This is a genomic window from Haliscomenobacter sp. (genome assembly GCF_033763495.1).
Lineage (GTDB): Bacteria > Bacteroidota > Bacteroidia > Chitinophagales > Saprospiraceae > Haliscomenobacter.
Map to the genome: position 1 here is coordinate 57,672 of NZ_JANRKL010000233.1, position 57,671 is coordinate 115,342.

Consider the following 57,671-nt stretch of genomic DNA (forward strand, 5'->3'; position numbering starts at 1 on the left):
GTCCGCACGGCAGTCCGAATCGCATTTTATTCGCTTTGGCATCCTTCCGGCTTTTCAACAAACGGGCTTTTAGGTTACCCCACACCGTTTCATCTGCCTTACAATTGCGGATCATGTCCTCCACCAAAGCCAAACCTGCGTTCAAATGCTCCTGCAAACCATTGATGCTAAGGGTAGTGAACTCCTGACCAGGGCTCAGATTGTATGAGGTAGCGGTTTTGTACAGTTCCTGGCTGAACTGATCTGCTGTGTACTTGTCGGTGCTGGCCAATTGCAGGTATTGAGCTGCCATTGGTAGCAGTTTGTTGTTCCAGGTTCCCATCTCAAAACGCATGGTAAGCGTGTACTGCTCATCTTCCTTGTTCTGGATGTAAAAAAACTCAGCGTTTTTGAGTTGATCGCGTTGAAAGTCCTTTTGGTAATCCATCCATACCGGAGCAATCGGGTTCAGGGGCATGTTGTTGATTTCCTTAAACAAGGGTGATTGTGCATCCTTGTTTACTGCAACCGGAGTAATGCTGGGTTTGGGTACTTTTTGTGCGTCCTTATCTTGTCCCTGACGTTTGTAAACCACAATGGAGCCGCCGCTGAAGTGTTTTTTAGCAAAATCAATCACCTGCTGTTTGCTTACCGCAGCCATAGCATCCAGTTTGGCTACTTCGTCAGCCCACAATTGCCCCCTGCTCCGAATAAAACTATTTGACAATTGGTCGGCCCGGTTGTAGTTGTTTTCCAGAGTGCGCAAAGCATTTAGTTTGTAATTCGCTACAATCGCTTTGATCAACCATTCATCAAATTCCCCTTTTTTCAATTTTTCCAACTGTTCCAACAACAGAGCTTTCACCTCATCCAGGCTTTGTCCTTGTTTCGGTGAACCATTTAACAACTGTACAGAGTAGTCCTTGTTCCGATAAGTTGTTGACCCACCATTCTGGATTTTTTGAGCCTTGTTCAAGTTCAAGTCGATCAAACCGGCCTTGGCATTGGACAAAATTTCATCAACCAATGTGAGTAGTAAGGATGATTTCACGTCCACTTCACCTGGCATGCGAAAGGCAATCATCACGGACTCTGCGGTTGGTCCCCAAACTTCTTTTACCGTTTCGCCAACGAGTGGTTTTTCTGGGGCTGGTTTGTATTCAGCGACAGGTTTGTTAGGTAAAAAGGCAAACTTTTGGTCGATCTTCTTCACCACCTCATCAGGGTTAAAATCGCCCGCAAAAATCACCGCCATGTTATTGGCCACGTAGTACTTGTTGTAATAGTTGCGGATTTCAACCAGGGAAGGGTTTTTCAGGTGTTCAATGGTCCCGATGGTACTTTGTTGGCCGTAGTTGTGCGTAGGGAAGACCCCTGCCATCATGGTGGCGAAAACCTTGCGCGTGTCTTCATCAAGGGTGCGGTTTTTTTCCTCATAAACGGCCTCCAGCTCAGTGTGAAAAATGCGGAAAATGGGCTTGCGGAAGCGCTCTGCTTGGAGCGTCAGATAGCGATCAACGGCATTGGAAGGGATATCCTCCTCGTAGACCGTTTCTTCCATCCAAGTATGCGCATTGGTGTTTACGCCCCCCATGTTTTTCATGGTCTTGTCGTACTCGTTGGCGATGGCAAACTTGGCCGCTTCGCCGGAAACGCGGTCTATTTCCTTATAAATTTCCTCCCGTTTTGCCGGATCGGTCGTCTTGTTGTATTTTTCGTACAAGGCGTCGATTTGGTCCAGTAAGGGTTTTTCTTTGGCCCAATCGAGTGAACCAATTTTGTCAGTGCCTTTGAACAAAAGGTGTTCCAGGTAATGCGCCAAACCCGTGTGCGTGGCCGGATCGGTATTGCTACCAGCACGTACAGCAATGAGGGTGCGGATCCTCGGCTCCTTTTTGTTGGGAGAAAGAATAACCGTCAACCCATTTTTGAGGGTGTAGAAACGGGTTTGCATGGGGTCTCCTTCCACGGTTCGGTAAGTGTAACCATTGGAAGTAACCTGTTTCCACTGAAATTTAGGAGGTTTTGCCCACAATTGGAGCATTGTACTGCTCAACAGCAATACCAGCAAGAGTCTATTCAATTTCATGCCGAGTGATGTTAAATGAAACTAAAATTCGGGCATGAAATTAAGCAAAAATCAAAAGCAGGCAAGGGGAAGCCTATCCCGCAAAAAGGGGGATTTTCGACAAAATGAAGTTCTCCATCCCTCAAATCGGCGGCTTCAAATCCTTAAAATGCCCATTCAAAAGGGCCCTTTGTTGCAAATTCCGCATTTCGCGCACCATGGGCAGAAATTGCTCCAGGTGATTGATCATAAACAATTGCCGTTCTTTTTCAGTGGACATACTTAAGAGTTCATATTCCTGTTCAGTGGACATCCCTGCATGGTGGGCTACGTCAAAAGTAATAAAATCACTGGGTCCATCTGGCAGTGGCTTGTCGATGTTCAACAGATCGAACAATTCGATGAGGTAACCCAGCATTTTTTCATTCAATGTCCAATCAAAATCCCGATCCGTTTCCAATCGTACGATGGTTGCACCGGCATACAATTTTCCCGGAATGGGGTTGATGAATTGTTCCATTCGGTACACACCTAAGCCCTTGGTTTTGACGTCCATTTCACCACCTTCATAGCGTTTTTCGATGCTCAACAATTGAACCTCGGTACCATAAGGCATTACCCGGTTGTTGAGGAATGTGGGGATCCCAAAAGTCACCCCGTTCTCTTCACTCTCCTTGATGAGCTGGCGGTAGCGGGGTTCAAAAATATGTAGGTTCAGATTTTCGTTAGGGTATACGACAATCTGCAGTGGAAATTGTGGCAACAAAACAAAATCCATACTGCCTTCTTTTTTGATTTAACTTATTGAAAAAAATATATGTAACCTTTGTTTGAATTCCTCGTATATCAACCTAAATTGATCGAGTGTTCAGAGAGCGCAATGGCGGCAAAAGCTATATCAGCCTGTTTACTGCACATGCAAAAGTACAAACATGAACTAAGCCCAATAGTTGCAATTTTAATCCTATAAAAACCATTTTAACAACTTGCCATGTCTAAGCTCAGCACCAAAGCCCTGCGGCCGCTCGTTTACGGAACGAGTGTGGTCATTCTTTTCCTTGCCCTTTTGAGTACAGGATGTCGAAAAAATCGCGAAGTCAGTACGCTTGCCGCCGAAAACCCTTTTGTATATGCTTATACATCCGGGGTGATTTCCAAAACCGATCCAATCCGGGTACGTTTTGCTCAAAATGTTGCTCAAGCCGATGAAATTGGCAAAGAGGCACCTTCCGTTTTGTCGATTTCACCCAACGTCAAAGGCAAATTGACCTGGGAAAATGCCAACACCCTTCGTCTGGACCCTAACCAGGAACTCAGTTCCGGAACCACGTATGATGTAACGGTAAATGTCAAACAAGTCATCAACGATGCCAAAGGTGAAAACGCCAATTTTGCATTTCAATTTCATACGCGTGAGCAGCACTACCAGGTAGAACTGGAAGGCATGCGCTCAGCTAGCGCTACTGATTACAGCAAACAAACCTTGAAAGGTGCGGTCTACACCTCCGACGTAGCCCAGACTGCTGAAGTGGAAAAAATGCTCGAGGCCAATCAGGATGGCAACGACCTCAAAGTAGACTGGAAACATTCCGGTGACCAACTGGTACACTACTTCACCGTAAAGTCGGTCAACCGCAGCAAACAGCCTTCGGAAGTTAAACTGGCTTACGATGGCAATTCCATTGGGGTCAAAGAAGACAAATCCGAAACCTACAAAATCCCTGCGGTCAATCAGTTTAGTGTCATGGATGCGGAGGCCATCCAATTGCCGGAGCAATACATTCGAATCGTATTTTCAGACCCACTGGAAAAATCTCAAAACCTGGATGGGTTGGTCAGCATCGACGAATACGAAGGTACCCTGCGTTTCATCATTGAGGACAACACCGTGCGGGTTTACCCTGATCAAACCCTCAATGGCAATTACCGGGTGAGAGTGGCAACGGGAGTAAAAAACACCAAAGGCAGCACTTTTTCCGAAACAACCGTTTGGGATGTCACCTTTGAAGAAATCAAGCCAGGGGTAAAACTGGTTGGACAAGGCGTAATTCTGCCCAATTCGGAAGGTTTGATGTTCCCCTTTGAGTCCGTTGGCCTTAAAGCAGTAGACATCGAAATTTTCAAAATTTACAACAACAATATTCTCCAGTTTTTACAAGATAACCCCATCGATGGGGAATATGATTTGTACAAAGTGGGCCGGGTGGTTTTGCAGAAAAAAGTGAATCTGTCCCTCCTTAGCCCCAATGCCAAAGCTGGGCGTTGGTCGCGCTACGCCATTGATTTGGGCAAATTGATCAAAGCCGACGAACAGGCCATCTATCAGGTGCGCATCGGTTTCCGCCCAGAATATTCAGCCATTGCCTGTATGGCTGAAGCAGCTACTGGTAATGCAGAACTCGATGCCGATCCTTTCTCCCGCATTGGTGAAGATGAAGACGAGCCCCTGGAAAGCATCATGGACAATTATTATGGCTATGATGGTTATTTTGAAGACTACGATTGGGACAAACGGGATGACGCTTGTTCCCGCGAATATTACAACTCCGATCATTTTGTGCAGCGCAACGTCATTTCTTCCAACCTGGGCTTGATTGCCAAAAAAGGAGGCAACCGTAAGTTGATGGTCATTGTGAGTGATTTGCGCAGCACCGATCCAATCAGTGGTGCACAAGTGGAGGTTTTTGACCGCCAGAATCAGTCCATCGGCAAAGGCAGCAGCAACGGTGAGGGCATTGCTGATGTTGGCTACAAAGGCAAACCATTTGTAGCCATTGTCACCCACAACGGGCAACGCGGTTACGTCCGCCTGGAGGATGGCGAATCGCTCTCTTTGAGTAAATTTGATGTAGATGGCGCGGTAACCCAAAAGGGATTGAAAGGTTATTTGTATGGAGAAAGAGGGGTTTGGCGTCCTGGGGATTCCGTTTTCCTCAACTTTATGATCGAGGACCGTGAAAAACGCCTGCCCGAAAGTTACCCCATCACCATGGAATTGTACAATGCACGGGGCCAATTGCAGGAAAAACGGACCACCTCAAAAACAGTGGGGGGCATTTATCCGCTTTACTTTGCGACTCACCCCGATGCCCCTACAGGTAACTGGCGGGTGAAAGTAAAGGCGGGTGGGGCTGTTTTTGAAAAAATCCTCAAAATTGAAACTGTCAAACCCAACCGCATCCGCATCGACCTGAATACGGGTTCCGAAAATGAACTGTACGCAACGGATGGTAAAATGAGTGCCGAATTGCAGGCCGATTGGTTGACTGGGTCGGCGGCCAGTGGCTTAAAGGCTGTGGTGGAAGTCCAATTGCGCGAGTCCAGCACCCGTTTTGCCAAATACCCTAGCTTCGACTTTGACGATCCGGCCCGCAAACTGACCAAAACCGAACCCAAGGTCATTTTTGACAACGTTTTGGATGGCTCAGGGCACGCTAAAGTCAGCGCCACATTGTTGGAAGAAGACCTGGCTCCAGGTATGTTGAGTGCTTCTTTCCAAACCCGCGTGTTTGAAAAAGGTGGTGACTTTAGCACCGATAACATGACGGTGAAATACTCTCCTTACGACAGTTACGTGGGCTTGGAAATTCCGCGCAACAAATACGGTAGCCCACAATTTGAAGTGGGCAAAAGCAACACCATCGGTCTGGTTAATGTGGACAAAAATGGCAAGCCCCTGACCAATCGCCGCTTGTCCATTGGTTTGTACAAAGTAGAATGGCGCTGGTGGTGGGATCAATACCAGGAAAATGAAGCAAACTATAACTCTGGCGAACACGTTGGTGCGGTAAAAACTGCCGCAGTTACCACCAATGCCAAGGGTGAAGCTTCCTGGAATTTCAAAACCGACACTTGGGGCCGCTATTTGATCCGCATTTGTGATGCCGAAAGTGGACATTGCACCGGCGGTTATGTGTACATTGGCACCCCTTGGTACGAAGGGGACGAAATGGATGAGAGTTTCCGCGAAGCCGCAGCCATGTTGAGCTTCCGCGCAGATAAGGAAAAATACAATGTGGGAGAATCGGTCACCTTGACGATTCCGGGTGGTAAAAATGGCCGGGTGTTGGTATCACTTGAAACGGGCACTAAAATCCTAAAAACCTTCTGGGTTAAATCGGTTGAAGGCGAAAACAAAATCACCTTCAAAACCACCCCAGACATGTCGCCAACAGTATACGCCAATGTAGCGCTGATTCAACCCCATGGACAGGTGGAAAATGACTTGCCGATTCGTTTGTACGGGGTCACCCCCATTCAGATTGAAGATGCCGAAACCATCCTGACTCCAACCATCGAGTGCCCCGCTGAATTCCGGCCTGAAACCACCGTAAGTGTTGAGGTGGCCGAAAAATCAGGCAAGGCCATGGCATATAGCCTCGCAATTGTAGATGAAGGCCTCCTGGGTTTGACGCGTTTTAAAACGCCCGATCCACATTCCGCTTTCTACGCACGTGAAGCCCTGGGTGTACAAACCTGGGACATCTACGACAAAGTTCTTGGCGCTTTTGCCGGGGAACTGGAAAGCATCCTCAGCATTGGGGGTGACGGGGCCATCGATCCTAGCGCATTGAACAATACTGCCAATCGTTTCAAACCAATGGTGGTTTGCCAGGGGCCCTTCCAATTGGGCAAAGGCCGTAGCAACAAACACCAAATCAAAATACCCAACTACATCGGCGCAGTACGGGTGATGGTGGTAGCCGCTCAAGACCATGCCTACGGCTCGGCAGGCAAGAGTGTACCCGTGCGCAATCCGCTGATGGTGCGCACTACCCTACCCCGGGTGATTTCGCCGGGTGATCAGTTTGAGTTGCCCGTCAACGTGTTTGTGACCGACGCCAAAATCACCAATGTGCAGGTGAAAGTGAGCGAAAGTTCTGGCCTGGTTTCAGTAGAAGACGGCGATCAAAGCATGAGTTTCAGCCGCAATAATTCGGACCAGATTACGGGCTTCAAGATCAAGGTGAAGGATAAAATTGGCGTTGCCAAGTTCAAAATAGTCGCTACAGGTGGAGGTGCCTCTTCTTCGGAAGAGATTGAAATCGCGGTGCGCAATCCGAACCCATATCAAACCAAAGTTTTCACCGAAGTGGTAGAAGTAGGCAAGTCTTGGGAACAACCTTTGGAAGTATTTGGTACCGCTGGTACCCGTAGTGCCATCCTGGAAGTATCCAATGTTCCACCACTCAACCTGGGTGAACGATTGGGTTACCTCCTCTCCTACCCTTATGGCTGCATTGAACAAACCACTTCATCGGCCTTCCCGCAGTTGTTTGTAGGCAACATGATGGAGCTGAATGAGGAGCGCCAACAACAAGTCGCCGAAAACATCAAGGCGGCCATCGAACGCATCAAAGGTTTCCAAACCAACGAAGGTGGCTTTACTTACTGGCCGCGTGGCAGTGGTACGCCCGATCATTGGTCGACCAGCTACGTAGGACATTTCCTCGTAGAGGCCAAGGCCAAAGGTTACGATGTACCGCAAAACATGCTCAAGGATTGGGTGAAATTCCAGAAAAAGGTGTCCAGGATGTGGGATTCCAAACTCCCAGCTTACGGATTCTGGAGCAATGAAGGCCACGAATTGAGTCAGGCTTATCGCTTGTATACGCTGGCCCTGGCAGGTGAAGCCGATATGGCCTCGATGAACCGCTTGCGCGAAAACCCTAAATTGACCCTGAGTGCTCGCTGGCGTTTGGCAGCGGCTTATGCATTGGCAGGTAAAGCTGAAGTTGCCAAGGAATTGGTTCTGAATCAGGCCACTGAGGTGCCAGATTACACGGAACTGAGCTACACTTACGGCTCAGGCATGCGCGACCGCGCGATGATACTGGAAACGCTGGTGCTGCTCAAGGACATGAAAAAGGCTGGAGCCCTGGTGCAGTACATCTCCAAGGGTTTGAGCAGCCAAAGCTGGTACTCTACCCAAACGGTCGCTTACAGCCTCATGGCCGTATCGAAATACCTGGGCGATGACAAGGCGACACAGGCATTCAGCTTCAGTTATTCGCTCAGCGGAGGTACTTCTACCTCGGCCAACTCCAAAAACGCGGTGATGCAAATCAACCTGCCAACTGGAGGAAGCAATACCTTGATGGTGAAAAACACCAGCAAAGCCAAACTCTTCGTGCGGGTGATGCAAAAAGGTCAACCAACTGCCGGGCAGGAAACGCCCCAGGCAAATGACCTGAAAATCAGTGTGGTCTACACGGATATGGCAGGTAAAGTACTGGACCCTGCCAACTTGCCCCAAGGCAAGGACTTCATCGCCGAGGTACGAGTGAATCACCCCAACTCTCGCCCAATCCAGTACGACGAGTTGGCCCTGAGTCAAACCTTCCCCTCGGGTTGGGAAATTTCCAATAGCCGCATGACGGATATCGAGAGCACTTCCTCCTCAGGCTACGACTACCAGGATATTCGCGATGATCGGGTGAATACCTTCTTCGACCTAGGCCAAAGTCAAAATAAGTCCTTCAAGGTACGGCTGAATGCAGCATATCCGGGGCGGTATTATTTGCCTGCGGTGTCTTGTGCAGCGATGTACGATAACTCGATTAGTGCGAACACAAAGGGGATGTGGGTGACGGTGAGTAAGTGAGAAGCGAAAAGTGAATAGGGAAAAGCAATTGGCAAGCAATGTCCTGGGATGTTGGTTGCCAATTGTTTTTTGGCTAAAATATACACAACTGTGGTGCCTCTTCAGTGCCTAAGGTTTCTTAGGTGGTGAATAAAAACGCATGTAGTATTGCACTCACGCCACCGCATACTCCGAATCCTCCCGCATATACTCTGGCAAAAAACCGAGCACAATCTGCTCCGCGGGCACGCCCCTTTTGACCAGCTCTTGAGCAATCTGCAATTCCGTCCAGTTTTGTTGAATCCAAATTTTATCATCTTTGATTTCCAGGTGCAACAAAGTGGAATTGACAAATTTCTCACCCTTCTCCCAGCCTTGTACGATCACCTGGTAACGATGCCGTTTGGTATCCGCGATGAGTTGTTTTTCCAAGCCAGGATTGGCAGGATTTTGGCCATCCATTGGCACCAAGAGCGAAAGAATAATTTCTTCAAGTTTTAGAACGGATTCCATGCAGTTTTTTCTCTAAAATACAGCATTTTCACAAATAATCAAACAAAATGCGTTACAATTTTATAAATAATCTGTATATTTGTTTAAATTTTTAGCGCGTACTTATGGATCAACAATTCAAACCAAACATATCACAACGAGTCTTTTGGGACGTAAATTTTGACTCGCTCGATTACGACAAGGACAAGTTCTTTGTCATCGATAAAGTCATGAATTATGGTTTGTGGGAGGACTTTATCCAGGTTATGCAATATTATGGCAAGGAGGTGGTTAGAAACGAGGTGATCAAATCTCCTTACTTAAAAAAGATGTACTCAATTTTTTGTGCTTCTATTTTGATCTAAGACCAGAAGATTTCACATGTTACACACGCAGACAGTCTCAGGAACCACATTGGAACTATTAAAGGTTTGTTGTCGCTTTTGAACTCATCAGCACTCCATAAATTTCCCCCTTCCACATCCCACCCTTTTTGTATTTTTGCACCCAAAATCACCCCAGCTACTCATCAAAACCAAATAAGCCATGCAAAGCCCAACAATGGTCGCTTCACTGGAAGCCTACTTCCAAACCTTCGGTAAAAACGTCATTGGTGCGAATCAAAAATTCCAGAGCCCTTATGGCGAAAAAAGCATCATTTACGCCGATTGGACCGCCAGTGGCCGACATTACCAACCCATCGAAGACATTCTGACCCACGATATAGCGCCATTTGTAGGCAATACCCACACCGAAACCACCATTACGGGCAGTACCATGACCCAGGCCTACCACCAAGCCAAGGCCATCATCAAATCTTACGTAGGGGCACAAACCTCGGATGTACTCATTTCCTCCAACTCGGGTATGACCGGGGTGGTCAATAAATTTCAGCGCATTTTGGGGCTAAAAGTCCACGAACGCCACCAACACCTGGTCAAATTGCCCGAAAATCAGCGCCCCATTGTGTTCATCAGCCACATGGAACACCATTCCAATCAGACCAGCTGGCTGGAGACTCTGGTGGATGTAGAAGTGATTGCACCAACGGCAGATGGTTTGGTCGATTTGGACAATCTGGAGGCAATGCTTCGCCGTTACGCCAATCGTGAAACCAAAATCGCTGCAGTGACTTCTTGCTCCAACGTTACCGGTTTGTTTACCCCCTACCACGAGATTGCCAAAATCATGCACCAGCACGGTGGGCTTTGTTTCGTAGACTTTGCCTGCTCCGCCCCCTACATCGACATCAACATGCGCCCGGAGGATCCGCTGGAACACCTGGACGCCATTTTCTTTTCCCCCCACAAGTTTTTGGGAGGCCCTGGTTCTACGGGTATTTTAGTTTTTGATGCCAAATTGTATAAAAACCGCGTCCCCGACAACCCCGGTGGAGGCACCGTAGACTGGACCAATCCCTGGGGTGGCCACAAATACATCGAAGAAATTGAAGCCCGTGAAGACGGCGGCACACCAGCCTTCCTGCAAACCATGCGGGTAGCCCTCTGCATGCAGCTCAAAGCTCAAATGGGGGTAGAAAACATCCTCCAACGCGAACACGAACTGCTGGATCTCATTTGGGATCGCCTCGAAGCCATTCCCAATCTCCACATATTGGCTCATGGTCACCGCGACCGTTTAGGCGTGATTTCCTTTTACATCGATGGGCTGCACTACAACCTCGGGGTAAGGATTCTCAACGACCGTTTCGGCATCCAGGTTCGCGGCGGCTGCTCCTGTGCGGGCACTTATGGGCATTACCTCTTGGAAGTATCCCGGGAACACTCCCGCTCCATTACCGATAAAATCAACATTGGTGACCTGACCGAAAAACCAGGCTGGATTCGGATGTCGATCCACCCGGTGATGAGTGATGCGGAAGTGAAGTACATCATGAGTGCCATCGAACAATTGGCACAGGAACATGAAACTTGGGGCAAGGATTATGTGTATAATGTGCATACCAATGAGTTTCACCATCAGAGTAACCTCAATGTGGAGGAGGAGTTGGTAAACGAGTGGTTTAACAAGTTGCAATAAAGTCAGAAAGACTTTTACAAAAGGTTGGTTGATCCAAATTAGACAATGGATAAGCACAAAGGACACAAAGGCAGCACAAAGAACACAATACAAAGCGTCGTCAACGTCTAAATTTGTGCCCTTTGTGCTGCTTTTGTGTCCTTTGTGCCTAAAATTGTCGCTTTGGTGATGCCCCATAAAATGGATCAATGCGTATTTTTTTCGACAATGCCGCCACTACCCCCATCGACAACCGTGTGATCGAAGTGATGGTGGATGCCTTACGCCACACCAATGGCAACCCCTCCTCCATCCATCAGGAAGGGCGTACGGCCAGAGCAGCCATTGAACAGGCCCGGCGGCAGATTGCCCGCAGTTTGAATGCTTCCATTGGAGAGATTTTTTTCACTTCAGGAGGTACAGAATCAAGCAATATGGCGCTCAAACGTTCGGTGCAGGACCTGGGAGTTCGTCGGATCATCAGTGCACGTACGGAGCACCATTGTGTCTTACATTCTTTGGAAACGCTGGCAAAGGAAGAAGAAGTGAAGGTAGTATTTGTGGATCAGGCCAGCAATGGGCACATCCAACTCAGCCATTTGGAGGAGTTGTTACAAGATGCTACGCATAAGACCTTGGTTTCCCTCATGCACTCCAACAATGAGGTGGGCACTTTATTGGATTTGGAGCAGGTTTCAATGCTTTGTACCGAATATGGTGCTTTGTTTCATACCGATACCGTCCAGAGTATGGGTTTTTACCCCATCGACGTTGCCAAAACCAAAATAGCTTTTCTGACGGGTTCAGCGCATAAATTCCACGGTCCCAAGGGCATCGGCTTTATCTACATCAACAGCGAGAACATCATCCACCCCTACATTGACGGCGGTTCGCAGGAACGCAACATGCGGGGTGGAACCGAAAACATTTCCGGGATTTTAGGGATGGCAAAAGCCTTGGAACTGGCGACGACAGAAATGGAAGCACGGCGTGCTCACATTCAAGGCCTGCGCGATTATTTTGCGGAGCAATTACAAGCCCATTTTGCCGATCTGGAATTTAATGGTGACCCATTTGGCCAAGGGCATTACAAAATCCTCAGTGTGGGTTTTCCTCCTGGTCCACGGGCAGATCTTTTATTACTCAATCTCGACATTGCTGGAGTGGCAGCTTCAGGTGGTAGCGCTTGTAGTTCGGGGGTAGATGTGGGGTCACACGTTATGGATGCATTGAAACATGGATCGCCTCGGCAGACGCTGCGCTTTTCTTTTTCGTACATGAATACTAAGGAAGAGGTGGATCAGGTTATTCTGCGGTTAAAGGAGATTTTGGGTTGACTATATTCAAATAGATGAAAAAGGAGAATAAACTTAATGAACCCTTAAAAGAGCTAAAAGTCCTCGAACTCGCCACCGTCCTTGCTGGCCCTGCAGTTGGCATGTTCCTGGCTGAACTTGGTGCCAAAGTCACCAAAATTGAAAATCAAACCACCAATGGCGACGTTACCCGCAGCTGGAAACTGACCACGGAAGACCCCAACTGGGCCTACTCTGCTTACTATTGCAGTGTCAACTGGGGCAAAGAAATCCTGCTCATGGATTTGAACCAAGCCGAAAACCTGGCCTGGTTGTGGGAGCAAATCAAAACTACGGACATTGTTCTGGCCAACTTCAAACCCGAGTCAGCTCGGCGAATGGGCTTGGATTATGCCAGTCTGTCTGGGCTCAATTCTCGATTGATCTACGGAGAAATTACTGGTTATGGCTCCGACGACGAGCGGCCGGCTTTTGACATGGTCTTACAGGCAGAAGCTGGTTTTTTGTACATGACGGGAGAAAAAAATGGCGCGCCAGTCAAAATGCCGGTGGCCCTGATTGATCTATTGGCGGCCCATCAACTCAAGGAAGGTATTCTTTTGGCCTTGTTGCACAGGGAAAAAACCGGGCTAGGCACCAAAGTAAGTGTATCCCTTTATGCTACTGCACTTGCTTCATTGGCCAATCAGGCTACGAATTGGCTGATTGCCGGAAAAATTCCCCAGCGCATGGGTACCCTGCATCCCAATATCGCACCCTATGGCGAGTTGCTGGAATGTAGCGATGGTGGGCAGATTGTGCTGGCCGTTGGCAATGATCGACAATTTCAGCTTTTGTGCAAAAGCCTCGATTTAGAAGACTTAGCACGAGCACCTCAATATTCGGATAACAAACAACGGGTGCTAAATCGACAGGAGTTATTCGTGCAATTGCAGGCGAAAGCCGGGCTGTATAGTCGGGAAGTTTTACTGAGCAAATTGCACCAAATGGGGGTACCGGCCGGAGCAGTACGAACCATGCCCGAGGTATTTGCGGAATCTGCTGCACAGGAATTGTTATTGAACTGGGCTTTGCCGGATGGAACGGAAGTGCGGAGTGTAAGGTCGGTGGTATTTGGGTTGGAGTAAGGATTAGATTTCTACTTAAGCGCATTGCATAATGAGCAATTATGCCTTATTTTTGGAAAAATGAATTCATAGATGATGTCAACCAAGCTCCAAGCTTCGATTTTACCAACTACCTTAGCAGAGTTCCTGGACTGGGATACTCCAGTGGATGGTATGAAATACGAATGGCACGATGGCGAGGTCATTGCTTTTGAAAAAATGAATAAATACCACCTGAAACTAATCCGCCTGTTAACCCGCCTCTTTGCTCAAACCGAAGCATTTCAAGCAGGTGGGATTTTGATCGCTGAACAAGACGTAATGCTTACTGGCATTCAACTTCGTCGACCAGATTTTGCCTTTTTCAGCGGAGCCCAAATTGATCGACCAGATCGGGAGGTAGAACCTATTCCAGCCTTCGTTATAGAAGTGATATCCCCTACTGATGACGCTGAGAAGGTGGAAGCAAAACGTTTTGAGTACTTTAAAGCAGGCGTTCAAGTAGTATGGTCAATTTATCCCGAGGCACATTGTGTGTACGTGTATACAGGGATAAAAGCTGTAAGTATCTGTACAGATGAAGATATTTGCTCCGCTGCGCCAGTACTTAAGGATTTTAGTGTAGAAGCAAAACTGCTGTTCCAATAACCTATTGCAAAATCCCCCCATCTGCCATAAACATTGCACCGGTAGAATAGGTCGAAGCGTCTGAGGCCAAAAAAAGTGCCAGGTTCGCGATTTCCTGCGGCTCCCCTATCCGTCCAAGCGGCGTTTGTTTGAGGTAATACTTTAGCATGGCTTCATTGGACCACAGGGCTTCACTAAACTTGGTTTTGATCAAGCCCGGGCAGATGGCATTGGCCCGGATGCCATATTTTCCCCATTCTTTGGCCATCGATTTGGTCAGCATGTTCAAGGCGGCTTTACTCACGCTGTAACAACCCAGTCCTTCGGTTGCAATAAATGCTTCCACACTACTGATGTTGATGATGGCACTATTGGATTGGGCTTTGAGGTAAGGCAGGGCAAATTTGGCGAGTTCGAGCGGTGCTTTGACGTTGATCTGCATGATTTTATCCATGGCATCAACGCTGTCTTCTAGCGGGCCAAAAACGGGATTGGTTGCCGCATTGTTGACCAAAATATCGATCCTGCCGTAATGTTCGACGCTGAGTTTAACCAGGTTTTCCAAGGCTTGGGTATCCCCTACATGGGCAGCAACGGCCAATGCTTCGCCTCCTGCTGCCTGAATTTCGGCAACAACTTCATCTACCGCAGCCTGTTTGCGGCTGCTGACAACTACTTTGGCACCATTTGCAGCGAAAGTTTGAGCAATTGAGGCTCCGATGCCTTTACTGGCACCTGTGATGATGGCTACACGGCCATCGAGGCGAAAGGGATTTTGCGACATGAGTGAGCGGTTTGCGATTCAATTCATGTCACAAAGTAGCGAAGATTGGCTAAGGAAAAAAAGAAAACAGCTGTGAAAGAAAAAACCTTAGGGGATGAGGCTTTTGCCCACCTCAATCAGCTTTTCCAGTAAAAATACTTCAGGGAGGATTTTTTTCTCTTCGAGATCATCAATCTGCTCCATGATTTGTTTTTCGCCAAATTGAAGCATCTGGCTGTCTCCTGAAGATTTGGCAACCGTATTGAGGTACAAAAAGGAGTACAAACCGCTGAAGGCAATGAAGCTAAAAAATGCAGTTTTGAGTATCAGTTTCCTTTTCATAATGTACAACTTAAATTGAGTTGTGGTTTCGGGAACGAAATTAGGTCTTTTTCTACTTGTAGTCTGGTTTAATCGACTGAAGTGTTGAATTTTCGTCTTGAACCGTATAAAAGGAAAGACGAGTCAACAACCCAATTGGTTGCAGGATAATGCAAATAATTACAGAAAAGTTCAAAAAAGATGAAATGTTTAATTTACAGTTAATTTCAGCGCCTATTTTTCGGGTGAATTCGGTGCAGTCCAACCAAACAAACGTACTGGATGATCATCACTAGACATATTCATGTAGCGTTCGAAAATGAAGTGCAGTTTTTCCAATACCCGAATAGATTTTTCATTGTCCAGGCTGGTAATGGCCATCAATTTTTCAATTTGTAACTCCTGCGCAACATAAGCCAAGTATGCACTGGTGGCCTCAGTGATGTAACCTTTACCTTCATAAGCAGGCAATAAGGCATAACCTAAATCGGGTAAAGGGAGGGCGTCTCGTTTGAGCAAACCACACATCCCGATTGGCGTCTTTGTCGATTTGAGTTGGATTAACAAAAGCCCAAAGCCATTCTGCTCATAACTTTTAAGCGGGCCATCCTCAAGGTATCTGATGGCATCTTCTTTAGTATGGATATTGCGGTAACCGATGTATTGCAACCAGCTGGGGCTGTTGACCAATTCGATGATGAATTCGGTATCATTCAGGGTTAATTTTTGTAAAATCAGGCGTTCGGTTTGAAGTATTTCAGACATAGTCAACATTTTTTAATCGGGCACTCACCTGTTCTCGAAAAGATTTTCCAATCGGCAATTTGCGATCGGCGATGCTAATTTCTTGTTGATCGTAGTTTTGCAAAAATTTAAGGTTTATGATGTACGAGCGGTGAATGCGCAAAAAGAGCTGCTCAGGCAATTCCTTTTCCAGTTGAGACAGCGTTATTTTGGGTAAAAGGGTACCATCGGTACAGATGATTTTGACATAATCGTCCAGAGCCTGCAAATACAAAATGCGTTGAAAAGACAAACGATGAACTTTACGATCAGCTCGAATGCTCAAAAAGCCGCTGTCTTGTCCGGTTTTTTCTAAAATCCGTTCCTGCTCCAAACGCTCCAATGCCCGCTCCATGGCTTTTTGAAAACGCTCAGGAGAAATAGGTTTCAATAGGTAATCGAGGGCTGCCAGTTCAAAACCTTCCACCGCATATTGGGGATAAGCTGTGGTGAACACAACCATGGGTGGATGCAACAATTGGCGAAGTACATTCAATCCACTAATATCGGGAAGATGAATATCCAAAAACAATAAATCCGGTGCCTCTGCTTCAAGCACAACCATTGCTGTTTGTGGAGAGTGGTGTACGCCCATACAAGTCCATTCGGGATAGTCTTGCAGGTAACGCAACAGAACCCGGGCAGCAGGCGGTTCATCCTCCAATATCAGGCAGCGGTAACTTGGTTTCATTACACTTTTTTCAAAAATTCGAGGAGTTTTTGCACTGCTCTACCCCGATGGCTGATGCCATTTTTTTCATTTTTGTCCATTTCAGCAAAACTCACCTGATAGCCATCGGGTACAAAAATGGGATCGTAGCCAAAACCTCCTTCACCGTATTGTTCTTTGCGGATTTGACCGTACACCAAACCTTCAAACATGTATTCCTGGCCATCCATAATCAGTGCTATTACGGTTTTGAAGCGGGCGCTGCGGTCAGCATGCGGCTCCAGATTTTTTTGCAACAAATCAATATTCGCCTGAGGATCGCGGTCTTCGCCAGAATAGCGGGCGCTGTGGACACCCGGGGCACCACCAAGAGCAGTGACTTCCAGGCCTGTATCTTCTGAAAAACAATTCAATCCGTAATGTTCCACTACATAACGGGCCTTCAGCAAGGCATTGCCTTCGATCGTGTCAGCTGTTTCGGGAATGTCTTCAGTACAACCAATGTCGTGCAGGCCTTTTACTTCGTACAAGCCATCGAGCATTTCACGCACCTCGCGGATTTTATTGGGGTTTGCGGAAGCAAAAATCAAAGTTTTCATGGCGGGTTATTTGGGTGGTCAAGGTACTTAAAAAAAATAAACTGCACCAAGTTCCCATTTGATGCAGTTTATTCCTGAGGTGTTTCTTCAGTGCCTCAGGTTTCTTAGGTGGTAAAATTATTCCTGCTTCGCAGGCTTTCTTCTTCTCACCACCAAAGAAACCTGAGGCACTGAAGAAGCACGTTAGTTTTGATTATCAGCCCCATCATTCTTCACCCGATTGATGATGGCTATTCCAACCTTTTTTCCCAGCTCTAAGCCAACTTCATTGTCGGTGCGGAAGTGGATGCCTCCCTGGAAGCGAGATTCAGCACCATCTTTTGCCCTTTGCCGAAACAAGGCACTTTCAGTTGGAAAAAAATAGGAATACAGCTCCCCCATTACTCCACCGATGGCTGCATGTCCCGAAGGATAGCCCGGAAATGGGGGCGTATGGATCAGTACCGGCTGAAAAGTAGTGTCGTATTGGTCTGGTCGGATACCCCAATAGTTGTATTTGGCGTCCCAACAGGAAGTGAAACCATCGTAAATGCCAATAGCAGCAATGGCATAAATCCTGGCAACCCTTGGTGCATTGAGGTGTAGATTGTTTTCAAAGATTTTTTTCTCCAACAGATCCTCCCAAACCGACTCGCTGGCGAAGTGGAAAGCATTGGCAATCGAGTTGAAAGTAGGTTTGTGGTTTTTGAGCTCCTCCATTTCTTTCGCAAAATCAGGTGGTGGACCAGGTCGATATTGGCTGCCGCTTTCCAGGACTACCGTTTTGTTCAAACCAGCCAAGGGAAGTGCAGCGTATTTCCCTTTCCAGAGGCCAGGCTCGTTGGGTATTTTGCCATCCCAAACCTGTTTGGTGGTGAAGTCCACGGTGTATTCGATTTCCTTTTCGGCAATTTTTTTTCCCAAATCAAAACCTGCTTTGGTGTCGCTGGGAAAGGCCACCCCAGCGGCAACCCGTGAAACCAGGAGCCGTTTTGCCATCCGTTGAACCGAATCAGCCAGAGTTGGATAAAAATGGCTGATGATCCCAACCGCTACTCCTGCTGCAACCGAGTGTTCGCAGGGATAACTCGGACTGGGTGAGTTAACAATCAAAGCCTTGATTCGTTTGTCTGCCACATAAGGCCGGGGGCGCTTGTAGGTATATTTGCTGTCCCAAGCGCTGATGGTTGCGTCATAAATGGCTACACTGAGCAGCATGTTGGCCAGAGCACCGTTACCACTTGGATCGTTCATCCACAATTTGCCCATCAGGTGTTGCCAATGGTAGCCAGGTGCTCCAGCATTCCAATGTATGATTTGTTGCCGACCTGCCGCATCCAACTTTTGTTGTTGAGCGAGCACCTGTACAATCTCGTCCTTGGAAGCAGAAGGGGTAGGCAAACGATGGGTTTGGCCAGATGGGATAAACCAGGTTTTCCAGGTTCCCGCAGTGGGTTCAACCTGGCTGTACAATTGAGCAACCAGTAAGAATACGGCTGCTAACATGGGTAATTTCCGTTGCATAATTGAAGTATTTTGGGCAATACTATCTCTATTGGAAAAACCCTTCAAGTGTACATCAATCAACAACCTATTGTCGTAAACCAATAACCTTAACTGGTCAATGAATTCAAAACAGGTCATTTTTCAAGCTTTTCTGGTCTTTGGTTGACTTTGTAGTTTATTTCATCCCCGGAAAGGTGAAAAAAGTGTGGTTTTTGGCTGAAATAAAAAGAAGGAGAAACAAAAAAATTAAGCCAGTGACTATCTTGCGTTTGATTCCAAAATTATCAGGTAACCTTTCATTATCCTTCAAGAATCAAGAAGAAAACCATCTGTTTTTCACCACTCCTGTGCAATTATGGAAAAAACGCCAGGTACAAACACCACACACATGAAAAAGATTTTTGCTTTAATCCCCGTATTTTGTCTGTTTAGCGTTTTGGCTTTTGGCCAGTGGGTCAACGACAAAGGCCACTCCAGAGTAGCCTTTATTGTACAGCACCACGGCATTTCGGAGGTGGATGGCTTTTTTAAAAAATACGAAGCCACTTTGACCGCAGCCAAAGATGATTTATCCGATGCTGTTTTTGAAATGACCATCGAGACCGCTAGTCTGAACACCGAATTGGAAATGCGCGACAACCACCTGCGCAGCCCGGATATTTTTGATGTTCAAAAATTTCCGACCATTACTTTCAAAAGTACTTCCTTCAAAAAGAAGAAAAAGAACCTATACACCATGACCGGGAACCTGACCATCAAGGGCATTACCAAGCCCCTGACCTTGGAGGTGACCATGAACGGCCCGGTCGAAAATCCCAATAAAAATGCCAAAAACATTCAGGTGGGCATCAAAGCCCTGGGGAAAATCAAAAGAAGTGAGTTTACGGTAGGTCAAAACCTGACTACGGCTTTTGTCAGCGATGAGATTCAACTGAGGATTACGGGAGAGTTCAATAAGGCTTTGCCGAAAAACTAGTTTTTTGATTCAAAAGACAAACGAATTATGGCTAAATAAAAAATCCTGGTAGCAGAGCACAAGGTTCAATAGCTCTGCCATCAGGATTTTTAAAAAATAAAATTTGATACATCAACATTTGATATTAGTACATTGGAAACCATTATCCAAAACTGCATCAAATAAGGCTTAGTGCTTTATTCAAATTCATTTTTCACCACAAACCCGGCGTTTTGGAGAACGCGGTTTTGGTGAAATAAATTCAAATCGGCGCTAACCATTTCACTAACCAAATCATTCAGATCATATTTGGGCTCCCAGCCCAATTTTTGACGGGCTTTGGAACTATCTCCAATCAATAGATCAACTTCGGCTGGTCGGAAGTATCTGGGGTCAATGGCTACGACCTCACGCCCCGGCTTCAACTCATAATCCGGATTGTTGGAGGCTGCAACAATGCCGATTTCATTGACGCCTTCTCCTTCAAAAACCAACTCAACTCCTATTTCCTGGAAAGCCATCCGAACAAAATCGCGTACGCTGGTTGCAACTCCCGTAGAAATGACAAAATCTTCAGGATGCTCTTGCTGAAGCATCAACCACATGGCTTCAACGTAGTCTTTGGCATGGCCCCAGTCGCGCTGGGCATCCAGGTTACCAAGGAATAACTTGTCTTGCAAACCCAATCCAATTTTGGCCACAGCACGCGTAATTTTGCGCGTAACGAAGGTTTCTCCACGCAAGGGGCTTTCGTGGTTGAATAGGATACCATTGCATGCGAATAGATCATAAGCCTCCCGGTAATTGACAGTAATCCAGTAGGCATACAGTTTGGCAACTCCATATGGCGAACGTGGATAAAAAGGGGTCCGTTCCGTTTGAGGAACTTCTTGGACCAGACCATACAATTCAGAGGTGGAAGCTTGGTAGTATTTCGTTTTTTTCTCCAAACCCAAAAAGCGAATGGCTTCCAACAAGCGAAGTGCTCCGGTTCCATCTGCATTTGCAGTATATTCCGGAGATTCGAAACTCACTTGTACATGGGACTGCGCGCCAAGGTTATAAATTTCATCTGGTTGAACCTCCTGAACAATCCTGATCAGGTTGGTTGAATCGGTCAAGTCTCCATAGTGGAGGAAAAAATTGAGTTCACGTTCATGCGGGTCTTGATATAAATGGTCAATTCTTGTGGTATTAAACAGCGAAGAACGGCGTTTAATGCCATGGACCTCATACCCCTTAGCTAGAAGTAATTCACTCAGGTAGGCGCCATCCTGGCCTGTAACCCCGGTAAGTAAGGCTCGTTTCTTGTTCATGTTGGTTAAAATTATTTTTTAAAGGTTCAATCTGTCTTATGCCTTCCAATAGGAAATAATAGGCCTTTATCGCTGTTATTCCAAGCGATAAAGGCCTAAAAACCTATAAAACCATCCTATGATGGTTCCTAGGGTTTGTCTAAATGAAGCATTAGTTTCTGCTCACCACAAAAGGAAGGGCCTTGTTAAGCAGTTCTCCTGAATGTTGGAGGTAATACATTCCGGTAGATAAATTGGGTAGATTCCACCTGATTGTATTCCATCCAGATGTAGTTTCGGTCTGAAAAGATTTGATTTTTCGGCCAAATTGATCAATAATGGTAAAAATAACTGAAGACTGGCGGGTGAACAACTTGACAGTTAATTCGGCGTTTCCCCCGTTTAAAAGGTTAGGGTAAATTTGCCAGTCGCCAGCTTCGCAGTTTGTTTTTTCCTCAAGAATTTCGGAATAAGAGGAATTTCCGTCTTTGTAAACATACCTCAATCGGTAATAATTCACATTTTGAATTTCAGCATCAAGGAATTGATAGGATTGGAACCCTGTTTTTCCATTGCTGTTGATTTTGGCAATTGGAGCAAAAGAAACTCCATCCTTACTCTCCTCAAGTTCAAAATGGTCGAAATTATCATCGAGATTCCAAGCCCAATTCAAGAGTACCCGGCATTCATCAATTTGAGCATTAAAACCTTTCACACTACCAGAGGAATTAGAGAGGTTCCCATCTTTTTTCATTAAGACAACAGATGTATAAGGTTTCAAAACCACTTTGTTGGTATAAATGGTATTTTTTACATCCATATAACTGGTTGGCAGAAGAATTGTCTTATCAGATGTGGTTGGATTGTATTCAAACCTGATTATTTCATCCGCTTTTACATTAACAGCAGAGGCTTCAAACAGGCCTACATTGTCCAGCCAATAGGAAAAATTCTCATTGAATGCCTGGAATATCAAGTGCCCAGCCGATACTGAACTGGGAAAGGAAAACAATACTTCATATTCGGTCCGGTTAGGGCTGAGGTAAATTTTCTTCGAACTGGAAATAGGACTCCAGGGGGAGGTACTATGTCGTAAATACACCTCAATCTGGGTTTCTCGTTCAGCTACAGCACTAAAACGTAGGATGTATTGCTTGTTCTTGTCAATCGCTCCACAATTCAAAGCCACTACTCCCTGGGATTTTCCAGAGATTTTCACTGCTCTTTTATCCAGCACACTATTAGCAGACCAGGTTGTCGCACAATCGCCCTTGGGAGACCAACAAGACACGCCCATAGAAGTGTTTTCAAATCCGGGGTTGTTGTATTTATTGCGACTGTTGTCAATTGACACCAAATTGTAGGGGCGATACCGCATGGAGCCCCCTCCTCCATCCAGGTTTTTCCCATAAGGAAGCATTGGCCCCCTTACATCATACATTTTTTCAACATTGCCTACCCCCGGCTGATCGTAGTTGGCCATGATGGTCAGGTTTTCGTCAAAGGGGCGAGAATAATAATTCCCAGAAAAGCTACCCATTTTGGCAAAGTCATTTACGTCAGACTTAAAGTAAAAGGTAGTTTGATCGGTCGACTTTGAAAAAAAGTGGTTGGCCGTAAAAACCGCATTGGTGATGGGACTTCCTAAATCGTCATGTACCGTTTTTATTTGCACTTTGTTGTTGTACAAGGTGTTGTTCTGGATTTTGATGTTCCTTGCGTTGTGAATGTAAATGCCATTATTGACACAGTGGGCAACGGTATTTCCTATCACATCGACATTTGTGGCATTGTCATCCAGGTAAATTCCTTCTGCAGCAGCATAATCGGAGCGATTGGTACCTTCTGGTGCGCCCAAACCATTCAACACAATATTACCAATAACACTCCGATTCGAAAAAGTAGTATTTGCCTTTCCTGTCCAGGTATAAATTCCACTTCCATCATCAATAACCAGACAGAAAGTGTCAATGTAGTTGTTTTTGATGAGGTTGTTGTCGCCTGCAAATCTGATTCCGACATATCCTGTTTTGACGATGTGGTTGTATTCTGCTTTGAAACCTTTTGTATAACTGATGATCCCATAGGCTTGATTTTCCGTGATCATGCCGGGAAAAATACCTGTATTTCGGATTTTATTATTGGTTAAAACAGCATTGGAAGCATCGTATTTCAGGTTAACTGCGATGCTATTGGAATTGGTTATTTCAGAGTTTTCCAAAACGAAGTTCGAACAATTGAAAACACGGATAGCATCTATTCCAGAAAATAATATCTTGGTGTTTTTGATGCGCAGGTTTTTCAAATTTGCCGCATTGGAATATACACCGTACTGGTTGGCCCCTTTAATGACCAAATTGGCAATTACAATGTCATTGGCTTTTGACTCGATCAGGGTATTCGTAGTAGCGATTTGAACATTGTAGGAGGTGGGAGATTTTGTACCGAAAAAAACATTGAGTTTTTTTGTACTTGGGTTGTAATACCATTCTCCGAATTGATCTAGGGTTTTGATGTGATTTTGAATGAAGTAGCCATAGCCATCTTCTAAATCGTAATCGGTATCCTTGCTGTAGTTAATCCTGGATTTGGTTGTAGTGGTAATTGGCACCCTTTCGATGGTCCATCTGGAAGTTCGAACCACCAATTCTCCGTTATTCCAGGTTGGGCTTGCGGGTAATTGATTGTCAATAATGTGCAAATTTCCATGACCCTCAAAGGTTAAAAAACCCTTATTGCTGGCATCTGCGTTGGGATACCTGCCCATGGCATAACTGGTGTTGTTGATTGCCACCATGTTTACATTTCCAGGGGTATTGATCACCGGACTTTCATAAATGCCCCCACCGACGGAGGTCCATGTTGAAATATTGGTAAATCCATTGATGACTGGGGCAGCACCGCTCCCATAAGCTGCTAAAACGATGGGTAAGGAAGTTGAGCCGGATTTGACTATTTGAATGCCTCCGGAAAAAACTTCTCCTCGTTTAAAAAGCACAGAATCCCCTGGCTGAAGTTGCGAAAAAAAAGCATTTAACTTCGCAATTGTTTTCCAGGGAGTTTGAGCATTTCTCGCCTGTTGAGGGCTCCTGCTGTCATCTCCAGTTTGGCTAGAAAAGTAGTAATTGGTTGCAAACGAGTTGAGTGCACTGCTAAGGATGAGCAGTGTCAGAAGTGTGAATTGTTTCATAATCGGTTTTTTTATATAAGTTACTCGCTAATAAGAACGCAAAATATTTTCCTTTGTTTCCCTAATTACTTCAATAATTTATTTTCAATGAGTAACTTACTACACTTACACATCAACTTAAAGGGTAATTTAGATCTTTCTGTAATATCTAAAAGTGAGTTTTTACCGTCAGTAAAGTTCAATAACCACAACATTGCCATTTGTAATTCTTTTTGGTCATTATCCCCACCAATGGCTGCATACAAGCCCCTTTTCCCCAGTTGTGGTTCACATTTTGGAAAAAGATTTTGGAAATAGAGGTTCTGTTCAAGAATTTCTACAATCTCCTGGTAAATGTCAAACGAAGCTTGAAGAAAAGTGGGTTGAATCAATTGAAGGTTGTCACCAGAAGTGTGGTATTCAGGATAACTGCCAAAAGGGGAACGGGTTAAATTGCCAACTGGCAGATTAAATCCCGGCGAACAAAACTGGCGCTCATCATAACCGTAAGGAAAAAAGTCGATGACTTCGCAAGGGTAGCCAGAATGCTCTAGTACATAGGTAACTACCCGGTCAATTTCAGCATCCCCCCTTCGGCTTTTTTTAAAGGTGAATCCGCCAGCATCGCCAACCAAAGAAACCACCAGACCATGTTTAATGTGATTAACTTTATGTTCATTCCGGGCTAGCCAGGTAATGGAGCCGATGGTTCCCGGAATGAACAGGAACCGATAGGAATACCTGTTTTTTTGTTTTTGAAGGTGTTTGGCTAAAAATGTCAATAAACTAATCCCGGAAAGGTTATCGTTGGCCAAAGAAGGGTGGCAAATGTGAGCCGAAAAGAGCACCTCTTCTTCAGACTCGCCTGGAAGGTAAAGCTCACCATACGTCAGGCTGCCTTCTTCCAAGCTTGAATCAATGAAAACCTCGTAATCGCCATCCGGCAAGTCCAGGTATTGATTGTGGGACATGCAAAAGCCCCAGTTTTCCTGGTAATAGGACGTTCGGTAAGGGATCAGGTCAGGTTTATCCGGCAGTGTAAAAAGATGTTTCTTCAGTTCTTCCAGTCCAATTGTCTGATGGACGGGAGTACTGTACTGCAAGATATGCAGGTTATGGTCCTTAAAATCGATTATCTTTTTTCCGTCCGGGCCAATGATCCAAGCATCCCGGATATTCCATTCCTTAGGTACCGTCCAATCGAAAACGGGAGTATTGCTGGGTACTTCGTGTATTTCTATTGGAATGTATTCCTGTAGTATTTGTAAGGATTGGCGTACTCCATTTCCAGTGATGCTCCTACAAATAGGAAACAGTCTTTCAGCTAAAGCATACATGCTTGGGCCGGTCGAGGCCAGGTTCTCCATAAGTCCGAATTAGTAGTTTTTCTCCAACTGGTTCCATCTCCGGTAAACCGGTTGCACCGATTCTCCTTCTAAATACTTTTCCACCCCTTCCGTGATTGCTTTTTGATAAATGCCAAGGGCTTCATGAAATATTTCAACGGTTTGATCAATGTCCTTCTCTTTGTGGGCATAACTCAACACCAGGTTTGGAGCAATCACTCCTCCTTTAATCAATTCTTGCAACAGCAAAGTTCGAAAAGGTTGCGAAGGGCGGCCAAGGGCATCACGGGTGGAAAAAACCAGACATACAGGAAAACCGTGTATCCCCACAAAATTTTGCAAGCCGTGGTGGGCAATCGATTGGTTTAGCCCCTGTCTGAGCCGTTCGCCTTGAACCTGCATGTGTCCAATCACGTCTTTTTCCTGGTATTCTTTCACCACTGCAATAAAGGCGGCCAGAGCGTGGTTTTCCGCCCCGTGTGTAGTGGACAATAAAAACACCCTTTCCTTGTCGTGGTACAAACCACCTAGTTCCATAATCTCCCTTTTTCCGGCTAACGCCGAAATAGCAAATCCATTCCCCATGGCCTTGCCAAAGGTAGAAAGGTCGGGAACAATATTGTAAAGAGTTTGCGCCCCTCCGATATGCCAGCGAAAACCAGTGATCATTTCATCAAGAATAAAAACAGTACCATTTTCCTTGCACAATTGTTGCACTCCTTGGAGGAATTGTGGGTCAAATGGATCATTTTTTTCAATTTCCATGATCAGGCATGCCAACTGCCCAGGGTATTGATTAAACAGGGACTTTACGCTTTCCAGGTTGTTGTACTGGAAGGTTACGGTCAGGTCGCGTACCGATTGTGGTATCCCGGCATTTACTGCGGTAGTGCCAATGAACCAATCATCAACGGAAAAGAAAGGGTGATCTGCGCAAAGCGCTACCATGTCCCGACCTGTGTACGCTCTGGCCAGTTTGAGTGCAGCAGTGGTTACATCTGATCCATTTTTTGCAAATTTGACCATATCTGCACCGGGCACTACTTTTAAAAAAGCTTCGGCTGCTTCAAACTCAATCGTAGCTGGGCGGGCGAAATTGATGCCCTTCCACATTTGTTGGCAAGCTGCGGTGATTACTGCGGGGTACCCATGCCCCAGGGCTACTGCACGCAACCCCATTCCATATTCGATGTACTCATTGCCATCAAGGTCCCAAACCCGACAGCCCTCACCTCTGGTGAGGTAAGGCGGATGAAATTCGGGGAATTGGTCGTCACCCTTTGCATAAGTATGACAGCCACCCGGAATGAGTTGATGAATTTTTTTCTTCAACTCAAGCGATTTTTCGAAGTTTTTGTGTTGCATGTGTGTGGTGAGGTTTATGATTCCCTTTGTGATCACCTAGCTTTGCCAAGGTTAAAATCCAAAACAGGAAGCGGGATAAAAACTACAGATTAATCCAAGACCTGTACCTCTGGGATAGGGATTACAAATTTCCCTCCCCATTCCAGTACATGCGCCATTTGCTGGCTGATCTCTTTTTTCAGATTCCAGGGAAGGATCAAAACGTAATCGGGACGAGTTTCCTTAATTTTATCTGGCGCGTAAATTGGTATGTGGGTCCCTGGCAGAAAATTTCCTTGTTTATGGGGGCTTCTATCAACGGTGTAGTCGACAAAATCGGTACGAATGCCGCAATAATTCAGGAGTGTGTTGCCTTTGCCTGGGGCACCATAACCAACCACCGTTTTCCCAGCTCGCTTTGCTTCAATCAAAAAACTGAGGAGCTTACGTTTCGTTTCTTTGACCTTTTCTTCAAAAGTAGCGTAATATTCCAGGGTTTCCATCCCAAGCTGTTGTTCCCGTTGAATGAGTTCCCGCACATTATCTGTAATGGGTTTGGATTCATCGGCAGTATGGCGACCATAAATGCGTAAAGAACCTCCATGGGTCGGCAATTCCTGAACATCAAACAAGGTGATGCCATGATGGGCAAAAACACGATTAACTGCTACAAAGGAAAAGTAAGAGAAATGTTCGTGATAAATTGTGTCGAATTGGTTTTCTTCGATCAAACGCTGCAAATGAGGAAATTCCATGGTGATTACCCCACCGGGGGCCAACATTTCTTTCATCCCCTGCACAAAGTCGTTTAGGTCAGGCACGTGGGCCAATACGTTATTTCCCAACAACAAATCGGCTTTGCCATATTGGCCAGCCAGGTGTTGAGCGGTTTGAGTACCAAAAAACATTCCTTCCGTCCTGATACCTTTTTCACGGGCTGCTGCAGCTACGTTCCCCGAAGGTTCTACCCCAACAACAGGGATTCCCTTCTGAACAAACCACTGTAAAAGATAGCCATCATTGCTGGCAATTTCCATCACCAGTTTATCCGAGTTGAGGCCAAAACGGTCAATCATCAACTCAGTATACAGCCGGGCATGCTCTAGCCAGGAGTCCGAGTAAGAAGAAAAATAGCCATATTCCTCTGAAAAAATTTCATCTGGTGCAGCAAACTCTTCCAATTGTACTAACCAGCAATGGTGGCAAACATAGGCATGAAGTGGATAAAATTTTTCTGCCTCGTTGGCTTGTTCTGGTTTAACGTGTTTTTGACATAAAGGCGACATGCCTAAATCGACCACACCGAACTCCAGATCATTTCCACAAAAGCGGCATTTACTAGTTCCCGATGAATTATTTTTGTTGCTATGTGTTTGCATAATAGTTGAATTTAAAAATGCCAATTAAAAATCACAGGGTCATACCTGCAAAGTCTTCAGAAAGCAAGGGAAGGTTTTTGTCTTTTTCAGAAATGGTGCTTATTTCCAAAGGCCAGGCTATGTTGATTTTGGGATCATCGTACCGAATGCCCCCATCCGCATTTGGCGCATAAAAGGCAGTATGGTGGTAAATGAGCTCACAGTGGTCCGCTAAGGTTTGAAATCCATGTGCAAACCCTTCTGGTACATAAATCATCCGCATGTTTTGTTCGGACAATTCAACACCAACATAGTGCAAAAAGGTAGCCGACCCATGCCTAAGGTCCACGATAACGTCAAAAACACTTCCACGAATGCAGCGAATAAGCTTGATCTCCGCATGTGGTGGCCTTTGAAAGTGTAACCCACGCAAAGTTCCTTGTTGATTCGAATGGGAGTGATTGAACTGGACAAATTCCTTGTTGTGACCGATGGCAGAAAATTCACGCTTGCAAAAGGTGCGCGCAAACAGGCCCCGATCGTCACTAAAAGGCTCCAGGTCAATAATGTATGCTCCTTCCAATGCTGTTTTATGAAAAACCATATACCAACTTGAGTTGATTGTCCATTGTCTGACGAGCCAACAGGTCTTTAATGACATTTAAACGAATCAATTCGGACTGATGGTAATTGGCATCCTGAAAATGAATGGCTTCCAAACCTTGGATCAACCCCTTCACGGTATCCTGAAGTTGATACTGTGGCTGATGCTGAGGCGCCAAAGACTCAAAAAGATCGAAACTCACGCGATAGGACCGCTTATCAGGCTGCGCGTCTGGATTGATGGAGAGGGTAATCCCTGGCAAGATCTTCTGAATCTCTAAAGCTAAATCCTTGACTTGGTAATTCCAGCCATTACTTCCTGTATTGACGGTAATGAAGGTTCCTCCATTCTCATTTTTACGCTCTGCCGCCCAACGGATTGCTCTGGCCATGTCTAAAACATTGATCAGTGGTCTCCAGGGAGAGCCATCACTAAGGATGGTAATTTTGCCCGAAGTCATAGCCCCGGCCACAAAATCGTTGAGCACCAAATCCAGGCGCAGGCGGTCACTCATCCCGCAAGCTGTTGCAAAACGTAGGCAGGTGATTTGAAAATTCTCCGCAGCAAGCCCTTCCAGTCCTGCTTCAGACATTACCTTAGATTTGGCATAAGCAGTGAGTGGATCCAGGTTGGAAGATTCAACACGGGGTGCATCCTCCGCACTTCCGTATACACTACAACTGGATGCAAAAATGAATTTTTTCACCCCTTGGCGTTTCGCCATTTTGGCAATTTCAAGGTTGGCTTTGTAATTGATTTCCAGGGTTGGCTCTTCGAAGCGATTGCCGATGGGATCATTGGAAATTGCCGCCAGGCTGACTACTACATCCACCCCTTCCAACAAGTGTTCCGGGAATTGCCGTACATCACCATAGTGTTGTACATTGAGTAGTGAATCAGGGCTAATGGTGTTGCTGGTGATGTATTTGGCAAAATATCCAATATCATAACCAATCAGATAAGCATCTGGGTGAAATTTTCGAAATTCTTTGGCAATACCAGGGCCAACATAGCCCAGGTTGCCGGTGATTAGTATTTTCATGCCGAAATGATATGAATTGATTGCATAAATAGGTTTGATCCAGATTAGCTGAATTTTTCATTGTACCACAAATACAAGGAAAGGCCAGCTTTCAAAAAAAGAAACACACTATTGGTATTTTAAAATTCAGCAATTGAGCATGGTGATTATTTCCAAATCTTCCAGGGGGCATTGCCTGATTCCCACATTTTTTGGAGTTCATTTTTGTCCCTTAAAGTGTCCATCGGAAGCCAAAATCCTTCATGTCGATAGGCCATCAATTGACCATCATCAGCCAGGCCAGTCAGAGGGTCATGCTCCCAAAATGTTTGGTCACCTTCAATCCGATCAAGCACCCGAGGAGACAGTACAAAAAAACCACCATTGATCAAGGAACTTTCTTCCTTGGGTTTTTCAATAAAGCTTTTTACTTGTTCATTCTGGATGTCCATGACTCCAAAGCGGCCAGGTAAAAACGTTGCAGTAACAGTGGCATCTTTTCCATGTTTAAAATGAAAATCAATCAAATCGCCAACATTGATGTTGGCTACACCATCCCCATAAGTGAAACAAAAAGCTTCCTCATTCTGAATGTGACTGCCCACTCGTTTGAGTCGCCCTCCAGTCATGGTATCTTCGCCAGTATCCACCAAAGTAACTCTCCAGGGTTCAACCCTTTTTTGATGCACTTCAATGGTGTTTGTTTCCAGGTTGAAGGTCACATCCGATTGGTGAAGAGCGTAATTTGCAAAATACTCCTTGATTACATACCCTTTGTAGCCACAGCAGATTATAAAATCATTTACCCCATAATGGGAATATATTTTCATGATGTGCCATAAAATGGGTTTTCCACCAATTTCAACCATGGGTTTTGGCTTAAGGACTGTTTCTTCTGATAAGCGGGTTCCAAGACCACCTGCTAGAATAATTGCTTTCATTATGGTGCTGTTTTAATTTTTGCTTTAATCATTCCATAAATAAAAATGGGACCGTAATAGAGGTACCTCCGCCACAACCGTTTGGGCTCACTAATCAGTCTGCCAAACCATTCTAATCCCAGATTGATCCACACCTTGCCTGGGCGTTTCGTACTTCCTGCATAAAAATCAAATACCGCGCCGATACAACAGGTAACCCTGGCGTCCAAAGCATGATGAAATTGGTAAGCCCATTTTTCCTGTTTTGGCGCAGTCATACCCACAAACAAAACCTCTGGTTGAAAAGCGTTTACAGCCTCTATCATCTCATGGCTATCCTCAGCTGTGAATGAAGCTTTATAAGGTGGTGAGCAAAACCCAGCGCTAATTTGTGGGTATTCTTTTTTCAGGCGCTTTTGGATTTTGAGCAATACCTCGTCCGAAGACCCTAGATAAAAGCATTTTCCGCCTTTTTTATTCAAGTAAGACAAGAGGTATTCATGTACATCTGCACCAGCAATTTTGGGTATTCTTTCACCACTCAAAAAGCGAATAGAGGCAGTAACGGCCACCCCATCAGGTAGTAATATTTCTGCGCCAAGCAGCGCATTTTTAAACTCTGGATCTTTTTCTGCGATACAATAAGAATACTGATTCAGCGTGTTGACCAGAATTTTTTGATCTGAAACGAGTTCATCCAGGGACCCTGAAAAGAGTTTGTAGTTAAAAAAAGGGGTAGAGGTATATTTCATTGTTAGCAGTTGACGTTATCCAATCAACAGGCACAAGCCTATTTTATTACACTATCGTACACCAGACGCAAGCTTTTTAAATTGCTTTCTGGAGTGTATCGATCCTCATATGTTTTTCTTGACCTAAGTCCGTAGGCTTCTTTTTCCGACTCGGGTAAGTTGTTCCAATACGCCAATTTTTGGGCCAAATCAGCTGCGTCACCCGTTTTAAAATGTAATCCATTGTGGTGATCCTCAATCATGGTTGACATGGCTCCAATGTTGCTGGCTATGATTGGAGTTCCCGTTGAAAAAGCATGCAATAGGGTTAGGGGCATTCCCTCGTACCAAATGGAAGGGAAAACAAGCGCAGTGCAATTGCGCAATTCCTCCGACAACTTATCATGGGACAAAGCTCCCATACAACTGATGTTTGGATGCAAACGTGTACTTTCCTTGACATCCTGGTCCATTGGGCCGTAACCATAAATCACCAGTTTAAAGGGAACTTTCGAAAATGCGTCTAACAATACCTCTATCCCCTTTTCGGACACAAACCTTCCAATGAATAAAAAATGGTCCTTCCTTTTGGTTTCCTCTTCAAAAGAAGGATCTGGAATAGAATTGGATTTGAGTAAAAACTTTTTTTCAGGAATCCCCAGAGTCGATTGCATAAAAACTTTAATCTCAAATTCTGAATTGACGATGTATGCGCTCACCTTCTGCCAGGTTTTCAATTTTTTATGCAGATAAATGGTAAAAGCCAGCCAGAAGGTTTGGAAAATTGAGTCCCGATACACCCCGAGCATGACTCCTTTCCAGGGGAATTTTTTGGTGATGCTGTCCAAAAACAGTTCTCCATTGTACAAAAGTGTAGCAGAGGGGCAAATAAGCCTATAGTTGTGTAAAGACAATACGACTGGGACCTTGCAATAGTGGCATGCTACAATAGTTGAAGGAGAGGCGGCAAAATGCCAATTGTGCACATGGACTACCTCTGGTTGGAATTTGCGGATTTTTTTTACCATAGCCCAAAATGAAAACAGGTTAAATGGTAGAAAAAAAACCGGGAGTAGGGCACCTAAAAAGGTGTCTGAGTTTTTAAATTTCATTAGTTCGACCGTAAATCCAGCGCTCTGCAACAAGGCCATTTCATCAATCACCAAATTGTCTTCCCCCCCCTTGAACCGGTAAAAAGTATGTACGAATAAAATTTTCATTTCTATTGGGTTCTATTGAAAAAGAAATCATTCCAGAATGGTCTCGATAATCCGGTTCTGGTCCTGTTCAGTTAGATCATAAAACATGGGCAATCGGAGCAAACAATCCGTATATTCATCACTATTGTTTAGTTCCCGCTGGTCGTGCTTCCCCGCGAAAAAGGGGCTTTTATGCAGCGACAAATAGTGGAATACTGCATGGATGTCCTTGCTTTTGAGTTTTTGAATAAGGTCGCTTCGTTTTTGCAAGTCCTTAAAAACAAGGTAAAACATATGCCCATTGTTGGTAGCGTATTGAGGGATACTAGGAAGCCGAAAGTTTTTTCCCTCAGCAAATTCCTTCAGCCCCTCGTAGTACCGCTCCCAAATCTCCAATCTTTTTTTCTGAATAGGGCCTAGGTTCTCCAACTGAGCAAATAAAAAGGCTGCAATGATTTCAGAGGGCAAAAAGGAAGATCCAATATCTACCCAACCGTACTTATCTACCTCTCCTCTAAAAAATGCAGAGCGGTTGGTTCCTTTTTCCCAGATGATTTCTGCACGTTTGACAAAACGTTCGTCATTTACCACCAATAATCCCCCTTCTCCACTGATAATGTTCTTCGTTTCGTGAAACGAAAAAGTGCCCAAATGCCCAATTCCACCCAAAGGCCTGCCTTTGTAATAGGCGTCGATAGCTTGGGCTGCATCTTCAACCACCCATAATCCATGGGCACTGGCAATATCCATAATGACATCCATATCACAAGCAACTCCTGCGTAATGAACCACCACTATCGCCTTGGTTTTAGGCGTGATCAAAGCCTCAATGCTCAATTCGTCAATTCCTGGGTGGTCTGTTCTGGAATCCGCAAACACAATTTTTGCGCCTCTCAATACAAAGGGGTTTGCTGTGGAGACGAAGGTATAGGAAGGCATAATGACTTCATCTCCAGGCTCAATGTCTAGCAATATTGCCGCAATTTCCAGGGCATCGGTACAGGAAGTTGTCAAAAGGCACTTGTGGAAATGATAATGCGATTCAAAAAAGTGCTGGCATTTTTGGGTGTAGGCTCCATTTCCACAAAGTTTTCCAGACTTCAAAGCAAGGCCAATATGGTGTTCTTCCATTCCGGTAAGAAATGGTTGATTGAACGGAATTTTAGACTCCATTTTTTTTAATTAGGGTTTGACAATTGGTTTATAGAGAGAGAATCAGTTGAGGGCTTGCAGTATTCCCGTTTTAAAGTTTTCAACCATGGTTTCAATCGTGTATTTTTTTGCACTTTCCCTACAGTTTCCTAACATCTGGACGTAATCTCCACTAAGCAAAAGTTGGATAACTGCACGGCTGTACTGATCGATTGTATTGGCAACGATTAAGCCATTTTTCCCATGTTCGAGGTATTCTATTTCCGGGCTGTGAAATTCGTAGCGGGTTGTGACAATCGGGGTTTCAAGTGCAAAGGCGTCCAAAATACCCAATCCCACCAGGCCAGGCATCAAAAAGAGGGTGGAAATTTTGAAATACTTGACCCTGTCTTTACCAAATTTTGGTCCAACATAATGAATCCAGGGATACTGCATTGCTGCATTGGTTATCTTAAGGGCGTCAATACCCGATCCAATAAAAATCATATGAAAATTGGGAACCTCCTTTTTTATATTCAAGCAGGCTTCCAGTAAAAAATCAATCCGTTTTTCCGGGTAAATTCCCCCACAGAAAATGCCGACCTGCTCTCCCTCAATACCCAATTCTTTTTTCAGCTCCATCACTTCCAATTCTGTAGTTTGAGCATATTCTTGCTGAATGAATTGGGTGTCTATAGCATTTTGCACAATGGTAATTTGAGACTGGGGGTACCCTTTTTCAATCAGAAAATCTTTAACTCCACTGGTGTAGGCAAACCACCAATCGCATTGTTTCAAAAAAAGGTATTTGAATTGATTAGCAAAGCTGTTCTCGGTGTCCTGCCTGTTTCTTCCATGCCCCCAAAAGCCTAGTTTGGCCTTAAAAACCCGCCTGCTGATCATCAATAGATAATTCAAGATCAACTTGTTGGCAGACTCCACAATAATTAAATCTTTGCCCTTCAGTTCCTGCAAGCATGGTTGCCAAATCAGGGTTCGGCCACCAAATTTTATCTCTATATTGGGGACGTATTTGCTCCAGGACAGCTCGACTTCATCTTTTTTCAGCCCTTCTTCATTACTCTGTTTGCCATAAATCAAGGTCAGTTCTACCCCTTCTTTAGCAAGGGCATTTTTCAGCCCATCGAAGAACTCTTGGCGATACTGGACTAGTGTTCTCTGGATGATTGCTACTCTTTTCATAGGACTTTGATTGTGAACAGGTACTGCTTATTTGTCGGTTAATTTAAGTTTCAGCTTATATTCATTTATCGCTCCACTGTATATGGCCAACAGACGTCGAAGGTTGGCTTCTGGGGTATAATTTTCTTCATAAGTGGCTCTTGCTCTTTGTGAATATTGCGCCTTTTCTTCTTCAGAACGGGCACTCCAGTAAGCCAATTTCTGGGCTAAATCAAGCGGGTTTCCGGCTTCAAAATGCAAACCATTGCTGTGGTTCTGGATCATTGTTGACATTGCACCCAAATTACTCGCAATAATCGGGGTGCCCGTTGAAAGTCCTTCTATTACGGTCAAAGGCATGCCTTCGTACCAAATCGAAGGAAATATAAGCGCACTACATTTACGCAATTCTGCAAACAAATTTTCATGCGGCAGTGCTCCCTTAAAGCTTATGTTTGGATGCAATTCTGCAAAATCCCTTACTTTTTGCTCCAAAGGACCATAACCATAGATATGCAGTTGGAATTCGGTATTGGCAAAAGCCTTCAACAGAACTTCAATCCCTTTTTCGACTACCAATCTACCTACGAATGCAAAATGTTTGCCTCTGCCATTTTTTGCCCAAACAATTGGGTCTGGAATAGAATTTTGCTTGGTAACAAATTTATCGGCAGCTATCCCAAAACTAGATTGTAAAAAAATGTCTTTCATGAAATCTGAAAGAACTATGAATTTGCTTACTTTTTGCCAGGTTTTTAATTTTTTATGCACAAAGACACAGAAAGCTAGCCAGAAAGTCTGCAAGCTTGAGTTTCTGTATACTCCAATTTTAATGGCCGTCCAAGGAAATTTTTCCTTCAAGCTTTCTAAAAAAAGTTCACCGTTATTAAAAAGTATCGCACTTGGGCAGAGCAGTCGGAAATTGTGTGCCGTTAATACCAAGGGTGTTTTTAATACATGAGCAGCAAAAATTACAGAAGGCGAAGCGGCAAAATGCCAATTGTGCAAATGAATGATGTCTGGGCGGTATCCACGTATCTTCTTCAAGGTTTTAATGAATGAAGATACATTGAAAAGTAGAAAAAATAGATCAACAATTGAGTCCAAAAACTTTGTAGGGTTTTGAAATCCCAAAAGCTCAACGTCAAAGCCCGCGGCTTTAAGTAAAGCTATTTTTTCAAGCACCATGTTGTCTTCGCCACCCGTCTCCCGATAAAATGAGTGGATGATCAAAATTTTCATTCAAAATTGTTTTGTCCATAACAAAAATATCGTTGCATCTTGATGAGGTCAATAAAGCAAACATTTAAGCTGCTTTTTTGAACAGGTCGTAAACAATGGGGAATAATGTTTTCAACCATAATTTGAAAAAAGACGCCGGTAAGTTTAAAGGGAAATGTTTTTTTATAAATAAAAGATACTCCTTATACGCCAATCCCTTTACACTATACAGGTATTTCACCCTTTCCGAAAGTTTCACCTGGCTAGATTTCCAGTTTTGTGCATGATCATTGGCGCAGTCTCCTAAAATACCCGGCGCTACAATTACCGAAAATCCAGCTTTCCGGGCTCTTAAGGTATAATCAAAATCTGCAATCGCATGGGTGAACTCTTTGGATAAAATGCCAATTTTGGTTACTATTTCAGCTGGGACCAACATGATGTTTGAGTTCGCCATATCACATTCGATGCTGTGTTCCCCGGGCTGTACCCGATAACTTTGAGGCTTGTATTTTGAAAACAATTTCCTTCCACCATACGTAATTTCTTTGGAGTCTGGGTCTTGTGTCGTCCCAACACCAATGGCCTGCGAACCATGTTTTGTATAGAATTCTGAACAACAATTCAACAAAATTTTCACAGCATCCCTTTTGAGATTGGTATCATCATTCAATAACAAATAATAGTCGGCCTTAGAAGAGAGGGCGTTCGTCCAAGACTGGATCATACCCCCGGCCCAGAACAAACTGCCATTCCCATGGTAGACATTTGTTTCCGGAAATTGCGCTTGTATCGCCTCACTTGTTCCATCTGTCGACGCATCGTCTGTTAGAAAAATTTCCAAATCCGGACCCTCTGGGATTTCCTGGCTTTTCAAGTTATGCAAACATGCAAGCGTTTTGTCTTTTCTGTTGAAGGTAGCCAACAGTACTGCAATTTTCATATGGTTTTTTCAGCTTTGAGTAAGTCTGATTATTTTTGTTATAGATAAAAATATTCAGACCTACGCTTAGTTTGCAGAAGAAAATTCACTATTTAACAGAACTGGCCTTTTGACCAGAAGATAAATAGGTTCTGGTAATTTGTAATAAGGAAGAAATAAAAACATCAGCACTATGGGGGTAGTCAAAATTGGAGAACCAAAACCTAGTACAATCATAACCAAAATACAGTAGACCGTGCATTCATTGTACTTTACATTTCTTTTGCAAAATTTCGCATAACAACTCATTAAATATAAAAAACCAACTAGGCCATATTTGGCCATAAAATCCATAATCCCGTTGGATATGTTGACATTGTATACTCTATTCATCAATTCATCGTACATATTGCTAACCCCCAAAATCAATTTGTATTTGAATAAATCATAGATGTAGGTGATACTTGCGAAACGGTTTAGACGCATTTGCATGTCTATATTGTCGTAATAGCTTGACAAATGGTCAATATTTTCCAGATTTTCCATATCACTATTGTAAAGGGAAACTATTTTTTCGCCTATAAGTGGGGTTTTAACCATAATTAGCACCAAAACAGGTATCATCAGTACTACTCCCAAATTAATTTTCCGATGCTTATAGCGGTATACCATTAATAAAAGGATCAACAAGGCCAGATAGGCTGTAGTAGAAACTGTTGTAATGGTACCGATGGTAAGAATAATTGAACTGCGGTCAAAAGTGAATTTGTTGATGAATAAATTCAAAGTCAGCGTGATGATCAAAAAGCACCCAAAGCCCCCCGGCTCCCAAACAAAGCCTGAATTTCGGTAATCATGCAATTCTTTGGTATAGGTAAAAACCAGGCAATTGGAAAATATATCACTGGGAGGATCCTGAGGGGTTAAATGAAACATTAGTACAAAATTGAAAAAAGCTTCCCCTGCTATTAATTGAAATGCAAAAAAGAAAAAAGAAAGTAGGGTCAAATCAGTCATTACTTTGATGAGGTTTTGACTGAGTTCATGCTTTAAAATGGCCACGAATAAAAAACTCAAAAAAAGAAACTTGAATAAAAAAAGTACATCACTGACCAAAAACGGTACAGGAAGGCTGTTAAACAAAACATTCCTGATGAAAATAAATGCTAAAAAAGTAGCTGAAAACCCGCCAAAAATCCTCAGCTCTTTTTTGGTTAATGCATTGAATTTCAAAGCCACAAATAAAAAGGAAAGCAAAACCAAAAACCAAAGCATATTACTGGATGACAGAATATTCGATTTTGCTGCCAACAACAAAAAGAGCAATGTCAATATATAATTCAGCCTGCTTCGCTTCATGAATAAATGTTTTTCAAGCGCACTACGAGCTAGCTTGCGTTTTTTGCTCCTGTGGCAAGTTAGTGGTTAATTTTTGGAATCGCCTTTCATTAGGAGTCTTAATGCGAAGCATTCTCAAAATTTTCCCGGCCCAGGTTCTGGGTTTAATCACCAAGCCGTAATGGCCTAAAATCAGCAGGCATCCAGCACATCCCGCCAACAGCCTAATCACCGGGTTGAGCTTGTGGTAGACCCGGTTGCTCCAACCAATCTCGCTGATGGTATCTATAGCGGCTTTGGTAATGGGGAAATAGCCCCAAATCTTTTTTTCACCCAAGTTTCTGGCATAACCATGGAATCCGGCAGACACACCACCTGCTTCCTTATTGTATCCTACAAAATCAAGCCGTTTTACCTTGCCTTGAAAAACCAAACTCGCCACAAAATGCCAGGCAGCACCCAGTGTAGAATAAAAGGGAATCCTTTGACCTTGTTCCCGGCGCATCAAGCCGTGGAAAATGGACCCCAGGGTTACTTCAGCATAAAACTTGAGGGTGCGCAGAATGGGATTAGACCATTCGTAATCAACCGCCAGCTCCCGAAAAATTAATTTCCCCTCGTCAACAAGGTCAAAATCGCCACTGACCAGGGAATAGTCTGGATTGGCTTCCATAAAATCAACATATTTCTCAATGGTGTCGGGTTCAAAGGTGTCGTCATCAGCCAGGAAAATAAAATACTTACCGGTGGCTTTTTCCAAAACGTATTCAAAATTCCGGGCTAAGCCAAAATTTATTGGCTGACGATAATACCGAACCCGAGGTTCTCTCTCCATTAGTGCCCTTACATAATCTTCGGTCTGGTCGGTGGATGCATTGTCCGAAATCACGATTTCGAGGTGCTGATAAGTTTGGGCCAAAATCGAATCGATTGCCTTTTCCAGTGACTTGACTCGATTGTAACTTGGAACACCGACGCTAACTATTGGGAAATGATTGGTCAATGACATGGCAAATAGTTTAAATTTGAAGATTCGGACTAGGGTCGATAAATAATTATTTTTTAGCCCAGATGCCTTTTGCTTTGTTTTCCAGCAGCAAATAACTTTGGATAGGATAGATGCAAGCAGCTATGACTAGGATTACAATTGCTCCCATAACAATGCCACTCAGCCCCATATTAAAAGTTTTTGCAAAAAGAAAACATAAGGGAATGTTGATGACGATACCCACTATCGCCACTAGTATTTGAGTGTACAATACGCTCAACCCATTCAAAACTTTGTTAAAAATATTATTCCAAAACCACAGCACAACATAAAGGCCCATAAACCACTTTAGGGATTCTGGCACTACCACTGCTTCACCAACCCAAATGTTTTTTATGGGTTGAAAAAATAAAATGATCCCAAGTACAAGCACAACGTAAACCACAAATACCTTAAGCAAGAATTTCAGCTTGTTTTTTATCCAGTCCGAATCCCCTTTTGAAAAGGCTTCCGTACTGGCCGACCAAAGCGGCTGAACCAGAATACTTGCAAGAATGGTAGCAACCTGAAAGATTTTCTGGGTCACGTAATAGGGCGTTACCTCTGCAGCACCATACAGTTGGGAAATAATCAAACTATCCGTCGTCAATACAACCACAACAGAGATCTCAAGTATAAAAAAGCGCCCCCCCAGATTGGCGATGCTTCTTATTTTGTTTTTGTCGAAAAAACGAATACTAGGGATCAACCGTGGGTTGTATCTAAACGTAAAATAGCTCAACAAAATCGATCCGGCCATTAATGAAAAACTGTACCATTTGGCAATAAACAAGAACCTCGACTCTGGGGCAATGGTGTTCGAAAACAGCAAAAAAACAAGCAGCATTAAAAAATTTCCGATGATCAGGCCCAACGAAATGAAGCTATTTTTCTGAAGGGCATTCAAAACAGCATTCGTCAAACTCAACAAAAAATTAAAAATGATGCTTAGTACCACAATTAAAACACCTATTTTCAGTTGATAGGCATCAATCACTGTAGTGTTAAAAATTGCCGGAAAGTTTAAAAAGCCGAACAAAGATACCGTCAGGATGGCAATGGTGATCACAATTGCGCCAAGAGCGATGTAAGCTGTAGATACATACTCCCTTGCAGCATCAAAATCACCCAGCGCCAAAGCTTCGGATAGCTTGTTCCTCATGCCGTTTCCAATGCCAATATCCATAAAAAGGATCCAGTTAGCACTAGCAATAAGTGTAACCCACACCCCATAAATTTCTTGGCCAAGAAACTGAATGTAAAGGGGAACCAGCAACAAATTGAGCGCTACGCTCGCACCTTTTAGGATTAAAGAGATAAAAACCTGATTGTTAAAATTCCTGTCTCTCGTGCCTGAGGTATAACTTTCAGTTTCTCCTTTCATTTTCGGAAAGTCCTTATTTCACTGGATTTAGAATGCATTTTTTTCGCCTTTCACCATATTGAAAACCGTTAGAAAAATGCATTTACAATCGAACCAGAAACTCCAGTTTTCAATGTAATCAACATCAAACTCTACTCGTTTGCCCATCTGGTAAAGTTCTCCGGTAGGGCCGCGCCAACCATTGACCTGAGCCCAACCAGAAATCCCTGGCTTCACTTCATGGCGAATCATGTATTTGTCGATCAAATTGGAATAAATCTCCGTGTGCTTGATCATATGAGGCCTTGGGCCAATAACTGACATGTCACCCAATAATACATTAATGAATTGGGGGAACTCATCAATATTGGTTTTCCTTAAAAAGGCACCTATTTTGGTTACCCGGGCATCATTTTTTACCGCTTGCAGTTGGTCACTATGTTCATTGACCGTCATAGTCCGAAACTTAAAACAGTCAAAAGGTTTATTCCAGTAACCGGTCCGCTTTTGAATGAAAAAAATAGGGCCTTTTGACTCCAATCGAATCAGTAAAGCAATCAGCGGAAAGAATGGTAAAATCACCATAAGTGCCATTATGCTGAATAAAATATCAAACCAACGCTTGAGCAACTTATTGTGGGGTAAGCACAAAGGTTCCTTTTTGCGCCGAACGATCGGTAGGTGGGCCAGTTGTTCTACATGAACACCACGTTCAAAAAAATCAACCCCAATCGGCACGATTTCAAAATCGATGTAATTGTTCCGGCAGAGTTGAATAATGCGTTGCACCATATCCTTGGGTAAATCGCTGTAGAAATAAAACAGCTTCTTGATGCGGCCCTTGTTTTCCAACAAATAGGCGTCTATATCATCATAGGTACCTAAACTGGGAACATCCGGAAGGCTTTCCCCCGCAAAACGCCCAATACAAAATACGTTACCGTCTCCATAAATGGACGAAAGCCCTTTTTCCAGGTATTTAAGGTTGGTGTTACCTCCCCCTACTACTGCATAGGTCAAATCAATTACCTTATTCCGGTTGTAATACCGAAAGGAATAATGGGAAATGGTTGACAAGACCATGAATGCAGAAAAAGACTGCATCAAAAAATTCACCTCGAAAGTCTCGAAGAAAAACTGGTAATAAACCAAGGTGATTAATCCGAAATAAATCAAGGTGTTCCAAAATAAATCCCTGATTTTCAAATCCAATCTAGCCCCCTCAAACACACGGTAAGTATCCGTAAACGGAAGATAGATAAGCCAGATTGAATTAAAAATCAAAAACATAAGGTTAAACTCTCTAGCCATTTCCCGGCCAGCCAGTTGGTTAAAGGGAATTTGGAGCAATAAAAAAGCAAGCAAAGAAAGGTTCACGATTACCCAATCAAAAAAGACAGCTAGTGAAAGTTGCCGGGCAGTTTCTCTTTCTACCTTTCCTGGGTCAGCTTGATGGGAATGTTGGTGGATTACCTGTTTGCGTAAAACAGGCATTTGTGTAAGTGAATGATTCATGGTGAAAATAATTAGTTTAAACTGGTTAGTTGTTTATACAGTAAATGGAGCGTTAGTTTTTGTAATGGGTGTAGGTGTAACCATAGGCATCGTCTTGTTTCTTCACATCATTAAAAATGATAGAAGGGTTAACTAATTTATGCTGTTCGAAAAATTCTTTGGCCTTTTCGATCATGACCTTCTTGGTATAGCTGGAACGGATTACAAAAAGGGACTTGTCCACATACTTATTGAGCAAAATGCTGTCGGCGATTATTCCAATTGGGGAGCAATCAACGATGATGACCTCATAGTTTTCTCTCAAGTAGAAAAACAGGTTGGACAATTGTTCCTCAGTAATGATCTCCAATAGGTTGACAATAACCGGGCCTCCTGAAATGAAATGCAGATTGGGAATTTCATTTGAAATTTGGATGACTTCTTCTAATTTCAATTCATTCAGGAAGAAATTGCTTAAGCCGATTTCCGCGTTCCCATTGAAAAATTTATTGACGGAGGGTCTCCTTAGATCAAAGTCGACAACTATCGTTTTTCTCTTGCCTAAGGCAAAACTCCGGGCCAAATTCGTAGCAATAAAGGTTTTCCCCTCATTACTTGTACTGGAGGTAACCATTATACATTTCGTTTTCTCCCGATTGTAAAACTGCAGGTTTGTTCTGATGGTTCGGAACCGTTCAGTCGCTAAATTTTGTGGATCACCTAACAAAAGTTGTTGGCTTTTTTTGTTTTGGTGATTGATTATTCCCAGGATTTTATTCTCTGGGAGAATTTGTTTAATGTCTTTTTCGGTCCTAATCGCTCCTTTGAAAAAATCCAACAGTACGATCAGGAAAAAGGGAATTGCCATTCCTACCAATCCCGCTCCTCCAAAAATCTGAGCCTTTTTTAAACCAACAGGATCAATTGAACTATATGGAGGATCTACAATCATGGAGTTGGCATAATCACTAACCAATGCCATGGAAACCTCTTCTCTCTTTTGCAACAAATACACATAGAGGTTTTCTTTTATTCCTTGGGTGCGCATTTTATCGGCCAGTCCTCTTTCCTTCATGGGTACACTGCGCAAGCGGCTATTGGATTTATCATATTGATTTTGGAGTTTACTCAAATTCAGTTCAACATCATCTTGCATGTTGCCAATAGCAGACACGATTGAATTGCGTAAGCTCCTCAATTTTTGGTTGGTTGATTGTACAATCGGATTGGAGGGTTGGCCTGACATCAAAAGCCGCTCTCTTTGCAAAACCAAGTCGTTATAGGGCTGAATCAGACCAAGTACTTTACCATCATACAAAGAGGGGTTAATGGGAAGCATCTTAAAGTTATCACTGCTATCCCTCAGTTCTGATCTTACAGCTTGGAGCATTCTTGACTGCAACTCCAAATTACGTTGTTCCCTAGTCAGGTCCTTTACATCACCCAAGGTTGTTTCTAGATCAGAAGTGGTGGACGAGATGATTTCGTTGTTCAGTTTGAAAGCTTCGAGGGTGCTTTCCGCAGATGCTAGTTCCTGGCTGATGTCCCGAATCCGTCCATCCAACAGTTCCAGGGTTTTAAGCGTGATTTCGGTATTCGCCTCGCTTTTGACCTGGTCAAATTTTTCCATCAAATAGGTTAACACATCAATTCCCCGCTGAGGTACTTCGTCAACCAAAGTCAAAACCCTAACTGAGGAGTTGTTTTTCTCGCTGCTCAGTTCAATATTTAAATTATCCAGGTATTTCTTTGCAACTTTTTTGGCATCCAGAAACTCAACATGCATGGTTTTTCCTGGCGCAATCCGTGAAGATTCAACTCGGGAGATGCGGAATTTTCCAAATTCATTAGAAAATAGTTGGCCATACTTATACGTTCCGGACTTGGATCCCTGCGAAAATTTGAAGGAGTATTTGTTGATCGGAGTTATTTCAAAAGTAGTATTGTCGATGAGATTTAGTGAAAAGGTATCGACCACGATTGGAAAGTCCTTATAAGCATCACGTTCTGATAACTTGTCCTTCCAGAAATACCTCGTTTCGAGCCCCAACTTCCCCACGACTGAATTCATCAAGGAAAAGGAGGTCAAGATTTCAATATCGTTGCTGGCCTTATCCGATGTTGCAGAAAGGAGTAAATTGCGTTTAATAAAGTCATCATCAGATCCAGAATTTTCTTCCCGTTCTCTGATCAATAGTTTACTGGTTATTTGGTAGACTGGCTGAAGTTTTTTATAAAAAACATAGGCTAGCCCCAAACTAACGATCCCACAAACCAAATAGATGTACCATTTGTTAAGAACGTAATTTCTGAACATCCCGAAAAAGTCGATTTGACCTTCCGCAGAATCATTTCCACCTTGGTTCAGCAAAATCGCTTTTTGATAGTCAAACTCATTCATGGCACTAATTTTCTATTGTTACTGCTTAAATAGGGCAATCAAAACTGCTGCTACTGTTGCGGCGGCAGACAAAATGGGCACGGCTTTGGAACTCTGGTCTTGTACCGCACCAGCCTTGGACCTCAAGGGTTTTACATAAATCAAATCATTTTGCTTTAAGAAATAATATTCTGAATGGAAAAAAGCTGCCGATTGAAGGTTAATCCGATTCAATGACCGCACTCCATTGTTTTCCCGAACAAGCAAAATATCTTTTCGATCCGCATAATCCGTCAAATCACCCGCCAGAGCTAAAGCATCAAGCAGGGAAATGCGCTCGTTGACTACATTAAATGCGCCAGGATTCCGAACCTCCCCTGAAACTGTCACTCTGAAATTCAGTAGCCTTACATTGACAACCGGATCTTTCAGGTATGTTTTTAGTCTTTCCACCAGGGAATCCTTAACTTCCGTAACGCTCAGGCCCTCTAGCTTCAACCGCCCTAAAACCGGAAAATCAATCATTCCTTGTTGATTTACTAGAAATCCAGTCAGCTGGATGGCTTCGATATTGACAAAACTCTCACCTTGCTGATTGGACGTTATGTTAAAAGGTGCCACCAATTCCATTTCAGAACCAAACACCTTTATTGACAACACGTCATTAGGCTGAATTTTGATTTCTGGCAACTTATAACTAAGCAATTGGGTAGTATCAGAAAAATCTTCCTGATAATTGACCAGTTGTTTGTGTGACACGCAGCTTGAACCCATAACAAGCAAAATAAAAGCCCAAATTGTAGTTAAATAAATACGCATTTTTAATATATTAACAATGTTCTTTCCAGTATGGAACAAATCGGTTCGTTTTTGGTACGGCTTCGCCATCGATAAGTCGCAATGCTTTCCTGCATGCATTACTCACCCACCCAAAAAGGCAAAGGCCTTAAAGGAAATGCAGATCGTCTAAACACACGATTTCTAAATGCAAATCATTGGAATATTCCAACAACAAGCAGTTAGTTATCCCCGCAAGGTAGACAACCATGGTTAAACCAAAGTTAAATTAGTGTTAGCGTAATAGTAAATTACTCACAAATGTGAGTAGAATAAAGGGAAATACTCAGTACACAGGTAGTGTTAGGAATCAATATTACAAAACAAATTGAACGAATTATGAATCCAGGGGGGGGGAGGCAAACAGCACATTACATATAAATTTAATTTAACAACTGGGTTCTGTGCAAATGCACAATTAAAGCTCAAATATAGTGATTTAAATGGAATAATGAAATGATTACTGTAAAAAAAAAAATAATACTGGAAAGGGATGGCCACCCATTTTACCCTCAAAAAAAAATAAGCCGATAAACTCATAACCTTGCGGATATTTTTACGAATAAAATTTGGTGTATCGGCAATTGATATTAGCTTTATCAGGCGAAGAAAAATTGAACACTAATTGTTTCTGAACATATTTTTTTTTTTCAAAATCAAGAATCCTAATGTCTGCTAATTCTGCCAATATGCGCATGGCCATCCTCGCTTCGGCCACTGGAACCCTATTAGAATGGTATGATCTTTTTTTAGCGGTAATTTTGGCCAAAACCCTTAGTGGTCAACTGTTTCCAGGGGGAGAGAGCACCTACTTTTTGGAGACCTTAGCCATCGTTGGCTCTTCATTTTTCATTCGGCCACTAGGTTCTTTATTCTTTGGGAGTATGGGCGACCGTAAAGGCCGCAAGCAGACCTTTTTACTTTCCTTACTGGTGATGGGAGCAGCTACCTTTTTGATTGGTTTGATTCCTACTTTTTCACAGGTTGGCTGGTTGGCCCCCATCTTGCTGCTGGTTTTGCGTTTGGCTCAAGGTTTTGCCCTCAGCGGCGAATATTCAGGTGCCATCATTTATGTGTCCGAAAATGCACCTACCGACAAACGCGGTTTTTATACCGGTTTCATCCAAGCTACGGTGCCAGTCGGATTGTTGCTCTGTTTGTTGGTAGTCATTGGCACCCAGTCTTTAATGAGTACCGAAAATTTCAACACCTGGGGCTGGCGTTTGCCTTTTTTGTCTAGTGCAGTGCTGGTATTTTTCTCTTACATCGTGCGCCGAAAGATGGAAGAAACTCCCGTTTTTAACCAACTAAAGGACGGTGGGAATGTTTCCAAATCCCCCATTCGCGAATCCCTCGACAGTTTCCCTAAATGGCGATTGATCTTAATGCTCATTTTTGGTGGCAATGCCGCTCAAAGCGCCATCATGCACACCTCCCAGTTTGTTACCCTCTATTTTTTACAAAGGGCGGTAAAAATTGATGAACAACTCAGTTTTATTATTTTGGCAATGGCACTACTTTTAGGCACTCCTTTTTTTCAATGGGCTGGGGCTTTGAGTGACCGCATCGGCCGCAAAAAAGTGATCTACGCTGGGATTTTACTGGGGCTGATCTCAATTCCTCTCTCCTTTTTCCTGTTCAATACGCTGGGTAATCCCGGCCATTTAACTGAGGCCCATTCCATCAGCACCGGCGTGACCCTCTTGTTTGTTTTGCTCTGTTTCGTCAATATGGTGTCTAGTGCTTTGGTGTATGGCCCAATGGGGGTATTCATGACGGAGTTCTTTGAAGGAAGAACCCGCTACACCAGTATGGGTTTTGCCCACAACATTGGCAATGGCCTCATCGGTGGAGCCACTCCCTTAGTAACCGAGTTTCTGAAAGCGAATCTGGTGGTCGGGGCATTATTGGCTCCTTATATTGGGTTGCTCTATCCACTGAGTCTGATGGTACTTGCTTTGATCATCAATCCTTTTTTGAAGGAAACGGCAGGGAAAAATTAAATTGGTGCCGATTAAATCATAAGTTAACGATTTTGACGGGGCTTTTTTATTTTGAACCCATTTTCAACTCCTAACCATATGCCAATCTACCACAAACTTGGAAAAATCCCCCCAAAACGGCACATCCAGTTCCGCAAAGCAGACGGGGGCTTGTACTATGAACAACTCTTTGGAACCATCGGCTTTGATGGTATGTCCTCCCTGCTTTACCAAATTCATCGGCCTACGATGGTAAGGGAAATTCTCTCCGAAACCGATGTTGCACCCAAAATAGCAGTGGCAAAAAGTATAAAAGCCCGTTTGCTTAAGGGTTTTGAAATAATTCCTCAAGACGATTTTCTACAAAGTCGCACGTCGCTCTTGGTCAATAACGACATCCACATTGGTTTGGCAGCACCCAAACAGTCTTTGCGGAGTTATTTTTACAAAAATGTCGATGCTGATGAGCTCCTGTTCGTTCACCGCGGCAAGGGTACCCTGCGCACTCAATTGGGCAATATCCCTTTTGAATATGGTGACTACCTGCTTATTCCCAGGGGGATGATTTACCAGATCGATTTTGAAAGAGAAGACAACCGTCTGTTGTATGCGGAGAGCTTTCATCCCATCTATACGCCCAAGCGTTACCGCAACTGGTTTGGGCAATTGCTCGAACATTCGCCTTTTTGCGAACGGGATTACAAACTGCCCCAAGACTTGGAAACCTTTGATGAAAAGGGGGATTTTGTCATCAAAATCAAAAAACAAGGTGTTTTGTACGCCATGCTATACCCTACCCACCCTTTTGATGTAGTAGGTTGGGATGGCTACAATTTTCCCTATGGTTTTTCCATCCATAATTTTGAACCCATCACTGGTCGGGTGCATCAACCGCCTCCCGTACATCAAACCTTCGAAACCAAAGCTTTTGTAGTCTGTTCGTTTTGCCCTCGTTTGTACGATTACCACCCCCAAAGCATCCCTGCCCCTTACAATCACTCCAACATAGACAGTGATGAAATGCTGTACTACGTAGATGGCGATTTTATGAGTCGAAACAACATCGAAAAGGGACACATTACCCTGCATCCTGCCGGGATTCCACATGGTCCCGCGCCAGGTGCCTACGAACGGAGCATAGGTCAGACCAAAACAGAAGAGCTGGCGGTGATGATCGACACTTTCCGTCCCCTATCTATCACTGAGGCAGCGCTAAAAATCGATGATGGGAAATATTACCAAAGCTGGTTGGAATAAATCAAAAAAGAAATGTCCATTATGAATACCTTCCCTTTTGCTTTTGGGATTTTTTCTAAAGGCCGGCAAAAAAAACGCCTCGCTGCCCGCTTCAAGGATCAGGTAATTGATTTGTTCGCCTTGGCTGAAGCTGGTTTTTTTGAGAAGTTGCGCATCAAAAAAACGGTCTTTCGCCAGGATTTTTTAAACGACTTTATCAGTCTGGGCAAAGCCAAAACCAATGCAGTAAGGGCAAGGTTAGCGGAATTGTTTGTAAGGCCGGATGCCACTATGGAAGCCTTTTTGTATCCCGAAGCAGCAGTTAATTTGTACCTGCCAGTAAAAATTGGCGACTACACCGATTTTTATTCCAGTGAGCAACATGCCTACAATGTTGGCGTAATGTTCCGTGACCCCAGCAAGGCCTTGTTGCCCAATTGGAAACACCTGCCTGTAGCTTACCACGGTCGAGCGAGTTCAATTGTTGTATCGGGTACCAATTTTCATCGGCCCAAGGGGCAAATCAATGCTTCGGATGAAACGCCACCCGTGTTTTCAGCCAGCAAACGGGTAGATATTGAGTTGGAAATGGCTACCATCATTGGAAAAGGAAACCCCATTGGTGAGGCCATAGATGTAAACCAGGCGGAGGAATATGTTTTTGGTTTTGCCCTGTTCAATGATTGGTCAGCCCGCGATATCCAGCGTTGGGAATACGTGCCTTTGGGACCTTTTTTGGCCAAGAATTTTATGTCCTCCATGGCGCCCTGGGTGATTCCCATCGAAGAGTTAGAAGAATTCCGGGTACCTGCTGAGGTACAGAATCCGGTCGTATTACCTTACCTTCAAGAAAATAAACGTCGGAACTTTGATGTGCAACTTGACGTTTACCTCCAAACCTTCAATGGTGAAAAGGTAAAAATTGCCAGTTCCAATTTCAAAAACATGTATTGGACTGTAGCACAACAAATTGCCCATCACACCATCAATGGCTGTAACTTAAATGTAGGGGATGTCCTGGCTTCAGGCACTATTTCTGGTAAAACCCAGGATAGTTTTGGATCTTTGTTGGAATTGAGCTGGGGGGGTAAAAACCCCATTCAACTCCCGGATGGCAGTACCCGCAGCTTCTTGGAAGACGGGGACACCATTATCATTGAAGGCTTCGCGGAAAAAGATGGAGTCAGGGTTGATTTTGGTGAAGTCCGAGGGACGGTATTGCCTGCACTTTAAACTCACCTTATTTATATGGGACAAAAACCTACTACCCTATTCAGAACGACTAGATTAATATGTAGAAATGGTCAGGCTGACCAACCGATCAATTACAGCTCTCTTTTTCTCCCAAATCTTTTGCTTGTTCGGGCACAGCACTTAAATTTACCCATCAAACATTACCTGCAACATGACTCTGCAAATCCGTACCATTGAAGAATACCACGCGGCCTACCAACGCGCTGTTGACAATCCTGAAGCTTTTTGGGCTGAACAAGCTGAAACCTTTCAGTGGCGTAAACCCTGGGATAAAGTATTAGACTGGAATTTTGAAGGACCTGATGTCAAATGGTTTCTTGGAGGACAGCTCAACATCACTGAAAACTGCCTGGATCGCCATTTGGCCACCCGGGGAGATCAAGTGGCCATCCTTTGGGAAGCCAACGACCCCGAGGCACCCAATCGCAGTTTCACCTACCGCCAACTTCATACCGAAGTATGTAAAGCTGCCAACGCCCTCAAAGCCAATGGCATTCAAAAGGGTGATCGGGTTTGTTTTTACATGCCGATGGTCCCAGAATTGGCCATAGGGATTCTAGCTTGTGCGCGTATTGGTGCGATACACTCAGTTGTATTTGCAGGCTTTTCTGCCCATTCTCTGGCAGATCGCATCAAGGACGCGGAGTGCAAAATGGTGATCACTTCGGATTACAACAGCCGTGGAGCCAAACACATTACTGTCAAAAAGGTGGTCGATGATGCCTTGCTCATGGGTTGTGGCTCGGTGGAAACCGTTCTGGTTTATCAATGTGTAGAAGATCCTGTTGCCATGCAAGCAGGGCGTGACAAGTGGTGGCACGAAGAAGTCAATCATCAATCCAATGACTGTCCTGCCACGGTAATGGACTCCGAAGACATGCTTTTCATCCTGTATACTTCGGGCTCTACGGGCAAACCCAAAGGTGTGGTTCATACCTGTGGAGGGTATATGGTGTACACTGCCTACAGCTTCCGCAATGTATTTCAAATTCAGGATGGTGACATCTACTGGTGTACGGCCGATATTGGCTGGATCACCGGGCATTCTTACATTGTTTATGGGCCGCTTTTAAGTGGTGCTACCTCGATTATGTTTGAAGGTGTTCCTACCTATCCAGATGCGGGTCGTTTTTGGGAAATCTGTGACAAACACCAGGTAACCCATTTTTATACTGCGCCTACTGCCATTCGGGCACTACAAGCACAGGGCGATTCCTGGGTAGAAAAGCACAGTTTGTCTAGCATTAAAGTACTGGGTAGTGTGGGTGAGCCCATCAATGAAGAAGCCTGGCGTTGGTACAACGATAAAATTGGAAAAGGGAACGCACCAATTGTAGATACCTGGTGGCAAACCGAAACAGGTGGCATCTTAATTTCTCCCCTAGCTGGAATAACCCCGCTCAAACCCTGTTACGCTACACTACCCTTGCCTGGTGTTCAACCTTGCTTGACCACTTCAGATGGCGTTGAAATTGAAGGAAATGACGTCGAAGGGTTATTGTGTATGAAATTCCCCTGGCCCTCCATTTTGCGGACGACTTACGGGGATCACGAACGTTGTCGCCAAACCTACTTTAGCCCCATTAAAGGTATGTATTTCACGGGCGATGGTGCGCGTCGCGACAAGGATGGGTATTACCGAATCATTGGCCGAGTGGACGACGTCATCAATGTATCCGGCCACCGATTGGGAACGGCAGAAGTAGAAAATGCCATCAATCAACACCCTGGCGTGGTCGAATCAGCAGTAGTGGGTTATCCACACGAAATCAAAGGACAAGGGATTTACGCCTACGTCATTACGACTGACCCTGTCAGCGATGAAGACAAATTCCGCAAAGAGGTATTGGACGTGGTAAGTAAAGAAATTGGTCCGATTGCCAAACCGGATAAGATCCAAATCGTGAGTGGTTTGCCTAAAACTCGTTCAGGCAAAATCATGCGCAGGATTCTGCGTAAGGTAGCTGAAGGGGATACTTCCAATCTTGGCGATGTATCCACTTTACTCAACCCGGAAGTGGTGGAAGAGATCAAGAGTGGGGCGGCACAACTTTAAAAAAATGTATGAAAGGAAACGTACCCTCTCAAAAAAAACAGGTCTACCCCATTCAGGAACACTTACTGGAGTATTTAAACAAATACAATCGTGCGACCAACCTGCCGCTACAATACAGTGACTTGTTGCGTTACAATACTGCAATACCCTTAATTGATCAGGAGGGCAACGACACCCTTTGGGAAACAGTGTATTACCCCGAGTATGATCAAAAGGAAATTTTCCAGGCTCTGAAGTACATCTATTCGCTACTCAAGGTGGATGGCAATGTGGAGCTTTTGGACCACCTGACCATCGCCAGGATCGACTACTGCAATTTTGGCAACTCCAAACCTTTTCGCATCCGCATCATCAACCGGATCAACGACAACTACGATCACTTTTATGTCAAAAAAGCGGATGCTTCAAGGGTTTATGGGCTGGAACTAGAGGACTTGCTTTCGCCCAATACCATGATTTATATGGTGAGCGGCAGTACCTTGATTGAGGAGCACATTGCCGGCGTACCAGGTGATGATTTTATGAAACGCCATTTGAATGAATCCGTTTTTAACAAGACCCGAATCGCCAAGGAGTTTGTCAAATTCAATGAACGTTGTTTTGCCCGGCTTTTGGGAGACATGCGCTCCTACAACTACGTGGTAGACATCACTCCAGATATTGAAGGCAACCAATATCGTATGCGTGCCATCGATTTTGACCAGCAGTCTTATGAGGGGCGTAAAAGTTTTTATCTCCCCCAATATTTTAAGGAAAACAACCCAATTATTTTTTTGGGCATCAACAACATGGCACCTGAATCTGTTTTACAGTATCAATTGGAAGAACGGAGTTTGATGGCCGTGCGTATGAAGACACAGCCCAATCGAACCGCACTTTTTTTCCAAACCATGATGGCCGACGACATCGCTCCTTCTGAAAAAATCCAACAACTTCGGGAGGAACTGATTTACCACCACAAGAATGACATTTTTGACAAGTGTTTTACGATGGGACAAATAGTGGTAAGCAATATCAATTTGTTGACGCAGAAATACCATCGGTAGAAAAAAAAAGGCCTCCCCCGAATGCGGAAAGAGGCTATCCCAAAAACCGATTATACGTTATTGTGGTTGTGCTAGCGTGCTGAATCTGACCTCAAAAACCTCGATGAAATCGTCAAACCCTGGTCAAATCTTAACGCTGAGGTAAAATTAATCAAAGTTTTTGTTATATAAAAAAAATATTTCTCTTTTGGCTAAAGTTGCACTATGATTTACGGATCGGAGGTTTTGCCAAGGTTAACGGCTATAGAAGAGCAAAGATATGCCCGACACTTGGCCCTACCTGATTTTGATGTGCTTGCCCAGCAAAAACTGAAGGCAGCAAAAGTGTTGGTGGTGGGCGCGGGTGGCTTGGGCTCCCCTCTCCTACTCTACCTGGCTGCAGCGGGTGTGGGCAAGATCGGTATTGTTGATTTTGACACCGTTGACCTAAGTAATTTACAACGCCAGATTCTTTATACACCTGAAGATTTGGGAAAATCCAAAGCACATACGGCAGCGCAACGCGTTCAGGCTTTGAATCCTCATGTTGATGTTCAAGTTTACGACAAGGCTTTAAATGCAGACAATGCTTTGGCTATCATCGCTGAATACGACCTAGTAGCTGATGGAACCGATAATTTCCCAACCCGTTACCTCGTCAATGACGCCTGTGTGCTGGCAGGTAAGACCAACGTATACGCCTCTATTTTTCGCTACGAAGGGCAGGTTTCGGTTTTTAATTTTCCTTTGCCCGATGGCCAACGTGGACTCAATTACCGAAATCTTTACCCTGAACCACCCCCTCCAGGCACAGTACCCTCTTGTGCAGAGGGGGGAGTACTGGGTGTACTCCCAGGAATAATAGGGAGCATCCAGGCCAATGAGGTCATCAAAATCATCACTGGTATCGGCGAACCTCTGGTGGGGAAATTGTTTTTGTTTGATGCTGCCAGTATGAGTTCCCGTTCCATCAAATTGATGTCTAAGGAGCCTTATCCTATTGACGCACTTCGCGAAACGAGTTATTACTGCACCCCTTCTCAGTTGGAAGTCCCAACTATTGCCCTGGAAGAGTTGGAGCAATGGCGAGTTCAAGGGCGTAGCTTTCAACTCATCGATGTACGTCAGCCTGAGGAGTACGCCCGCCACAACCTGGGCGGACTACTGATCCCGCTAGGCGAGTTGATGGCCAATCTCGATAAAATTGAACGGCAGCACCCCGTAGTCATCCATTGCCAAAGTGGAGTGCGAAGCAAGGAGGCAATCCTGCTCCTTCAACGGCAAATGGGTTGGCAACACCTCTACAATTTGGCGATGAACTGATGCGAGCACATTAAGAAATTAACCCATCATGACATTAGCAGATTAGCCTATTAGCACACTATCTTTAGCCCATCAAAACCAACTTATGATCAATATCCTCGACCTTCAATTTTTGGGCGCTTCGGAAGCAATTGCTGCTTTTTTGATTGAAACCGACAGTGGTCCAATTTTGATCGAAACTGGTCCCTACTCTACCTTTCCAGCCTTGGAAGCAGGTTTGGCAAAACATGGTTATAGGCCTGCCGATATAAAACACGTTTTTATTACCCATATCCATTTTGATCATGCTGGTGCCGCCTGGGCATTTGCGCAGCATGGTGCCACCATCTATTTGCACCCTTTCGGCGAGAGGCACATGAATAACCCAGAAAAACTGCTTAATTCGGCCCGGAGGATTTATTTGGACCAAATGGACGTATTGTGGGGAGAAATGAAACCCATTCCGCAGGCCCAATTGCGCGTAGTGGCCCACGGCGAAACCATTTATCTGGACGGGCTAAGCCTTAAAGCCTGGCATACTCCTGGTCACGCAGTGCACCACCTGGTTTGGCAAATCGGAGATAAAATCTTCACCGGAGACGTGGCAGGTGTAAAAATTGGAACGGGATCAGTGGTTCCACCATGCCCTCCACCGGACATCAACGTTGAAGATTGGTTACAGTCCATTCGATTGTTATCCAGTTTGAAGCCAACCGAATTGTACCTTACCCATTTTGGATCGGTCCGGGCGGATATCCCCAATCATTTGCTGGATCTGGAAAGGCGTTTATTGGATTGGGCCAATTGGATCAAACCCTATTTTGAGGATCAAACTCCTCCTGAAACGATTATACCCATTTTTGAGCAATACGTTCAGGAACAATTGATCGAAGGTGGCGCTACCCCGGTTGATCTGGAAAAATATGCAGCAGCTAACCCTGCACACATGAGTGTAGCGGGTTTGCTGCGGTATTGGGCCAAGAAGACAGAACAGGGGTAAGGCAATTAATTCCCCAAAATCAAATCCGCTGCCTTTTCTGCAATCATAATAACCGGGGCGTTCGTATTGCCGGAAACAATGGTGGGCATGATTGAAGCATCTGCTATCCGTAGCCCCTCAATACCTTGTACCCTGAGTTCTTCATCTACCACTGCCATCTCGTCGGAACCCATTTTGCAGGTTCCAACGGGGTGGTACACCGTTTCTACCCTCCGCCTGATGTGCTCGATGATGGCCTCTTCTGATGCGCCTTTGGCTGGTGGCGTCACACTTGATTTGGTAATTGCCTTCAAAGCTGCTTGATCCATCAACTCCAATGCCAGTTTGATACCTCCTACCAATATTTTCAGGTCATGTTCTTCGCTCAGGAAATTGGGTTGAATCAAAGGAGCTGCATTAGGATCTACTGAACGCAACCCCAGATAACCCCGGCTTTTGGGCTTTAGCAAAGTCGGTAAAATACTAAAACCATCCACCGTTGGCAGGGTCTTCCAGTTGTGCAAATCAGTGTTGTAATCAGCCTGAATGGGAGCAAAATGCAACTGCAAATCCGGCCGATCATTTTCTTTAAAAACTTTCGTAAAAGCAACCGCCTCCAAGGGGCCAATGGTCATCGGGCCAGACTTGGAAATGAGGTATTGCAACAAATATTGCAACTGGTTTAAAGGCTTTAGTGCATGGTTGATGCCTTTGGTATGGGTGATGGCTGACGCATTGACAAACAAGTGGTCTTGCAGGTTTTGGCCTACTCCTGGCAATATCTTTTTGCTATCGATTCTCCACTTTTTCAATTCTTCTGCAGGCCCAATACCCGAAAGCAGCAACAATTGGGGGCTTTGGAAAGCGCCAGCACACAAAATAACCTCCCGACTTGCTTTGGCCGTCTGAAGGGTCTTACCAGCTTGCAAAAACTCCACCCCTACTGCACGGTCTTTTTCGATCAACAAGCGCTGTGTTTGAGCTTGGGTAATCACTTTCAAGTTTGGCCGGGACAAAACTGGTTTTAAAAAAGCCGTAGCCGTGCTGTGCCTTTTTTGATTTTTGATGCTAAATTGAAAATATCCAGTCCCTTCCTGTTCAGCACCATTTACATCGTGATTTTCAGGTATACCCAAAACTTTACAGGAAGCTACAAATGCTTCAGCTGCTGCCGAGCGGTACTTTTGGTTGTAAGTTATATTGAGTAAGCCACCCTGACCATGGTATTTGGGGTCCAATTGACCCAGTTGTTCATTGTGTTCGGAACGTTTGAAGTAGGGCAATACCTGATCAAAGGACCAGGAGGGGTTGCCCAATTTGGCCCAATCGTTGTAATCTTCGTGGTTTCCACGAATGTAGGCCATGGCATTGGTCGAACTACACCCCCCTAGGGTTTTGCCTCTGGGCAAGTATACACGGCGATCATAAAGCTGCGCCTGAGGTTCGGTTTCAAAACCCCAATCCACTTCTGAACGGTGCAATTTGGCGTAACCTGCCGGGATGTGGATTTCCAGTTTGCGATCCGGCCCACCCGCTTCAAGCAGTAAAACCTGATTGCCAGGATTGGATGAGAGGCGATTGGCCAATACGCAGCCCGCCGAACCCGCTCCGATGATGATGTAGTCGAACATATGATCAAATATTAAAGAGCATGTTTAAGCCAGGAGTTGATCCACCAGCTTACGAACCCCAGTGGTAGCTTTTTCAGCAATAATTTTCACCTCGGGATAATGCCGAGTATCTAAACTGGGTTTTGGATCCACGTAATATATTGGTGCTCGGCTTGGTGCATAATCCACCAAACCAGCCGCCGGATACACTTGCATGGAAGTGCCAATTATGATCAAATGGTCACAATCACCAACCAGCCGTGCACCTTCCGTAATTTTGGGCACCATCTCACCAAACCAGACGATATGTGGCCGCAGTTGTGTCCCTTTTTCACAAAGGTCTCCCTGATTGAGATCGTCCTCCCAATGGTAAATCAGGTGCTCATACTCTGAACTGCGTACTTTGCGCAGTTCTCCATGCAAGTGAACGATGGAACTACTGCCCGCTCTTTCGTGCAGGTCGTCCACATTTTGGGTCACAATGTGCACCTCGTATTTTTTTTCCAACTCAACCAATGCGTAGTGAGCCAGATTGGGCTCTACCGTTTTGAGCTGCTGGCGGCGTTGGTTGTAAAAATT

General features: G+C 44.4%; 47 protein-coding genes (3 of these 47 running past the window's edge). 15 read left to right on the forward strand and 32 right to left on the reverse strand.

Translation table 11 applies throughout. The annotated features are described in order from the left end of the window. On the reverse strand, nt 1–8 hold the 5' end (the start) of the coding sequence (locus tag SFV55_RS27750; RefSeq protein WP_320032850.1) for a hypothetical protein. 877 nt of this gene lie to the left of the window's left edge; only the first 8 of its 885 coding nucleotides appear in the window; the start codon lies at nt 6–8; the stop codon falls past the left edge of the window. Next, nucleotides 1–2,068: the 5' portion of a pitrilysin family protein gene (locus tag SFV55_RS27755; protein ID WP_320032851.1), read on the reverse strand. 44 nt of this gene lie to the left of the window's left edge; only the first 2,068 of its 2,112 coding nucleotides appear in the window; its start codon is at nt 2,066–2,068; its stop codon lies beyond the left edge, outside the window. Before SFV55_RS27755 ends, SFV55_RS27750 begins: the two co-directional genes overlap by 52 nt. Before the next feature lie 121 nt (nt 2,069–2,189). After that, entirely contained in the window at nt 2,190–2,825 is a 636-nt protein-coding gene (locus tag SFV55_RS27760) for an LON peptidase substrate-binding domain-containing protein (protein WP_320032852.1), read from the reverse strand. 213 nt (nt 2,826–3,038) lie between these two features. Between SFV55_RS27760 and SFV55_RS27765 the strand changes: the two genes are divergently transcribed. Further along, nucleotides 3,039–8,651, forward strand: coding sequence for an MG2 domain-containing protein (locus SFV55_RS27765; RefSeq protein ID WP_320032853.1), 5,613 nt, complete (start codon nt 3,039–3,041; stop codon nt 8,649–8,651). A gap of 153 nt (nt 8,652–8,804) precedes the next feature. On the opposite strand, the gene SFV55_RS27770 is transcribed toward SFV55_RS27765, so the two are convergent. Then, a complete protein-coding gene (locus SFV55_RS27770; protein WP_320032854.1) occupies nt 8,805–9,143 on the reverse strand; it encodes a XisI protein in 339 nt (112 codons plus the stop codon). Between the two features lie 104 nt (nt 9,144–9,247). Here SFV55_RS27770 and SFV55_RS27775 point away from each other — a divergent pair, with 104 nt between their 5' ends. The 5 genes from SFV55_RS27775 (at nt 9,248) to SFV55_RS27795 (ending at nt 14,211) form a co-directional block, all read left to right on the forward strand. Further along, entirely contained in the window at nt 9,248–9,487 is a 240-nt protein-coding gene (locus SFV55_RS27775; protein ID WP_320032855.1) for a DUF6922 domain-containing protein, read from the forward strand. Between the two features lie 181 nt (nt 9,488–9,668). Further along, complete coding sequence (locus SFV55_RS27780; RefSeq protein ID WP_320032856.1) at nt 9,669–11,162, forward strand: aminotransferase class V-fold PLP-dependent enzyme; 1,494 nt, start codon at nt 9,669–9,671, stop codon at nt 11,160–11,162. Between the two features lie 188 nt (nt 11,163–11,350). Further along, nucleotides 11,351–12,478, forward strand: coding sequence for a cysteine desulfurase family protein (locus SFV55_RS27785; RefSeq protein WP_320032857.1), 1,128 nt, complete (start codon nt 11,351–11,353; stop codon nt 12,476–12,478). Between the two features lie 14 nt (nt 12,479–12,492). Then, entirely contained in the window at nt 12,493–13,584 is a 1,092-nt protein-coding gene (locus tag SFV55_RS27790; RefSeq protein WP_320032858.1) for a CaiB/BaiF CoA-transferase family protein, read from the forward strand. Between the two features lie 75 nt (nt 13,585–13,659). Next, the gene (locus SFV55_RS27795; protein ID WP_320032859.1) at nt 13,660–14,211 is read left to right on the forward strand and encodes a Uma2 family endonuclease; all 552 of its coding nucleotides are present in this window, start codon (nt 13,660–13,662) and stop codon (nt 14,209–14,211) included. A 1-nt stretch (nt 14,212) separates the two neighbouring features. On the opposite strand, the gene SFV55_RS27800 is transcribed toward SFV55_RS27795, so the two are convergent. The 6 genes from SFV55_RS27800 to SFV55_RS27825 form a co-directional block, all read right to left on the reverse strand. Then, nucleotides 14,213–14,974 (reverse strand): SDR family oxidoreductase, encoded by a 762-nt coding sequence (locus SFV55_RS27800; RefSeq protein ID WP_320032860.1) that lies wholly within the window; start codon nt 14,972–14,974, stop codon nt 14,213–14,215. 87 nt (nt 14,975–15,061) lie between these two features. Next, complete coding sequence (locus tag SFV55_RS27805; RefSeq protein ID WP_320032861.1) at nt 15,062–15,295, reverse strand: hypothetical protein; 234 nt, start codon at nt 15,293–15,295, stop codon at nt 15,062–15,064. A gap of 213 nt (nt 15,296–15,508) precedes the next feature. Next, nucleotides 15,509–16,039 (reverse strand): GNAT family N-acetyltransferase, encoded by a 531-nt coding sequence (locus SFV55_RS27810; RefSeq protein WP_320032862.1) that lies wholly within the window; start codon nt 16,037–16,039, stop codon nt 15,509–15,511. Continuing rightward, nucleotides 16,032–16,748: a LytTR family DNA-binding domain-containing protein gene (locus tag SFV55_RS27815; protein WP_320032863.1), complete on the reverse strand. Its 717-nt coding sequence runs from the start codon at nt 16,746–16,748 to the stop codon at nt 16,032–16,034. The genes SFV55_RS27810 and SFV55_RS27815 overlap by 8 nt, the downstream gene beginning before the upstream one ends. Next, nucleotides 16,748–17,326 carry a non-canonical purine NTP diphosphatase gene (locus tag SFV55_RS27820; RefSeq protein ID WP_320032864.1) on the reverse strand — a complete coding sequence of 193 codons (579 nt, stop codon included), beginning with the start codon at nt 17,324–17,326 and terminating at the stop codon, nt 16,748–16,750. The genes SFV55_RS27815 and SFV55_RS27820 overlap by 1 nt, the downstream gene beginning before the upstream one ends. 183 nt (nt 17,327–17,509) lie before the next feature. Continuing rightward, nucleotides 17,510–18,829, reverse strand: a complete 1,320-nt coding sequence (locus SFV55_RS27825) for a phosphatase PAP2 family protein (protein ID WP_320032865.1) — start codon at nt 18,827–18,829, stop codon at nt 17,510–17,512. 370 nt (nt 18,830–19,199) lie between these two features. On the opposite strand from SFV55_RS27825, the gene SFV55_RS27830 reads away from it, so the two are divergent. After that, nucleotides 19,200–19,787: a YceI family protein gene (locus SFV55_RS27830; RefSeq protein WP_320032866.1), complete on the forward strand. Its 588-nt coding sequence runs from the start codon at nt 19,200–19,202 to the stop codon at nt 19,785–19,787. Between the two features lie 176 nt (nt 19,788–19,963). Here the strand turns inward: SFV55_RS27830 and gmd are convergent, their stop codons facing one another. From gmd to SFV55_RS27905, 15 genes are all read right to left on the reverse strand, one after another. Further along, on the reverse strand, nt 19,964–21,082 hold the full coding sequence (gene gmd / locus SFV55_RS27835) for a GDP-mannose 4,6-dehydratase (RefSeq protein ID WP_320032867.1): 1,119 nt from the start codon (nt 21,080–21,082) through the stop codon (nt 19,964–19,966). 151 nt (nt 21,083–21,233) lie between these two features. After that, complete coding sequence (locus tag SFV55_RS27840) at nt 21,234–24,251, reverse strand: right-handed parallel beta-helix repeat-containing protein (RefSeq protein ID WP_320032868.1); 3,018 nt, start codon at nt 24,249–24,251, stop codon at nt 21,234–21,236. 65 nt (nt 24,252–24,316) lie between these two features. Further along, nucleotides 24,317–25,597, reverse strand: coding sequence for a DUF4910 domain-containing protein (locus tag SFV55_RS27845; RefSeq protein ID WP_320032869.1), 1,281 nt, complete (start codon nt 25,595–25,597; stop codon nt 24,317–24,319). 9 nt (nt 25,598–25,606) lie between these two features. Then, nucleotides 25,607–26,941, reverse strand: coding sequence for a glutamate-1-semialdehyde 2,1-aminomutase (locus SFV55_RS27850; protein ID WP_320032870.1), 1,335 nt, complete (start codon nt 26,939–26,941; stop codon nt 25,607–25,609). 89 nt (nt 26,942–27,030) lie between these two features. Beyond that, nucleotides 27,031–28,299: a class I SAM-dependent methyltransferase gene (locus SFV55_RS27855; RefSeq protein WP_320032871.1), complete on the reverse strand. Its 1,269-nt coding sequence runs from the start codon at nt 28,297–28,299 to the stop codon at nt 27,031–27,033. A 31-nt stretch (nt 28,300–28,330) separates the two neighbouring features. Then, on the reverse strand, nt 28,331–28,882 hold the full coding sequence (gene rfbC, locus SFV55_RS27860; protein WP_320032872.1) for a dTDP-4-dehydrorhamnose 3,5-epimerase: 552 nt from the start codon (nt 28,880–28,882) through the stop codon (nt 28,331–28,333). Continuing rightward, nucleotides 28,869–29,924: an NAD-dependent epimerase/dehydratase gene (locus SFV55_RS27865; RefSeq protein WP_320032873.1), complete on the reverse strand. Its 1,056-nt coding sequence runs from the start codon at nt 29,922–29,924 to the stop codon at nt 28,869–28,871. The genes rfbC and SFV55_RS27865 overlap by 14 nt, the downstream gene beginning before the upstream one ends. Nucleotides 29,925–30,070: 146 nt before the next feature. After that, nucleotides 30,071–30,844 (reverse strand): glucose-1-phosphate cytidylyltransferase, encoded by a 774-nt coding sequence (rfbF, locus tag SFV55_RS27870; RefSeq protein ID WP_320032874.1) that lies wholly within the window; start codon nt 30,842–30,844, stop codon nt 30,071–30,073. Continuing rightward, complete coding sequence (locus SFV55_RS27875) at nt 30,844–31,575, reverse strand: WecB/TagA/CpsF family glycosyltransferase (protein ID WP_320032875.1); 732 nt, start codon at nt 31,573–31,575, stop codon at nt 30,844–30,846. The genes rfbF and SFV55_RS27875 overlap by 1 nt, the downstream gene beginning before the upstream one ends. Nucleotides 31,576–31,613: 38 nt before the next feature. Next, nucleotides 31,614–32,774: a glycosyltransferase family 4 protein gene (locus SFV55_RS27880; RefSeq protein ID WP_320032876.1), complete on the reverse strand. Its 1,161-nt coding sequence runs from the start codon at nt 32,772–32,774 to the stop codon at nt 31,614–31,616. Nucleotides 32,775–32,801: 27 nt separating this feature from the next. Next, entirely contained in the window at nt 32,802–33,926 is a 1,125-nt protein-coding gene (rffA, locus tag SFV55_RS27885) for a dTDP-4-amino-4,6-dideoxygalactose transaminase (protein WP_320032877.1), read from the reverse strand. A gap of 42 nt (nt 33,927–33,968) precedes the next feature. Beyond that, the gene (locus tag SFV55_RS27890; protein ID WP_320032878.1) at nt 33,969–35,087 is read right to left on the reverse strand and encodes a glycosyltransferase family 4 protein; all 1,119 of its coding nucleotides are present in this window, start codon (nt 35,085–35,087) and stop codon (nt 33,969–33,971) included. Nucleotides 35,088–35,114: 27 nt separating this feature from the next. Beyond that, nucleotides 35,115–36,308 carry a glycosyltransferase family 4 protein gene (locus tag SFV55_RS27895; protein ID WP_320032879.1) on the reverse strand — a complete coding sequence of 398 codons (1,194 nt, stop codon included), beginning with the start codon at nt 36,306–36,308 and terminating at the stop codon, nt 35,115–35,117. Nucleotides 36,309–36,372: 64 nt separating this feature from the next. Further along, complete coding sequence (locus tag SFV55_RS27900) at nt 36,373–37,230, reverse strand: glycosyltransferase family 2 protein (protein ID WP_320032880.1); 858 nt, start codon at nt 37,228–37,230, stop codon at nt 36,373–36,375. Nucleotides 37,231–37,296: 66 nt separating this feature from the next. Continuing rightward, nucleotides 37,297–38,226 carry an O-antigen ligase family protein gene (locus SFV55_RS27905; RefSeq protein ID WP_320032881.1) on the reverse strand — a complete coding sequence of 310 codons (930 nt, stop codon included), beginning with the start codon at nt 38,224–38,226 and terminating at the stop codon, nt 37,297–37,299. A 70-nt stretch (nt 38,227–38,296) separates the two neighbouring features. Here SFV55_RS27905 and SFV55_RS27910 point away from each other — a divergent pair, with 70 nt between their 5' ends. After that, a complete protein-coding gene (locus tag SFV55_RS27910; protein WP_320032882.1) occupies nt 38,297–38,548 on the forward strand; it encodes a hypothetical protein in 252 nt (83 codons plus the stop codon). Between the two features lie 42 nt (nt 38,549–38,590). Here the strand turns inward: SFV55_RS27910 and SFV55_RS27915 are convergent, their stop codons facing one another. The 5 genes from SFV55_RS27915 to SFV55_RS27935 form a co-directional block, all read right to left on the reverse strand. After that, nucleotides 38,591–39,556: a glycosyltransferase family 2 protein gene (locus SFV55_RS27915; protein ID WP_320032883.1), complete on the reverse strand. Its 966-nt coding sequence runs from the start codon at nt 39,554–39,556 to the stop codon at nt 38,591–38,593. Between the two features lie 46 nt (nt 39,557–39,602). After that, nucleotides 39,603–40,760 carry a hypothetical protein gene (locus SFV55_RS27920; protein ID WP_320032884.1) on the reverse strand — a complete coding sequence of 386 codons (1,158 nt, stop codon included), beginning with the start codon at nt 40,758–40,760 and terminating at the stop codon, nt 39,603–39,605. 225 nt (nt 40,761–40,985) lie between these two features. Then, nucleotides 40,986–42,452, reverse strand: coding sequence for an exopolysaccharide biosynthesis polyprenyl glycosylphosphotransferase (locus SFV55_RS27925; protein ID WP_320032885.1), 1,467 nt, complete (start codon nt 42,450–42,452; stop codon nt 40,986–40,988). A gap of 52 nt (nt 42,453–42,504) precedes the next feature. After that, nucleotides 42,505–44,832, reverse strand: a complete 2,328-nt coding sequence (locus SFV55_RS27930) for a polysaccharide biosynthesis tyrosine autokinase (RefSeq protein WP_320032886.1) — start codon at nt 44,830–44,832, stop codon at nt 42,505–42,507. A gap of 18 nt (nt 44,833–44,850) precedes the next feature. Next, nucleotides 44,851–45,669 carry a polysaccharide biosynthesis/export family protein gene (locus SFV55_RS27935; RefSeq protein ID WP_320032887.1) on the reverse strand — a complete coding sequence of 273 codons (819 nt, stop codon included), beginning with the start codon at nt 45,667–45,669 and terminating at the stop codon, nt 44,851–44,853. Nucleotides 45,670–46,316: 647 nt separating this feature from the next. Here SFV55_RS27935 and SFV55_RS27940 point away from each other — a divergent pair. The 7 genes from SFV55_RS27940 to SFV55_RS27970 all read left to right on the forward strand — a co-directional run bounded on the left by SFV55_RS27940 (nt 46,317) and on the right by SFV55_RS27970 (nt 55,503). Further along, nucleotides 46,317–47,651: an MFS transporter gene (locus tag SFV55_RS27940; protein WP_320032888.1), complete on the forward strand. Its 1,335-nt coding sequence runs from the start codon at nt 46,317–46,319 to the stop codon at nt 47,649–47,651. A gap of 78 nt (nt 47,652–47,729) precedes the next feature. Further along, nucleotides 47,730–48,887, forward strand: a complete 1,158-nt coding sequence (locus SFV55_RS27945; protein ID WP_320032889.1) for a homogentisate 1,2-dioxygenase — start codon at nt 47,730–47,732, stop codon at nt 48,885–48,887. Nucleotides 48,888–48,899: 12 nt separating this feature from the next. Continuing rightward, entirely contained in the window at nt 48,900–50,099 is a 1,200-nt protein-coding gene (fahA, locus tag SFV55_RS27950) for a fumarylacetoacetase (RefSeq protein WP_320032890.1), read from the forward strand. A gap of 172 nt (nt 50,100–50,271) precedes the next feature. Further along, complete coding sequence (acs, locus tag SFV55_RS27955; protein ID WP_320032891.1) at nt 50,272–52,176, forward strand: acetate--CoA ligase; 1,905 nt, start codon at nt 50,272–50,274, stop codon at nt 52,174–52,176. A gap of 8 nt (nt 52,177–52,184) precedes the next feature. After that, nucleotides 52,185–53,222: a hypothetical protein gene (locus SFV55_RS27960; RefSeq protein ID WP_320032892.1), complete on the forward strand. Its 1,038-nt coding sequence runs from the start codon at nt 52,185–52,187 to the stop codon at nt 53,220–53,222. Nucleotides 53,223–53,426: 204 nt separating this feature from the next. Beyond that, nucleotides 53,427–54,524, forward strand: a complete 1,098-nt coding sequence (moeB, locus tag SFV55_RS27965) for a molybdopterin-synthase adenylyltransferase MoeB (RefSeq protein ID WP_320032893.1) — start codon at nt 53,427–53,429, stop codon at nt 54,522–54,524. A gap of 85 nt (nt 54,525–54,609) precedes the next feature. Beyond that, on the forward strand, nt 54,610–55,503 hold the full coding sequence (locus SFV55_RS27970; protein WP_320032894.1) for an MBL fold metallo-hydrolase: 894 nt from the start codon (nt 54,610–54,612) through the stop codon (nt 55,501–55,503). A 5-nt stretch (nt 55,504–55,508) separates the two neighbouring features. Here SFV55_RS27970 and SFV55_RS27975 read toward each other — a convergent pair whose 3' ends face one another. Then, nucleotides 55,509–57,113, reverse strand: a complete 1,605-nt coding sequence (locus SFV55_RS27975; protein ID WP_320032895.1) for a GMC family oxidoreductase — start codon at nt 57,111–57,113, stop codon at nt 55,509–55,511. 24 nt (nt 57,114–57,137) lie between these two features. After that, nucleotides 57,138–57,671: the 3' portion of an NAD-dependent deacylase gene (locus SFV55_RS27980; RefSeq protein ID WP_320032896.1), read on the reverse strand. 156 nt of this gene lie beyond the right edge of the window; only the last 534 of its 690 coding nucleotides appear in the window; its start codon lies beyond the right edge, outside the window; its stop codon occupies nt 57,138–57,140.

Coding starts and splice junctions, on each gene's coding strand:
- SFV55_RS27760 (WP_320032852.1), bottom strand. CDS start 2,825: ATGGATTTTGTTTTGTTGCCACAATTTCCACTGCAGATTGTCGTATAC.
- SFV55_RS27765 (WP_320032853.1), top strand. CDS start 3,039: ATGTCTAAGCTCAGCACCAAAGCCCTGCGGCCGCTCGTTTACGGAACG.
- SFV55_RS27770 (WP_320032854.1), bottom strand. CDS start 9,143: ATGGAATCCGTTCTAAAACTTGAAGAAATTATTCTTTCGCTCTTGGTG.
- SFV55_RS27775 (WP_320032855.1), top strand. CDS start 9,248: ATGGATCAACAATTCAAACCAAACATATCACAACGAGTCTTTTGGGAC.
- SFV55_RS27780 (WP_320032856.1), top strand. CDS start 9,669: ATGCAAAGCCCAACAATGGTCGCTTCACTGGAAGCCTACTTCCAAACC.
- SFV55_RS27785 (WP_320032857.1), top strand. CDS start 11,351: ATGCGTATTTTTTTCGACAATGCCGCCACTACCCCCATCGACAACCGT.
- SFV55_RS27790 (WP_320032858.1), top strand. CDS start 12,493: ATGAAAAAGGAGAATAAACTTAATGAACCCTTAAAAGAGCTAAAAGTC.
- SFV55_RS27795 (WP_320032859.1), top strand. CDS start 13,660: ATGTCAACCAAGCTCCAAGCTTCGATTTTACCAACTACCTTAGCAGAG.
- SFV55_RS27800 (WP_320032860.1), bottom strand. CDS start 14,974: ATGTCGCAAAATCCCTTTCGCCTCGATGGCCGTGTAGCCATCATCACA.
- SFV55_RS27805 (WP_320032861.1), bottom strand. CDS start 15,295: ATGAAAAGGAAACTGATACTCAAAACTGCATTTTTTAGCTTCATTGCC.
- SFV55_RS27810 (WP_320032862.1), bottom strand. CDS start 16,039: ATGTCTGAAATACTTCAAACCGAACGCCTGATTTTACAAAAATTAACC.
- SFV55_RS27815 (WP_320032863.1), bottom strand. CDS start 16,748: ATGAAACCAAGTTACCGCTGCCTGATATTGGAGGATGAACCGCCTGCT.
- SFV55_RS27820 (WP_320032864.1), bottom strand. CDS start 17,326: ATGAAAACTTTGATTTTTGCTTCCGCAAACCCCAATAAAATCCGCGAG.
- SFV55_RS27825 (WP_320032865.1), bottom strand. CDS start 18,829: ATGCAACGGAAATTACCCATGTTAGCAGCCGTATTCTTACTGGTTGCT.
- SFV55_RS27830 (WP_320032866.1), top strand. CDS start 19,200: ATGAAAAAGATTTTTGCTTTAATCCCCGTATTTTGTCTGTTTAGCGTT.
- gmd (WP_320032867.1), bottom strand. CDS start 21,082: ATGAACAAGAAACGAGCCTTACTTACCGGGGTTACAGGCCAGGATGGC.
- SFV55_RS27840 (WP_320032868.1), bottom strand. CDS start 24,251: ATGAAACAATTCACACTTCTGACACTGCTCATCCTTAGCAGTGCACTC.
- SFV55_RS27845 (WP_320032869.1), bottom strand. CDS start 25,597: ATGGAGAACCTGGCCTCGACCGGCCCAAGCATGTATGCTTTAGCTGAA.
- SFV55_RS27850 (WP_320032870.1), bottom strand. CDS start 26,941: ATGCAACACAAAAACTTCGAAAAATCGCTTGAGTTGAAGAAAAAAATT.
- SFV55_RS27855 (WP_320032871.1), bottom strand. CDS start 28,299: ATGCAAACACATAGCAACAAAAATAATTCATCGGGAACTAGTAAATGC.
- rfbC (WP_320032872.1), bottom strand. CDS start 28,882: ATGGTTTTTCATAAAACAGCATTGGAAGGAGCATACATTATTGACCTG.
- SFV55_RS27865 (WP_320032873.1), bottom strand. CDS start 29,924: ATGAAAATACTAATCACCGGCAACCTGGGCTATGTTGGCCCTGGTATT.
- rfbF (WP_320032874.1), bottom strand. CDS start 30,844: ATGAAAGCAATTATTCTAGCAGGTGGTCTTGGAACCCGCTTATCAGAA.
- SFV55_RS27875 (WP_320032875.1), bottom strand. CDS start 31,575: ATGAAATATACCTCTACCCCTTTTTTTAACTACAAACTCTTTTCAGGG.
- SFV55_RS27880 (WP_320032876.1), bottom strand. CDS start 32,774: ATGAAAATTTTATTCGTACATACTTTTTACCGGTTCAAGGGGGGGGAA.
- rffA (WP_320032877.1), bottom strand. CDS start 33,926: ATGGAGTCTAAAATTCCGTTCAATCAACCATTTCTTACCGGAATGGAA.
- SFV55_RS27890 (WP_320032878.1), bottom strand. CDS start 35,087: ATGAAAAGAGTAGCAATCATCCAGAGAACACTAGTCCAGTATCGCCAA.
- SFV55_RS27895 (WP_320032879.1), bottom strand. CDS start 36,308: ATGAAAATTTTGATCATCCACTCATTTTATCGGGAGACGGGTGGCGAA.
- SFV55_RS27900 (WP_320032880.1), bottom strand. CDS start 37,230: ATGAAAATTGCAGTACTGTTGGCTACCTTCAACAGAAAAGACAAAACG.
- SFV55_RS27905 (WP_320032881.1), bottom strand. CDS start 38,226: ATGACTGATTTGACCCTACTTTCTTTTTTCTTTTTTGCATTTCAATTA.
- SFV55_RS27915 (WP_320032883.1), bottom strand. CDS start 39,556: ATGTCATTGACCAATCATTTCCCAATAGTTAGCGTCGGTGTTCCAAGT.
- SFV55_RS27920 (WP_320032884.1), bottom strand. CDS start 40,760: ATGGATATTGGCATTGGAAACGGCATGAGGAACAAGCTATCCGAAGCT.
- SFV55_RS27925 (WP_320032885.1), bottom strand. CDS start 42,452: ATGAATCATTCACTTACACAAATGCCTGTTTTACGCAAACAGGTAATC.
- SFV55_RS27930 (WP_320032886.1), bottom strand. CDS start 44,832: ATGAATGAGTTTGACTATCAAAAAGCGATTTTGCTGAACCAAGGTGGA.
- SFV55_RS27940 (WP_320032888.1), top strand. CDS start 46,317: ATGTCTGCTAATTCTGCCAATATGCGCATGGCCATCCTCGCTTCGGCC.
- SFV55_RS27945 (WP_320032889.1), top strand. CDS start 47,730: ATGCCAATCTACCACAAACTTGGAAAAATCCCCCCAAAACGGCACATC.
- fahA (WP_320032890.1), top strand. CDS start 48,900: ATGTCCATTATGAATACCTTCCCTTTTGCTTTTGGGATTTTTTCTAAA.
- acs (WP_320032891.1), top strand. CDS start 50,272: ATGACTCTGCAAATCCGTACCATTGAAGAATACCACGCGGCCTACCAA.
- SFV55_RS27960 (WP_320032892.1), top strand. CDS start 52,185: ATGAAAGGAAACGTACCCTCTCAAAAAAAACAGGTCTACCCCATTCAG.
- moeB (WP_320032893.1), top strand. CDS start 53,427: ATGATTTACGGATCGGAGGTTTTGCCAAGGTTAACGGCTATAGAAGAG.
- SFV55_RS27970 (WP_320032894.1), top strand. CDS start 54,610: ATGATCAATATCCTCGACCTTCAATTTTTGGGCGCTTCGGAAGCAATT.
- SFV55_RS27975 (WP_320032895.1), bottom strand. CDS start 57,113: ATGTTCGACTACATCATCATCGGAGCGGGTTCGGCGGGCTGCGTATTG.